Source organism: Roseicyclus amphidinii, assembly GCF_030163755.1.
Taxonomy (GTDB): domain Bacteria; phylum Pseudomonadota; class Alphaproteobacteria; order Rhodobacterales; family Rhodobacteraceae; genus Roseicyclus; species Roseicyclus amphidinii.
Map to the genome: position 1 here is coordinate 1 of NZ_JASJOE010000008.1, position 55,559 is coordinate 55,559.

At 67.5% G+C, this 55,559-nt stretch carries 56 protein-coding genes (1 of these 56 running past the window's edge); 33 read left to right on the forward strand and 23 right to left on the reverse strand.

The window, feature by feature from the left end; genetic code table 11:
* Nucleotides 1-657, forward strand: a 657-nt coding sequence (locus QQK83_RS04270; RefSeq protein WP_284262002.1) for a hypothetical protein, incomplete at its 5' end; no start/stop codon positions are given.
* A 21-nt stretch (nt 658-678) separates the two neighbouring features.
* Here the strand turns inward: QQK83_RS04270 and QQK83_RS04275 are convergent.
* On the reverse strand, nt 679-3,279 hold the full coding sequence (locus tag QQK83_RS04275) for a DUF4175 domain-containing protein (RefSeq protein ID WP_284262004.1): 2,601 nt from the start codon (nt 3,277-3,279) through the stop codon (nt 679-681).
* Between the two features lie 31 nt (nt 3,280-3,310).
* Nucleotides 3,311-4,576: a diaminopimelate decarboxylase gene (gene lysA / locus QQK83_RS04280; protein WP_284262006.1), complete on the reverse strand. Its 1,266-nt coding sequence runs from the start codon at nt 4,574-4,576 to the stop codon at nt 3,311-3,313.
* Nucleotides 4,577-4,697: 121 nt separating this feature from the next.
* Between lysA and QQK83_RS04285 the strand changes: the two genes are divergently transcribed.
* Entirely contained in the window at nt 4,698-5,672 is a 975-nt protein-coding gene (locus tag QQK83_RS04285) for a quinone oxidoreductase family protein (protein ID WP_284262008.1), read from the forward strand.
* 3 nt (nt 5,673-5,675) lie between these two features.
* Here QQK83_RS04285 and QQK83_RS04290 read toward each other — a convergent pair whose 3' ends face one another.
* Together QQK83_RS04290 and dapB are read right to left on the reverse strand one after the other, a co-directional pair.
* A complete protein-coding gene (locus tag QQK83_RS04290) occupies nt 5,676-6,050 on the reverse strand; it encodes a dihydrodipicolinate reductase (protein WP_284262010.1) in 375 nt (124 codons plus the stop codon).
* A 65-nt stretch (nt 6,051-6,115) separates the two neighbouring features.
* On the reverse strand, nt 6,116-6,928 hold the full coding sequence (gene dapB, locus QQK83_RS04295; RefSeq protein ID WP_284262012.1) for a 4-hydroxy-tetrahydrodipicolinate reductase: 813 nt from the start codon (nt 6,926-6,928) through the stop codon (nt 6,116-6,118).
* Nucleotides 6,929-7,051: 123 nt separating this feature from the next.
* On the opposite strand from dapB, the gene rbfA reads away from it, so the two are divergent.
* The 4 genes from rbfA to QQK83_RS04315 are packed head-to-tail and all read left to right on the forward strand — an operon-like array spanning nt 7,052 to nt 9,739.
* Nucleotides 7,052-7,486, forward strand: a complete 435-nt coding sequence (rbfA, locus tag QQK83_RS04300; RefSeq protein ID WP_284262014.1) for a 30S ribosome-binding factor RbfA — start codon at nt 7,052-7,054, stop codon at nt 7,484-7,486.
* Nucleotides 7,483-8,223 (forward strand): phosphodiester glycosidase family protein, encoded by a 741-nt coding sequence (locus QQK83_RS04305; protein WP_284262016.1) that lies wholly within the window; start codon nt 7,483-7,485, stop codon nt 8,221-8,223. The genes rbfA and QQK83_RS04305 overlap by 4 nt, the downstream gene beginning before the upstream one ends.
* A gap of 33 nt (nt 8,224-8,256) precedes the next feature.
* The gene (gene truB, locus QQK83_RS04310) at nt 8,257-9,162 is read left to right on the forward strand and encodes a tRNA pseudouridine(55) synthase TruB (protein ID WP_284262017.1); all 906 of its coding nucleotides are present in this window, start codon (nt 8,257-8,259) and stop codon (nt 9,160-9,162) included.
* Nucleotides 9,163-9,211: 49 nt separating this feature from the next.
* Complete coding sequence (locus tag QQK83_RS04315; RefSeq protein WP_284262020.1) at nt 9,212-9,739, forward strand: DUF1643 domain-containing protein; 528 nt, start codon at nt 9,212-9,214, stop codon at nt 9,737-9,739.
* Here QQK83_RS04315 and QQK83_RS04320 read toward each other — a convergent pair.
* Nucleotides 9,736-11,418 carry a calcium-binding protein gene (locus QQK83_RS04320; RefSeq protein ID WP_284262022.1) on the reverse strand — a complete coding sequence of 561 codons (1,683 nt, stop codon included), beginning with the start codon at nt 11,416-11,418 and terminating at the stop codon, nt 9,736-9,738. The genes QQK83_RS04315 and QQK83_RS04320 overlap by 4 nt on opposite strands.
* Nucleotides 11,419-11,850: 432 nt before the next feature.
* Between QQK83_RS04320 and rpsO the strand changes: the two genes are divergently transcribed.
* The 3 genes from rpsO to QQK83_RS04335 all read left to right on the forward strand — a co-directional run bounded on the left by rpsO (nt 11,851) and on the right by QQK83_RS04335 (nt 15,333).
* On the forward strand, nt 11,851-12,120 hold the full coding sequence (gene rpsO / locus QQK83_RS04325; RefSeq protein ID WP_284262024.1) for a 30S ribosomal protein S15: 270 nt from the start codon (nt 11,851-11,853) through the stop codon (nt 12,118-12,120).
* A 277-nt stretch (nt 12,121-12,397) separates the two neighbouring features.
* Nucleotides 12,398-14,533 carry a polyribonucleotide nucleotidyltransferase gene (pnp, locus tag QQK83_RS04330; protein ID WP_284262026.1) on the forward strand — a complete coding sequence of 712 codons (2,136 nt, stop codon included), beginning with the start codon at nt 12,398-12,400 and terminating at the stop codon, nt 14,531-14,533.
* A gap of 266 nt (nt 14,534-14,799) precedes the next feature.
* On the forward strand, nt 14,800-15,333 hold the full coding sequence (locus QQK83_RS04335; protein WP_284262028.1) for a hypothetical protein: 534 nt from the start codon (nt 14,800-14,802) through the stop codon (nt 15,331-15,333).
* Nucleotides 15,334-15,606: 273 nt separating this feature from the next.
* Here QQK83_RS04335 and QQK83_RS04340 read toward each other — a convergent pair whose 3' ends face one another.
* Nucleotides 15,607-17,532: a PhoX family protein gene (locus QQK83_RS04340; protein ID WP_284262030.1), complete on the reverse strand. Its 1,926-nt coding sequence runs from the start codon at nt 17,530-17,532 to the stop codon at nt 15,607-15,609.
* Nucleotides 17,533-17,812: 280 nt separating this feature from the next.
* Here QQK83_RS04340 and QQK83_RS04345 point away from each other — a divergent pair, with 280 nt between their 5' ends.
* The gene (locus tag QQK83_RS04345; RefSeq protein WP_284262032.1) at nt 17,813-18,436 is read left to right on the forward strand and encodes a L,D-transpeptidase; all 624 of its coding nucleotides are present in this window, start codon (nt 17,813-17,815) and stop codon (nt 18,434-18,436) included.
* 70 nt (nt 18,437-18,506) lie between these two features.
* Here QQK83_RS04345 and QQK83_RS04350 read toward each other — a convergent pair whose 3' ends face one another.
* On the reverse strand, nt 18,507-19,160 hold the full coding sequence (locus tag QQK83_RS04350) for a peroxiredoxin (RefSeq protein ID WP_284262034.1): 654 nt from the start codon (nt 19,158-19,160) through the stop codon (nt 18,507-18,509).
* 249 nt (nt 19,161-19,409) lie between these two features.
* Here QQK83_RS04350 and QQK83_RS04355 point away from each other — a divergent pair, with 249 nt between their 5' ends.
* Nucleotides 19,410-20,843 carry an aldehyde dehydrogenase family protein gene (locus QQK83_RS04355; RefSeq protein ID WP_284262036.1) on the forward strand — a complete coding sequence of 478 codons (1,434 nt, stop codon included), beginning with the start codon at nt 19,410-19,412 and terminating at the stop codon, nt 20,841-20,843.
* Nucleotides 20,844-20,962: 119 nt separating this feature from the next.
* Nucleotides 20,963-21,733, forward strand: a complete 771-nt coding sequence (locus tag QQK83_RS04360) for a hypothetical protein (RefSeq protein ID WP_284262038.1) — start codon at nt 20,963-20,965, stop codon at nt 21,731-21,733.
* On the opposite strand, the gene QQK83_RS04365 is transcribed toward QQK83_RS04360, so the two are convergent.
* Genes QQK83_RS04365 through QQK83_RS04375 form a run of 3 tightly spaced genes read right to left on the reverse strand, consistent with a single transcriptional unit; the run spans nt 21,672 to nt 23,396 of the window.
* Nucleotides 21,672-22,343 (reverse strand): RluA family pseudouridine synthase, encoded by a 672-nt coding sequence (locus QQK83_RS04365; protein ID WP_284262040.1) that lies wholly within the window; start codon nt 22,341-22,343, stop codon nt 21,672-21,674. The genes QQK83_RS04360 and QQK83_RS04365 overlap by 62 nt on opposite strands.
* Nucleotides 22,340-22,636 carry a DUF1244 domain-containing protein gene (locus tag QQK83_RS04370; protein ID WP_284262042.1) on the reverse strand — a complete coding sequence of 99 codons (297 nt, stop codon included), beginning with the start codon at nt 22,634-22,636 and terminating at the stop codon, nt 22,340-22,342. The genes QQK83_RS04365 and QQK83_RS04370 overlap by 4 nt, the downstream gene beginning before the upstream one ends.
* Before the next feature lie 22 nt (nt 22,637-22,658).
* Nucleotides 22,659-23,396: an N-formylglutamate amidohydrolase gene (locus QQK83_RS04375; protein WP_284262044.1), complete on the reverse strand. Its 738-nt coding sequence runs from the start codon at nt 23,394-23,396 to the stop codon at nt 22,659-22,661.
* Between the two features lie 178 nt (nt 23,397-23,574).
* Here QQK83_RS04375 and pyk point away from each other — a divergent pair, with 178 nt between their 5' ends.
* The 11 genes from pyk (at nt 23,575) to mscL (ending at nt 32,774) form a co-directional block, all read left to right on the forward strand.
* A complete protein-coding gene (gene pyk / locus QQK83_RS04380; protein WP_284262046.1) occupies nt 23,575-25,023 on the forward strand; it encodes a pyruvate kinase in 1,449 nt (482 codons plus the stop codon).
* The gene (locus QQK83_RS04385; protein ID WP_284262048.1) at nt 25,020-25,550 is read left to right on the forward strand and encodes a hypothetical protein; all 531 of its coding nucleotides are present in this window, start codon (nt 25,020-25,022) and stop codon (nt 25,548-25,550) included. Before pyk ends, QQK83_RS04385 begins: the two co-directional genes overlap by 4 nt.
* Nucleotides 25,551-25,619: 69 nt before the next feature.
* The gene (locus QQK83_RS04390; protein ID WP_284262050.1) at nt 25,620-25,853 is read left to right on the forward strand and encodes a hypothetical protein; all 234 of its coding nucleotides are present in this window, start codon (nt 25,620-25,622) and stop codon (nt 25,851-25,853) included.
* Between the two features lie 111 nt (nt 25,854-25,964).
* Nucleotides 25,965-26,165 (forward strand): 50S ribosomal protein L35, encoded by a 201-nt coding sequence (rpmI, locus tag QQK83_RS04395; RefSeq protein ID WP_284262052.1) that lies wholly within the window; start codon nt 25,965-25,967, stop codon nt 26,163-26,165.
* A gap of 14 nt (nt 26,166-26,179) precedes the next feature.
* A complete protein-coding gene (gene rplT, locus QQK83_RS04400) occupies nt 26,180-26,539 on the forward strand; it encodes a 50S ribosomal protein L20 (RefSeq protein ID WP_284262054.1) in 360 nt (119 codons plus the stop codon).
* 75 nt (nt 26,540-26,614) lie between these two features.
* On the forward strand, nt 26,615-27,346 hold the full coding sequence (locus QQK83_RS04405; RefSeq protein WP_284262055.1) for a class I SAM-dependent methyltransferase: 732 nt from the start codon (nt 26,615-26,617) through the stop codon (nt 27,344-27,346).
* Nucleotides 27,347-27,421: 75 nt separating this feature from the next.
* Nucleotides 27,422-28,492, forward strand: a complete 1,071-nt coding sequence (gene pheS, locus QQK83_RS04410) for a phenylalanine--tRNA ligase subunit alpha (protein WP_284262057.1) — start codon at nt 27,422-27,424, stop codon at nt 28,490-28,492.
* Between the two features lie 6 nt (nt 28,493-28,498).
* Nucleotides 28,499-28,891 carry a type II toxin-antitoxin system PemK/MazF family toxin gene (locus tag QQK83_RS04415; protein WP_284262059.1) on the forward strand — a complete coding sequence of 131 codons (393 nt, stop codon included), beginning with the start codon at nt 28,499-28,501 and terminating at the stop codon, nt 28,889-28,891.
* 224 nt (nt 28,892-29,115) lie between these two features.
* Entirely contained in the window at nt 29,116-31,524 is a 2,409-nt protein-coding gene (gene pheT / locus QQK83_RS04420) for a phenylalanine--tRNA ligase subunit beta (RefSeq protein ID WP_284262062.1), read from the forward strand.
* Between the two features lie 187 nt (nt 31,525-31,711).
* Nucleotides 31,712-32,158 carry a YtoQ family protein gene (locus tag QQK83_RS04425; protein ID WP_284262064.1) on the forward strand — a complete coding sequence of 149 codons (447 nt, stop codon included), beginning with the start codon at nt 31,712-31,714 and terminating at the stop codon, nt 32,156-32,158.
* Between the two features lie 184 nt (nt 32,159-32,342).
* Nucleotides 32,343-32,774, forward strand: coding sequence for a large conductance mechanosensitive channel protein MscL (gene mscL / locus QQK83_RS04430; RefSeq protein ID WP_284262066.1), 432 nt, complete (start codon nt 32,343-32,345; stop codon nt 32,772-32,774).
* 72 nt (nt 32,775-32,846) lie between these two features.
* Here the strand turns inward: mscL and QQK83_RS04435 are convergent, their stop codons facing one another.
* Both QQK83_RS04435 and ald read right to left on the reverse strand, forming a co-directional pair.
* Nucleotides 32,847-33,452 carry a protein-methionine-sulfoxide reductase heme-binding subunit MsrQ gene (locus tag QQK83_RS04435; protein ID WP_284262068.1) on the reverse strand — a complete coding sequence of 202 codons (606 nt, stop codon included), beginning with the start codon at nt 33,450-33,452 and terminating at the stop codon, nt 32,847-32,849.
* 57 nt (nt 33,453-33,509) lie between these two features.
* The gene (gene ald / locus QQK83_RS04440; protein WP_284262070.1) at nt 33,510-34,628 is read right to left on the reverse strand and encodes an alanine dehydrogenase; all 1,119 of its coding nucleotides are present in this window, start codon (nt 34,626-34,628) and stop codon (nt 33,510-33,512) included.
* Between the two features lie 116 nt (nt 34,629-34,744).
* Here ald and QQK83_RS04445 point away from each other — a divergent pair, with 116 nt between their 5' ends.
* Nucleotides 34,745-35,224 (forward strand): Lrp/AsnC family transcriptional regulator, encoded by a 480-nt coding sequence (locus QQK83_RS04445; protein ID WP_284262073.1) that lies wholly within the window; start codon nt 34,745-34,747, stop codon nt 35,222-35,224.
* A 50-nt stretch (nt 35,225-35,274) separates the two neighbouring features.
* Here the strand turns inward: QQK83_RS04445 and QQK83_RS04450 are convergent, their stop codons facing one another.
* Nucleotides 35,275-36,324: an ABC transporter ATP-binding protein gene (locus QQK83_RS04450; RefSeq protein ID WP_284262075.1), complete on the reverse strand. Its 1,050-nt coding sequence runs from the start codon at nt 36,322-36,324 to the stop codon at nt 35,275-35,277.
* Between the two features lie 17 nt (nt 36,325-36,341).
* The gene (locus tag QQK83_RS04455; RefSeq protein WP_284262076.1) at nt 36,342-37,130 is read right to left on the reverse strand and encodes an IclR family transcriptional regulator; all 789 of its coding nucleotides are present in this window, start codon (nt 37,128-37,130) and stop codon (nt 36,342-36,344) included.
* A gap of 147 nt (nt 37,131-37,277) precedes the next feature.
* On the opposite strand from QQK83_RS04455, the gene QQK83_RS04460 reads away from it, so the two are divergent.
* From QQK83_RS04460 to QQK83_RS04500, 9 genes are all read left to right on the forward strand, one after another.
* Complete coding sequence (locus tag QQK83_RS04460; protein ID WP_284262079.1) at nt 37,278-38,540, forward strand: ABC transporter substrate-binding protein; 1,263 nt, start codon at nt 37,278-37,280, stop codon at nt 38,538-38,540.
* A gap of 160 nt (nt 38,541-38,700) precedes the next feature.
* Entirely contained in the window at nt 38,701-39,615 is a 915-nt protein-coding gene (locus tag QQK83_RS04465) for a carbohydrate ABC transporter permease (protein ID WP_417750330.1), read from the forward strand.
* A 4-nt stretch (nt 39,616-39,619) separates the two neighbouring features.
* Entirely contained in the window at nt 39,620-40,468 is an 849-nt protein-coding gene (locus QQK83_RS04470) for a carbohydrate ABC transporter permease (RefSeq protein WP_284262083.1), read from the forward strand.
* Complete coding sequence (melA, locus tag QQK83_RS04475) at nt 40,465-41,808, forward strand: alpha-glucosidase/alpha-galactosidase (RefSeq protein WP_284262085.1); 1,344 nt, start codon at nt 40,465-40,467, stop codon at nt 41,806-41,808. Before QQK83_RS04470 ends, melA begins: the two co-directional genes overlap by 4 nt.
* Entirely contained in the window at nt 41,805-42,569 is a 765-nt protein-coding gene (locus tag QQK83_RS04480) for an SDR family NAD(P)-dependent oxidoreductase (RefSeq protein WP_284262087.1), read from the forward strand. The genes melA and QQK83_RS04480 overlap by 4 nt, the downstream gene beginning before the upstream one ends.
* The gene (locus QQK83_RS04485) at nt 42,566-43,489 is read left to right on the forward strand and encodes a 2-dehydro-3-deoxygalactonokinase (RefSeq protein ID WP_284262088.1); all 924 of its coding nucleotides are present in this window, start codon (nt 42,566-42,568) and stop codon (nt 43,487-43,489) included. Before QQK83_RS04480 ends, QQK83_RS04485 begins: the two co-directional genes overlap by 4 nt.
* Nucleotides 43,486-44,106 (forward strand): 2-dehydro-3-deoxy-6-phosphogalactonate aldolase, encoded by a 621-nt coding sequence (locus QQK83_RS04490; RefSeq protein ID WP_284262089.1) that lies wholly within the window; start codon nt 43,486-43,488, stop codon nt 44,104-44,106. The genes QQK83_RS04485 and QQK83_RS04490 overlap by 4 nt, the downstream gene beginning before the upstream one ends.
* Nucleotides 44,103-44,963, forward strand: coding sequence for an SMP-30/gluconolactonase/LRE family protein (locus QQK83_RS04495; RefSeq protein WP_284262090.1), 861 nt, complete (start codon nt 44,103-44,105; stop codon nt 44,961-44,963). Before QQK83_RS04490 ends, QQK83_RS04495 begins: the two co-directional genes overlap by 4 nt.
* Entirely contained in the window at nt 44,960-46,891 is a 1,932-nt protein-coding gene (locus tag QQK83_RS04500; protein WP_284262091.1) for a beta-galactosidase, read from the forward strand. The genes QQK83_RS04495 and QQK83_RS04500 overlap by 4 nt, the downstream gene beginning before the upstream one ends.
* A 7-nt stretch (nt 46,892-46,898) precedes the next feature.
* On the opposite strand, the gene QQK83_RS04505 is transcribed toward QQK83_RS04500, so the two are convergent.
* The 9 genes from QQK83_RS04505 to QQK83_RS04545 all read right to left on the reverse strand — a co-directional run.
* The gene (locus tag QQK83_RS04505; RefSeq protein WP_284262093.1) at nt 46,899-48,338 is read right to left on the reverse strand and encodes a methyl-accepting chemotaxis protein; all 1,440 of its coding nucleotides are present in this window, start codon (nt 48,336-48,338) and stop codon (nt 46,899-46,901) included.
* 125 nt (nt 48,339-48,463) lie between these two features.
* On the reverse strand, nt 48,464-49,393 hold the full coding sequence (locus QQK83_RS04510; RefSeq protein WP_284262095.1) for an isopenicillin N synthase family dioxygenase: 930 nt from the start codon (nt 49,391-49,393) through the stop codon (nt 48,464-48,466).
* On the reverse strand, nt 49,390-50,016 hold the full coding sequence (locus tag QQK83_RS04515; RefSeq protein ID WP_284262097.1) for an NAD(P)H-dependent oxidoreductase: 627 nt from the start codon (nt 50,014-50,016) through the stop codon (nt 49,390-49,392). Before QQK83_RS04515 ends, QQK83_RS04510 begins: the two co-directional genes overlap by 4 nt.
* Nucleotides 50,016-50,597, reverse strand: coding sequence for an NAD(P)H-dependent oxidoreductase (locus tag QQK83_RS04520; RefSeq protein WP_284262099.1), 582 nt, complete (start codon nt 50,595-50,597; stop codon nt 50,016-50,018). The genes QQK83_RS04515 and QQK83_RS04520 overlap by 1 nt, the downstream gene beginning before the upstream one ends.
* 78 nt (nt 50,598-50,675) lie before the next feature.
* Nucleotides 50,676-52,088, reverse strand: a complete 1,413-nt coding sequence (locus QQK83_RS04525; protein WP_284262102.1) for an FAD-binding oxidoreductase — start codon at nt 52,086-52,088, stop codon at nt 50,676-50,678.
* Nucleotides 52,089-53,366, reverse strand: a complete 1,278-nt coding sequence (locus tag QQK83_RS04530; RefSeq protein ID WP_284262104.1) for a cytosine deaminase — start codon at nt 53,364-53,366, stop codon at nt 52,089-52,091.
* On the reverse strand, nt 53,366-54,229 hold the full coding sequence (locus tag QQK83_RS04535; protein WP_284262106.1) for an ABC transporter permease: 864 nt from the start codon (nt 54,227-54,229) through the stop codon (nt 53,366-53,368). The genes QQK83_RS04530 and QQK83_RS04535 overlap by 1 nt, the downstream gene beginning before the upstream one ends.
* Entirely contained in the window at nt 54,226-55,020 is a 795-nt protein-coding gene (locus QQK83_RS04540) for an ABC transporter ATP-binding protein (protein ID WP_284262108.1), read from the reverse strand. Before QQK83_RS04540 ends, QQK83_RS04535 begins: the two co-directional genes overlap by 4 nt.
* 61 nt (nt 55,021-55,081) lie before the next feature.
* On the reverse strand, nt 55,082-55,559 hold the end of the coding sequence (locus QQK83_RS04545; RefSeq protein WP_284262110.1) for an ABC transporter substrate-binding protein. It continues 518 nt past the right edge of the window; only the last 478 of its 996 coding nucleotides appear in the window; its start codon lies beyond the right edge, outside the window — the gene reads right to left on this strand; the stop codon is at nt 55,082-55,084.

Genomic DNA, 55,559 nt, shown 5'->3' on the forward strand with positions numbered 1-55,559 from the left:
CCAGCGCCGTCCGGGCCGCCTGCTGCATCCGCGGCCCCTGTTGCGGCGGCGGCCGCCGTGGTGCCGCCCACCGTGCAGGCCCCGGCCGAGGCACCGCCTGAAGCCCCGCCCCCGCCCCCGCGGCAGCGCCGCGAGATCGACCCCGAGGTGCGCGACATCCTGCGCGAGGAGGCCGAGCGCGAGGCCCGGTTGCGGCAGGCCGAGGCCGCGCCGGTGGAGACGCAGGGCGAGATGCCGCTCTCCGAAGAGCAGGATGACGCGAACCGGGCGCGGCGGCGCGCGGAACTGGACGCCGCGAAGGACGCCTTCGCGCCCGATGCCTCGGCCCCGGCGGCGCGGGACCTGTTCCCGGATATCGACGAGATCAACTCGACCCTGCGCGACACCCGCGACCGGTCGGGCACCGAACAGGACGCCACGGATATCGACACGCTCGACACCGCGCCGCGCCGTCGGCGGGGCACCCGGATCGGGTTCCTGCTGGCCATCGCGCTGGCGGCGGGGGCGGTGGGTGTCTACGGCAATACCGAGCGGATCGCCCTGTATCTGCCCGAGGCCGCCCCGGTGCTGGACCGGTTCGAGACGGCGGTGGACGGCGCGCGGTTCTGGCTCGACGATCTTGCGCGCGGGTTGGTCGAGGCCGCGGGCGGCGCGTGATCCTGCCCTGAGCCCTGCCGCTCAGAACTGGTCGAGCAGGCGGCGCAGGTAGTCGCGTTCGACCTCGGGGCGGTCCTGTTCTGCGGAGCGTTGGCGCAGCTCGTCCAGCAACTCCCGCGCGCGGCGCGAGGCTTCCTGCCGGTCGCCCATCGCCTCGTCCGAGCCGAAGCTGCCCGAATTGCCCGCCTGCCGCCCCAGCGGGTCCTGCAACGGGCGGTCGGGGGCCATGTTGCCCTCGGCCTGTCCTTGTCCCGGCTGCTCGCCGGTCTGTTCCTGCGCCAGTGCGCGGCCCAGTTCGCTCATGCCTTCGCGCAGCGCCTCGAGCGCCTCGGATTGCGCGTCGAGCGCGCCGGCGATGTCGCCGTCTTCCAGAAGGCCCTCGGCCTCTTCCATGGCGCGGCCGGCGCGGTCGAGCTGGCGCTGCGCTTCGTCGCCCGCCTCGGTGCCGGTGCCGGGAAGGCGGCCCTGCTGCTGCTCGAGCAGGCGGCGCAGCGCCTCCTGCCGTTCGGCAAGCGACATGCCCTCGCCGTTCTCGCCGCCCTGTGCCTGCCCCTCGGGCGCGCCGTCCTGGCCGCCGCTGCCGGGCTGCTGCTGGCCCTGTTGGCCCTGACCCTGCTGGCCGGGTTGGCCCTGCTGTTGGCCCTGTTGGCCGGGCTGCTGGCCCTGCTGCTGGCCGGGCTGGGGGCGGCCGGGGTTGAGGCGGTCCTGCAGCTCGCGGAAGGCGTCGTCGCTGAGATCCTGCTGGTCGCGGAGCGTGTCCTGCAGCCCCTCCATCGCCTGTTCGCCGGGGGTTTGCGGCCCGTCGCCGCCTTCGCCGCCCTGCGTCATCTCCATGTTCTCCAGCATCTGCTGGAGCGCGTTCAGCATCTCCTGCGCCTCGGCCATCCGGCCTTGCTGCATCAGCTCCTCGATGCGGCGCATCATCTCCTCGAGGTCGGCCATGGACATTTCCATGCGCTCGCCGCCGTCGTCGGGCCGATCCTCGCCCGGCTGGGCGTTCTCGGCCAGCTGGCGCATGTAATCGTCCATCGCCTCGCGCAGCTCCTGCATGAGCTGGGCGATTTCCTCGTCGCTGGCGCCTTGCTGCATCGCCTCGGACAGGCGCTCCTGCGCGCGGCGCAGCCGCTCGAGCGCGTCGTCGAGGTCGCCGACCTCGAGCTCCAACGCGGCGTTCCAGAGGATCTCGGCCACCTGGTCGCGGGTTTCGGTCGAGATGCTGTCGACGCCGGATTCAAGCCGCCGGATCGCGCTGCGGATCTGCAGGTAGACGCCGTTGTCGAGATCGTCCTCGGGGGACCAGGTGATCGCGCGCAGGATCTGGGCGGCGCGGGTGGCATTCTCGCGGCTCCAGAGGATGTCGCGGCGCATCTCGATGAGCGCATTCGCCATCGGGTCGAAGAAGCGGCGGCCGGGCAGGCGGGGGATGTCGTAGCTGACGGTGCCGATCTGGCCCGCCTCGTCGGTGACGGTGAGGACCATGCTGACGGGCAGGTTGGCGAAGGGGTGCTGCGACAGGTCCTCGAGCAGGACCTCGGTGAATTCGGCGCGGCTGCCGCGGAAGGGCATGGGCAGGTCGAGGACCAGCGCCTCGCGCGGTTCGGGGTCGACGGCAAGGCCGTAGCGGCGGTCGGCGCGGTCGGGGTCGAGCCGGATATGGGCGGTGCCCGAGGTCACGCCGTAATCGTCGGTGGCGGTGAATGCGAATTGCATCTGGCCGGGCGGTTCGCCCTCGACCTCGCCGTCAAGAGCCACGGCGGGGGCCGCGTCCGCGCGCACGGAGATGTTCCAGCTGCGGCCCATCGGGCCGTTCACGGTGAAGGTGCCGGATTGCTCGACGGTGACGGATTGGGCGTAGCTGTCGGCATCCTCGGTCGGCATCGGGCCGACATCGGTGGTGATCGAGATGCTGCCCGGCTCGCCGTAGCTGCGGAAGGTGATGCGCGAGCCTTCGGGGGTTTCGAACTCGGGCGCGGTGATCTCGTTGAGGTAGAGCGACGGCAGGCCGGTGTAGAGCGGCGGCTCGACCCACCCCTCCCACGAGGGGCCGGAGGCGACGGCAGGGCCTGCGCCGAGGTTCACGACATCGCCCACCTCGGACACGCGGCCGAGCGTGCCGAAAAGAAGCGCCATGGCAAGCGCCGTGGCCGCGACGTAGCGCAGCGCGTAGGGGTCCTGGCGCGACAGGCGCAGGTCCGGCTCGGGCGCGCGGGCGGTGGCGGCGCGGGCCTCCATCCTCTGCAGGTGGGCGGCCCAGACGGATTGCGTGGCGGGATCGGAGCCGCCGATGGCGGGCTGATCGAGCAGGGTCGAGATCGGGCGGCCGGGAAGCGTGCGGTCGAGGCGGTCCAGCGCCTCCTCCCGGCTCGGCATGCGGAACCGCATCACGCCGCGGGCGATGGTCGCGGCCAGGAGAAGGGCGACCACGCCGAGCCCGGCCCAGAGCCAGACGGGCGGCACCTGCGCGGGCAGGCCGAAGGCGAAGGCCGCGACGGTGGCGAAGATCAGCGACCAGACCGGCCAGAAGGCGCGCGTTGCGCGCTCGGCCACCATGCCGGCACGGGTCAGGCGCAAGGGCCAGATCAGGCGCGCAAGCGCCCGTTCGGCTGGGGAGGTCCGTGTCATGGTCCCTTTCGGGGGCGGCGTGCCCCGTGGGTCATACCCACTCGGGAACTGTATCTCGGTTTATGATCTCGTCAAATGATGGGCGCGCCCGGATGACGGCGACGTGATCGTCCTTGACCAGAACCTCGGGGATCAGGGGGCGCGTGTTGTATTCGCTGGACATGACCGCGCCATAGGCCCCGGCGCTGCGGAAGGCGACCAGATCGCCCTCGGACAGGGGGGGCATCTGGCGTTGCTTGGCGAAGGTGTCGCCCGACTCGCAGACCGGGCCGACGATGTCATAGGGGCGCTGTTCGACGCCCGGCGCGGGTTCCACGACCGGCACGATATCGTGCCACGCGCCATACATCGCGGGGCGGACAAGGTCGTTCATCGCGGCATCGAGGATCAGGAAATCGCGCCCCTCCCCCTCTTTCACGTAGACGACGGAGGACACGAGGATACCGGCGTTGCCCGCGATCAGGCGGCCCGGTTCGATCTCGACCTCGACACCCAGGTCGCCGACCACCTCCTTGATGAGGGCGCCGTATTCGGTGGGCAGCGGCGGGGCGGTGTTGGACCGCTCGTAAGGAATGCCGAGGCCCCCGCCGAGGTCGAGGCGGCGGATGTCGTGCCCCTCGGCCCTGAGCTGGAGGGTCAGCTCCTTCACCTTTTCATAGGCGAGGCGGAAGGGCTCCAGCTCGGTCAGCTGGCTGCCGATGTGGACGTCGATGCCCACCACCTCGATCCCCGGAAGGCTGGCGGCCATGGCATAGACGGCAGGGGCCTTGGCGATGGGGATGCCGAACTTGTTCTCGGATTTGCCGGTGGCGATCTTCTCGTGGGTCTTTGCATCCACGTCGGGGTTCACGCGGATGGTGATGGGAGCGGTCAGGCCGAGGGAGGTTGCGACCTCGGACAGCGCGACCATCTCGGGCTCGCTTTCGACGTTGAACTGCCGGATGCCGCCGGTGAGCGCCGTCCGCATCTCCTCGCGCGTCTTGCCGACGCCGGAGAACACGATCCGCTCGCCCGGCACGCCCGCCGCTTTCGCGCGCAGGTATTCGCCGCCCGAGACCACGTCCATCCCCGCGCCGAGGTTCGCCAGATGGGCGATGACGGCCTGGTTGGAATTCGCCTTCATGGCGAAGCAGACGAGGTTGTCGATGCCCTCGAGCGCCTCCTTGAAAAGCTGGTAATGCCGCGTCAGCGTCGCGCAGGAATAGACATAGAAGGGGGTTCCGACCGTCTCGGCGATCTCGGGGATCGACACGTCCTCGGCACAGAGGATGCCGCCTCGGTAGAGAAAATGATCCATCGTGCGCTGTCCTGTCCGTTGGTCCGCGCGGCAGGTAGCACGGGCGCGGGCCGTATCAAAGAGGCTGGACGCCGCGCCGCGGACGGTTACCTTCGCGCGCAGGGAATTGAGGGAGGCCAGAATGGCGAAGACGGCGATCATCGAGGAACCGGGCGGGCCGGAGAAGTTCCGCATCGTGGACCGCGAGGTGGGCGAGCCGGGGCCGGGCGAGATCCGCATCCGGCACGAGGCCTGCGGGCTGAACTTCATCGACGTCTACCAGCGCACCGGGCTGTATCCGCTGGAGATGCCGCAGGCGCTGGGCATGGAGGCCGCGGGCGTGGTCGAGGCGGTGGGCGAGGGTGTGACGCATCTGAAGGTGGGTGACCGTGCCGCCTATGCCTCGGCCCCGCCCGGAGCCTACACGCAGGCCCGCGTGATGAAGGCCGCGCAGGTCTGCCCGCTGCCCGATGGCATCTCCTTCGAGGAAGGGGCGGCGATGATGCTGAAGGGGCTGACGGTGCAATACCTGTTCCGCCGCACCACGCCCATCGCCAAGGGCGACACGGTGCTGTTCCACGCGGCGGCGGGCGGTGTGGGCCTGATCGCTTGCCAATGGGCGAAAAGCGAGGGCATCCGCCTGATCGGCACGGCGGGCACGGACGAGAAATGCCAGCTGGCGCTCGAGCACGGGGCGGATGCCTGCATCAACTACCGGACCGAGGATTGGGCCGCCAAGGTGCAGGAGCTGACGGGCGGCAAGGGTGTCGACGTGGTGATGGACGCCGTCGGCGCGGATACGTTCGACGGCTCGCTGAACTCGCTGAAGCCCTTGGGGATGATGATTTCCTTCGGCAATGCCTCGGGCCCGGTACCACCGTTCAACCTTGGCATCCTGGGGCCGAAGGGCTCGCTCAAGATCACGCGGCCGACGCTGTTCACCCATATCGCCGATCACGCCACCTGTCAGCAGATGGCGGCGGAGCTGTTCGACAAGGTGACTTCGGGGGCCGTGAAGATCCGCATCGACCAGCGCTTCCCGCTGGAGGACGTGGCCGAGGCGCATCGCGCGCTTGAGGCGCGGCAGACGACGGGCCAGACGGTGCTGTTGCCGTAGGGCCTAGCGCAGGGTGAGATCGGCGAAGATGCCCGCACCGCGATCGCTGGTAAAGCGGAGCGTGTCGCCGTTCTCCTCGACGAGCTGGCAGTTGTAGCCGAGGTCGTCGCCCCCCCAGTAGAGATCGCGGCAGAAATAGCCGCCGTCCCATGTCCATGCGCCGGTGACGGGGCTGCCGAAGGCGCGGCCCTCGATCTGGCCGTCGGGCGTGACCTGCACCCGGATGCCGAAGCGGCGGAGGTCACGGCCATTGGTGAGCGCGACGAAGCGGTCGAGGCTCTGGACGGCGCGGAACTCCTCGGCTTGGGCGGGCGCGGCGGTCATCATGGCCAGCCAGGAGCTTGCCAGCGCGGTTGCGAAGGCGGTTCTTCGGTGCATGTCGCGGCATCCCTGTCCAATCTGTCGCAGGGTGAGGTAGACAGGGGCCGCGCCAAATCAAGCGTTCAGCCGAGGCCGAGCACGCTCATCATCGAGTAATGCCCCGGGTCGCGGCCCTGGCCCCAGAGCGCGGCCTTGAGCGCGCCGCGCGCGAAGATGCCCCGGTCGGTGGCGATGTGGCGCAGAACGATCCGCTCGCCGTCGGCGGCGAAGATCACGTCATGTTCGCCCACCACGTCGCCGCCGCGGATCGCGGCAAAGCCGATGTCGCCGCGGCGGCGTGCGCCGGTGATGCCGTCGCGGCCGCTGTCGGTCACCTCGGACAGGGTCACGCCGCGGCCGCGGGCGACGGCCTCGCCCAGCATCAGCGCGGTGCCGGAGGGGGCGTCGACCTTGTGGCGGTGGTGCGCCTCGACGATCTCGACGTCGAAATCGGCGTCGAGCGCGTGGGCCACTTCCTGCGCCAGCCGCGTCAGAAGGTTCACGCCGAGGCTCATGTTGCCCGCGCGAACGATCACGGCATGGCGCGCGGCGGCGTCGAGGGCCGCGATATGCTCCTCGGTGAAGCCGGTGGTGCCGATCACATGGACGGTGCGCGCCTGCGCGGTCAGCTGGGCGTGGGCGACCGTCGCCTCGGGCGAGGTGAAGTCGATGATGGCTTGCGCGTTCACGATCGCCTCGAGCGGGTCGTCGTAGACGCGCACGCCGGTGGCGGCCCCGCCCATCGCCTGCCCGAGGTCGCGGCCCACCCAGTCATGGCCGGGCCGCTCGGTGACGGCGCAGAGATGCGCCTTGTCCGAGGCAGTGATCGTCTCGATCAGCATCTGCCCCATGCGCCCCGAGGCGCCCATCACCGCGATGCCGATGCTGTCCGTCATGGCCCTGCTCCGTCTGTCTGTCCGGCCCCGCTGATAGCGGATGCGCGCCCTGCGTGAAAGCGGTCGCTTGCGGGATGGCCCTTGGTCCCATAAGTGCGGGGGCAGGGATAGACAGGCAGGGCCATGGCGAAGAACAGGCATACCGAGGGCGCAGGCCCGTCGCAGCGTCAGCTGAGGGTGGGGGAATTGATCCGCCGCACGCTCTCGTCGGTGCTGGCGCGGGGCGATGTGCATGACCCGGAGTTGAACGCCATGTCGATCACGGTGGGCGAGGTGCGGACCTCGCCCGATCTGAAGATCGCCACCGTCTACGTGATGCCGCTGGGCGGCGGCGGGCGCGAGGATGCGATCCAGGCGCTGAAGCGCAACCGCGGAGAGCTGCGTCGGCTGATCATGCGCGAGATGACGCTGAAGTTCGCGCCCGACCTGCGCTTCGTCATCGACGTGAGCTTCGACCGGATGGACGAGACCCGCGCGCTGTTCCAGCGCGAGGACGTGCGCCGCGACATCGAGGGCGGCGACGAGAGCGGCGACGGGGAGCCGGAGGGCGAAGCGTGATCCGCGCGCTGGTCCTTGCCCTGGCCCTGTCCGCGGGACAGGCCGCCGCGGCCTGCGAAGAGGTGGTGTTCGATGGCGCATCCTTCACCGCCTGCCGGATCGACCTGGCGCAGACGGAAACGCGGCTGTTCCTGCGCGATGCCGAGGGCGCGATCTACGGCAGTTTCGGCCGGGTCGAGGCGGCGCTTCCGCCGGGCAAGCGGCTGGGCATGGCGATGAACGCGGGCATGTTCCACGACGACCGCTCGCCCGTGGGCCATTACGTCGAGAACGGCGTCGAGGAGATGCGGGTCATCACCTCGGACGGGCCGGGCAACTTCGGGCTTTTGCCGAACGGGGTGCTGTGCCTGATGGAGGGCCGCGCCCGGATCGTCGAAAGCCGCGCCTTCGCCGAAGCGCCGCCCGCCTGCCGTGATGCGACGCAGTCGGGGCCGATGCTGGTGATCGACGGCGCGCTGCACCCGCGGTTCCTGCCGGACGGGACAAGCCGCAACATCCGCAACGGTGCGGGCGTTGACGAGAGCGGGCAGACCCTGCACCTCGTGATCTCGGACGAGCCGGTGAACTTCCACCATTTCGCGCGGTTCTTCCGCGATCACCTGGGCGTGCCGCAGGCACTGTATTTCGACGGGCGCGTGTCGCGGCTTTATGCGCCGGACATGGGGCGCGCGGATATCGGCCTGCCGATCGGGCCGATCATCGGCACGGTGGTTGACGCCGCGCCCGCGGATGGGTAGCCCGCCCGTCTCGCAGCCAACGGAGGGCGGATCATGGGGCGCAAGCGCAAGGGGCGTGACGTTTCGGGCTGGGTGCTGGTCGACAAGCCCGCGGGCGTGACCTCGACCGCGGTCGTGAACAAGCTGCGCTGGGCCTTCGACGCGAAGAAGGCGGGCCATGCCGGCACGCTCGACCCCGAGGCCACGGGCATGCTGCCGGTGGCGCTGGGCGAGGCGACCAAGACCATCGCCTACCTGGGCGATGCGCTGAAGGGCTATGATTTCACCGCGCGCTGGGGGGCTTCGACCACCACCGACGATGCCGAGGGCGAGGTTCTCGAGACCTCGGACACGCGCCCGGACGAGGCCGCCATCCGCGCCGCCCTGCCGCGATTCATCGGCGATATCCGGCAGGTGCCGCCGCAATTCTCGGCGGTGAAGGTGGACGGCGAACGCGCCTATGACCTTGCCCGCGAGGGCGAGGTGATGGAGCTGGCCGCGCGCGATCTGCATGTCGACACGCTGGAACTGGTGGCGGTGCCCGACGCCGACCATGCCGAGCTGCATTTCGTCTGCGGCTCGGGCGGCTATGTGCGCGCCATCGCGCGCGATCTGGGCGCGGTGCTGGGTTGTCTGGGTCATGTGCTGCGGCTGCGGCGGACCTGGGTCGGGCCCTTCGACATCGAAGAGGCGGTGACGATGGACCGGATCGAGGCGCTGGCGAAGACGCCCGAGATCGACGCGCTTCTGCGCCCTGTCGCGCTGGGGCTGTCGGACCTGCCCGAGCTGAAGACGACCGAGGTGGGGGCCGCGCGGCTGCGCAACGGCAATCCCGGCCAGGTGCTTCCGGGCGCGGTGGAGTATGGCGACCTGGCCTGGGCCTCGGCGGACGGGGTGCCGGTGGCGGTGGGGCGCTACCGCGCGGGCGAGCTGCACCCGGACCGGGTGTTCAACCTGTGACGGCCCCGGCGCAGGGGATGGCGGCGGCCTGCGGTGACATGAGGCGGCGATGATCACGCGACACCACCAGAAGGGCGATGCCGCCTCGGTGGCCGAGTATTCCGACTGCGAGGCCTATCGCTACACGCTCACGCGGGTCTGGGAGCCGGAGGGGCGGCGCGCGGCCTTCGTCATGCTCAACCCTTCGACCGCGACCGAGCTGCAGAACGATCCCACCGTCGAGCGTTGCGAGCGGCGCGCGCGGGCCTTGGGGTTCGGCGCGTTCCGGGTGCTCAACATCTTTGCCTGGCGCGCGACCGATCCGCGCGACATGCGCGCGGCGGCCGATCCGGTGGGGCCGCTGAACGACGCGGCGATCCTTGCCGCGCCGGGCTGGGCCGACCAGGTGATCTGCGCCTGGGGCACCCACGGGGCCCATCTTGGCCGGGGGGCGCAGGTCGAGGCGATGCTGCGCGGGTTGGACGTGCCGCTGTTTCACCTCGGGTTGAGCAAGGCGGGGCATCCCAAGCACCCGCTCTACATCGGTTATCACGTGCAGCCGCGGCCGTGGGAGCCTGTGCCGCTGGGGGCCGACTAGGCCGGGTCCGGCGCCGGGGCGACGGTCACCGCGCGCAGCGTGATCGCCGCGGGGTCGAGGCCCTGGCCGCCGGTCACGTCGAGGATGACCTGCCCGTCGAACAGGATATGCGCGCCGGTGCCATCGGCGAAATCCTCGACCGTGATCCGCGGCTCGGGGTCGGCCTCGGGGTTGTAGAGCACCTCGATCCGGTCTTGCGTCGGGTCGAAATCGGTGACCTGTCCGACCGGGGCGGTTGCAGGTCCGTCGCCCTCCGTGCCGGTCTCGAGGTGGCTGCCGACGAGGAAGCTGTCGGCCCCTTCGCCGCCGGTGGCGGTGTCGCCCGCGCCGATCAGGATCGCGTCATCGCCCGCGCCGCCGTCCAGCTTATCGCCCGTGTCGGTGTCACGGGGGCCGGTCGCGCCGTCGGTGCCGAAGGTGCCGTCCAGCGTGTCGTTGCCCGCGCCGCCCGAAAGCGTGTCGGCGCCGAAGCCGCCCTGCAGGCGATCGTCGCCCGCGCCGCCCGCAAGGGCATCGTCGCCGTCGCCGCCGAAGAGCATGTCGCCCCCGTCGCCGCCGTCGAGCGCGTCGTTGCCGTCGCCGCCGGACAGGAAATCGCTGCCGTCGCCGCCCGCGAGCGTGTCGTCGCCCGTGTCGCCGTAGATCTCGTCGGCCCCGGCTTCGCCGGAAAGGCTGTCGTTGCCTTCGTTGCCGAAGAGCGCGTCCTGGCCCGCGCCGCCGGTCAGGGTGTCGTCGCCGAAGCCGCCGGTGAGGGCATCCTCGGTGACCGGGCCGAGCTGGTCGGCCATCTCGACGCGGGCGCGGAGCAGATCGTCGGGGGTGCCGCCGTCGAGCATCGGATCGGATTGCGGGTCCGTGGGGCCGTCCGGCTCCGCCGGGTCTGCTGGATCGGCGGGGGGCGTCGGTTCGTCGGGCGGTGGCGTGGGGGCGACCTGGGCCTCGGGTGTCTTTTCCGCGTCGGTGCCATCCGCGTCGGTGCCATCCGCGCCCGTGCCATCCGCGTCCCTGGTCCCGTCCTCCGCCTCGTCCTCGGCGGTGGTGGCGTCGGCGGTGGCGTCAGCCGTGGCGGGGACAAGGGCCTCGCCCGTGTCGAGAAGGATGTCGGTGAGCGACAGGGCCTCGGTGCCCTGAAGCATCGCCACGGCGACGCCATCGGCGCTGACGAGGGTCATCCCCTCGTGCGAGGTGCTGTCGATGCCGATCCGGGGCGGTTCCGTGGTGCCGTCGATCTCGATCACGAGGTGATCGACGCCCGGCTCGAAATCGGTGACGACCGGTGGGCTGCCCGAGGCGTCGGGCGTGCCGTCAAGGCGGAAGACATCCGCCCCCGCGCCGCCGGTCACCCGGTCGTCAGGCGTGAGGCGCAGGATGTCGTCTCCGTCCCCGCCGTCGAGCGTGTCGGCCCCGGCGCCGCCGTCCAGGCTGTCTGCGCCCGCCTCGCCCATGAGGCTGTCGTCGCCCGCGTCGCCGTGGAGCGTGTCGTCGCCCGCGCCCGCGGCGAGGGTGTCGGCGTCTTCCGTGCCGAAGAGCAGGTCGGCCAGGGCCGACCCCTCGATCCGGCCGTGGCCGTCCGGGTCGTCGGGCGCATGTGTCCCGTCATCCGCACCGCCGCCCTCGGGCTCGGGCGTGTCGCCGCCGCCGTCGGTCACCATGCCGCTGGCCGCGAAGCCGATCGCCATCAAAAGGAGAATTCCACCTAGCGCAAACATGACGCGCCCCTCGTGCTCTTCGTCGTGACATCTCTGCGCGTTCTGCGCGGCAGGGATCGTCTTCTGACGAAGGCACCGGGCCACGGAGGGCGCGATGCGGACCGGGGACAAGCGAATCGCAAGCGGCCGCCCCCGTGCCACCTTATCCTTCGAAACTTAGAAAACCTGAAGATCCGGCCGGAAGATCCGTCGAAAACGTATCGAACCTGCGTCGAATGCGCCGCGATGGGGCGTTTCGGGGCCGCTCGGGGCGCTGCGGGGGCGGGATCTGCGGCCATGGCTCTTTTCAAACCGGTCGAAGGGGCCTATACGCCCGCATCCGCGCCGAAGGTGGCGCATCCCCTCCATGGGCCCTGCTGGACGACATCCCGGCTTGTGCCATCACCCGAAAAGGAGACCCCGATGTCGATCACCGTCGAAGAAAAACAGCGCCTGATGAAGGAATTCGCAACCAAGGAAGGCGACACCGGTTCGCCGGAAGTCCAGGTTGCGATCCTCACGAGCCGCATCGCCACGCTGACCGAGCACTTCAAGACCCACAAGAAGGACAACCACTCGCGCCGTGGCCTTCTGATGATGGTCGCACAGCGCAGGAAGCTGCTGGACTACCTCAAGGCGAAGGACGAGGGCCGGTACACGGACCTGATCGGCCGCCTGGGCATCCGCCGCTGAGGCGACCCGCCTTCATTGCAGTGCAAGGATCGGCCGCGCGGGGTATCCCGGGCGGCCTTTTCGCATCCGGGGCGGACGCGCGGCCCCCGGCGCGCACACGCAGGGCGCGACTTGCCTTCTTTCCAAACAGTGGAAACTCGTGTATCGCGCGACCCATCTGAGACGTAACGCTTCGACCCCGGCGTTGTGCGAAGGACAGGGGTCGGCGGCAATGGGGCCGCCATATACACGGCAGACCCGGCAGGGGCCGGGAGGGCTGCCCGATAGGAAACGATAGATGTTCAATATCACCAAGAAAGAGATGCAGTGGGGCGAAGAGACGCTCACGCTGGAAACCGGGCGTGTCGCCCGCCAGGCTGACGGCTCGGTCATCGCCACGCTGGGCGAAACCAGCGTCATGGCCAACGTGACCTTTGCCAAGGAACCGAAGCCGGGGCAGGATTTCTTCCCGCTGACGGTCCACTACCAGGAAAAATACTATGCCGCGGGCAAGGTGCCCGGCGGCTTCTTCAAGCGCGAGGCGCGTCCGACCGAGAAGGAGACGCTGACCGCGCGCCTGATCGACCGGCCGATCCGCCCGCTGTTCGTGCCGGGCTTCAAGAACGAAGTGCTGGTGATGTGCACCGTGCTGTCGCATGACCTTGTCAACGATCCCGACATCGTGGCGATGATCGCGGCCTCGGCGGCGCTGACCATCTCGGGCGCGCCCTTCATGGGGCCGATCGCGGGCTGCCGCGTGGGCTTCGAGGATGGCGAATACGTCCTGAACCCGGCGGTCGACGACATGCACGACCTGCGCAACAAACCCGACCAGCGCCTCGACCTTGTGGTCGCGGGCACCAAGGACGCGGTGATGATGGTCGAGTCCGAAGCCTACGAGCTTTCGGAAGAGGAGATGCTCGGCGCGGTCACCTTCGCGCATGAGCAGATCCAGCCGGTGATCGACCTGATCATCGACCTGGCCGAGGATGCTGCCAAGGAACCCTTCGAGTTCACGCCGCCGGATTACTCGGCGCTCTACGAGGTCGTGAAGGCCGCGGGCGAGGCGCAGATGCGCGCCGCCTACGCCATCACCGACAAGCAGGAGCGCGTCGCAGCCGTCGCCGCCGCCAAGGAAGCGATCAAGGCCTCGCTGACCGAAGAGCAGCTGGAAGACGCGAACCTCGGCTCCGCGCTGAAGAAGCTCGAGTCGATGGTGCTCCGCTCGGACGTGGTCAAGAACGGCCGCCGGATCGACGGCCGCGCGCTGGACCAGGTGCGGGCGATCGACTGCCAGACCAGCGTTCTGCCGCGGACCCATGGCTCGGCGCTGTTCACCCGTGGCGAGACGCAGGGCCTTGTGGTCACGACGCTCGGCACCGGCGATGACGAGCAGTTCATCGACGCGCTGCACGGCACCTTCAAGCAGAACTTCATGCTGCATTACAACTTCCCCCCCTACTCGGTGGGCGAGGTTGGCCGCGTGGGCTCGCCCGGCCGCCGTGAGATCGGCCACGGCAAGCTGGCATGGCGCGCGCTTCAGGCCGTGCTGCCCGCACCGACCGATTTCCCCTACACGATCCGCGTCGTGTCGGAGATCACGGAATCGAACGGCTCTTCCTCGATGGCCTCCGTCTGCGGCGGCTCGCTGTCGATGATGGACGCGGGCGTGCCGCTGAAGGCGCCGGTCGCCGGTGTGGCGATGGGCCTCGTGCTGGAAGAGGACGGCTCCTACGGCATCCTGACCGATATCCTGGGCGACGAGGATCACCTCGGCGACATGGACTTCAAGGTCGCGGGCACCGAGAACGGCATCACCTCGCTGCAGATGGACATCAAGGTCGCGGGCATCACGCCCGAGATCATGAAGGCCGCCCTGGCACAGGCCAAGGCCGGCCGGATGCACATCCTGGGCGAGATGGCCAAGGCGCTGACCTCGGCCGCGGCCTTCTCGGTCCACGCGCCGCGCATCGAGACGATGCAGATCCCGACCGACAAGATCCGCGAAGTGATCGGCTCGGGCGGCAAGGTGATCCGCGAGATCGTCGAGGTCTCGGGCGCCAAGGTCGACATCAACGACGACGGCATCATCAAGATCGCCTCGCCGAACGGTGAAGCCATCCAGAAGGCCTATGACATGATCTACTCGATCGTGGCCGAGCCCGAGGAAGGCAAGATCTACAAGGGCAAGGTCGTGAAGATCGTCGATTTCGGCGCCTTCGTGAACTTCTTCGGCAAGCGCGACGGTCTGGTGCATGTGTCCCAGATCGAGAACAAGCGCCTGAACCATCCTTCGGACGTTCTGAAGGAAGGTCAGGAGGTCTGGGTCAAGCTGCTGGGCTTCGACGACCGCGGCAAGGTGCGCCTTGCGATGAAGATGGTCGACCAGGAGACCGGTCAGGAGCTGGAGAAGCAGGCGGAAGACGCGGAGTGATCCGCGGGTTCTGACTTGCCGCATGACAGGCGGGCGCGTTCGGAAACGGACGCGCCCGTTTGCGTTGGGGGGGGTGCTTGCCGGTTGGGTTGGGGTGGGGGGCTGGTATGTGGACTTTCCTGCCGTTGGCACCTGCCACCCATGCCCGTTGGCTAATGCAGCATCAGCGGCGTGCTGGGCGAATGCTGGATCACTTCTCGCGCAAGGGCCCAAACCAATTTTTCGTGAAGCCTACATTTAGATTATGATAGGTTCTCGGACAATGCTTGCAAACGATCTACAAGGTAGTTGGGAGTTGTGAATTGGCAGAAGGGACTAAACAAAAAGACTACTGGGACAAGGCAGAAATAATGGGCAAGGTTGTCGGCTCTGTCCTCGTCCCGCTGGTCGTCGCCTTAGCTCTATTTATGTGGAACTCGGAAAGGACCAGGCAACTGACAGCTGCATCTGTCACCCCTCTGGCAATCTCAATATTGACTGCCGCACCATCGGATGAAGACACAACCGCATTGCGAGAGTGGGCAGTCACGGTTCTGAATAACCCTTCTGATCCACCGTCGTTAACCGATGCAGCTGCCAGTAGCCTGCCAGTGTTTGGATTGAACATCCCCGTACCACCAAGAATTGCTACGCAACCTTGTGAAGCACCGATACCGATACCGCTCGAGGTGGTCACGCAGGGTGACTTAGAAAGACTTTGGTTACAAGATCGCGTCAATCTACTCAATTGTGCTGGCAGGCATGAGGTGCTCGTTGCTTGGAGCGAAGGCATTGCAAACGCATTTGCTGATACCGAATAGAAGCAGGATTCGCCGGTCCAGTTTTTGCACTCATACCGAATGGTGGCAATTCGGAGTGTGCCCGCAGCATTGATCATCGCTCTCAGATGTCAGTTCTGGGCTGTAGCACGTTGCTATATCTGCGAAAGGCTTCAGCTTGCTGCGATATGCCTGACTGTCCGACAAGGCCTCAAATCTGCCATCCAGCAAGCCCCTCGGGCCGCTCCATAAAAAACGCCCCCGGATTTCTCCGGGGGCGCGGCACTGATTACTGTTTACCAGTTTGCGGAGGGGTCAGCCCACCAGCCCGCCATCCTCGCGCTTGACGGCGATCACGGCGGACCGCGCCAGGCTGTCGCCGAAGTCGGGCCAGTTGCCGCCGTTGTCACCGGGGTGCTGGATGCCGACGAACATCGTGCGGCGGTCGGACGACCAGCAGAGCCCCGTGACCTCGCAACCGTTCGGCCCCGTGAGGAAGCGCTCGATGCGGCCCGTGACCGGGTCGCCCGCGAGCATCTGGTTGTTGCCCATGCCCTCGAACGCGCCTTCGTTGCTGTCGTCGCCGTCGGTCTGGATCCAGATCAGGCCGGTGCTGTCGATCACCATCCCGTCGGGCGAGTTGAACAGGTTGCCCGCGTTGATGTTGGCCGAGCCTGCGTTCGGGCCCTCGGCCACGGTGGGGTTGCCCGCCATGACGTAGAGATCCCAGGCGAAGGTATCGGCGCCGTGGTCGCCGCCCATGGGCCGCCAGCGCACGATCTGGCCATAGCGGTTGGTGTCGCGCGGGTTGACCGCGTTCACCGTCATCGGATCGCCGCCCGCGTTGGTGCGCACCGTGCCGTCGTCGTTCAGAACGCCGCGGCGCGAGTTGTTGGTGAGGCAGCAATAGGCCTCGGCGGCGTTGGGGTGAACGGCGATCCACTCGGGGCGGTCCATCGTCGTCGCGCCCACACGGGATGCGGCCATGCGGGTGAAGACGGCGATATGGGCGGCATCCATGCCGGTGGTGGCGGGCGTCAGCGGAACCCAGCGGCCCGACATGTCGTCTTCGAAGACGGCGACCGACAGCGTGCCTTCGGAGAGCAGGGTCGAGGTGTCTTCGCCGGGGACATAGACGTCACGGCTGAGCCAGCGATACATGAACTCGCCCCGCTCGTCGTCGCCCATGTAGACGGCGACGCGGCCATCGGCGGCGATGCCATAGGCGGCGTTCTCGTGCTTGAAGCGGCCGAGCGCGGTGTGCTTGACCGGAGTGCTCTCGGGGTTCGCGGGGTCGATTTCCACGATGTAGCCCGCGCGGTGCGGTTCGTTGGGGTTGGCCGACACGTCGAAGCGGGCGTCCCACTTGTGGTAGTCGTAGCCCCAGCCGTCCGCGCCGATGCCGTAACGGCGGAAGCCGTCGCCGACCATGCCGCCGGGCAGGTCGCCATTGGCGCCGAAGTAGCCGTTGAAGTTCTCTTCGCAGGTCAGGTAGGTGCCCCAGGGCGTCCGGCCCGAGCCGCAGTTGTTGAAGGTGCCGAGCGAGGCCATGCCGGTCGGGTCTGCCTCGGTCTTGAGCAGGTCATGCCCAGCGGCGGGGCCGTCGAAGGTCATCGGCGTGTTGTGGTGGATGCGGCGGTTGAAGGGGCTGTCGACGACGACCGACCAGCCGTTCTCGCCTTCGGCGATTTCCATGACGCTGACGCCCTGGAAGTTCTGCAGGATGCGCACGTCGTCGAGGCCCGTGGGCACGCCTTCGGGGGCGTGGGGCAGGTTGACGGGGCGGTTGGTGTATTCGCTGTTGATCACGATGACCTCGCGGCCGTCGACGTTGAACAGCTCCATCCCGTCGGTGTTCTCGCCGAAGACGCGGTCGGACATCTCGACCGACACGCCCGCCTGCGGGTCGAAGGCGCCCTCGGCATCCGAGAAGAGCGCGTCACCCCAGCGCACCAGCACGTCCCAGGTGTAGCCCTCGGGGACATGGATGGTGTTGTCGGTCTGGGCGGCGATGGGCGTGAAGGGGAAGCGCGAGGCGGGCTGCGCCATCGCGGTGGTGCCCTTCAGAAGGCCGGTGCCCATGACGGCGGCACCCGATCCGAAGGCGAGCACACCGCCGAGGAACCCGCGGCGCGAGATCGCGCGCTCGACCACGCGGTCGAACTCCTGCACCTCGGGGCGGGGGAAGTTCATCTCGTCCCACTCGTCGGCACTGATCTTGTTGAGGTCGATATCTTTCATGGAATGAGCCTCCCTGGCTGCAAACACGATGCTGGGTGAGCGCGGCTTACGAAGGGGCGGTTACGGTTTTGTGACGCGTGGCGGCGCGGCTGCGCCGATATGAAAAACCATGCGAAAGGTGCAGGCTGTTCCGATGGGCGGGGCGGAGTTCCGGCTGTGATTTGGATATGTTGACCCAATCGTGAGGGTCTTTGGGCTTGTCCACAGGCCCCCGCACCCACGATAACACGGGACAGTGTGACAACCGATTCTCCAGGACGAACAAGGGAGGGGCGCCCCGATGCTGACCCGCCGCCATTTCATCATCACGAGCGCCGCCCTGTTTTCCGGCGCCATCGCGGCACCCGGCCTTGCGCAGGATTCCGTCGGCTTCGACGCGCAGGTCACGCGCCCCGATCCCGATCCGAACGCCAACAACCCCTGGGGTCTGCATCCGCGGTTCATGCCGACGCGGGTGCAGCATCGCGCGGGCCTGGCGCCGGGCGACATCCATGTCGATGCCACGGCGCGGTATCTCTATCACATCGGCACCGATGGCACCGCGATGCGCTACGGCGTGGCCATCGGGCGGCCGGGCCTGTATCAGCCGGGCGTGTTCCGCATCGGGCGCAAGGCGGAATGGCCGTCCTGGACGCCGACCGCGAGCATGATCGCGCGCGAGCCGGAGGTCTATGGCCAGTTCGCCGATGGCGTGCCGGGCGGGCCGGAGAACCCCTTGGGTGCGCGGGCCTTCTACCTCTACACCGGCAGCCGCGACACCTACCTGCGCATCCACGGCACGCCGCAGCCCTGGTCGATCGGCACCTCGGCCTCTTCGGGGTGCGTGCGGATGGTGAATGCGCATGTGATCGACCTCTATGACCAGGTCGAGGTCGGATCGACCGCGCATCTCTACCCGGTGTGAGCGGCCGGTCGCCGACATGAAAAAGCCCCGGCAGCTCGCCGGGGCTTTCGCGTTTCGGGCCCCTTTTCGATCAGGCGGGCATCTTCGTGGTGCGCAGGTAGGGCAGCTTGGCGTCGATCTCGCCGAATTTTTCCCTTGCGGCAGCGTCGTCGAGCGACAGGGCGACGATGACGTCCTGCCCGTGGACCCAGTTGGCGGGCGTGGCGATGGGCGTCCGGTAGGTCGCCTGCAGCGCGTCGAGGGCGCGCAGCACCTCGGCGAAGTTGCGACCCACCGACATCGGGTAGGTCATCATCAGTTGCACCTTCTTGTCGGGCGAGACGATGAAGACCACGCGAACCGAGGCGCTGTCGGCAGCCGTGCGCCCGTCCGGCAGGTAGGCATCGGCCGGCAGCATGTCGAAGGCCTTGGACACCGTCAGGTCCTTGTCGGCGATGATCGGGAAACCGGCCTTGGCGCCGGCAAAGCTTTCGATGTCGGCCTTCCACTGGACATGCTCGTCCACGCCGTCGACCGACAGGCCGATCACCTTGGTGTTTCGCTTTTCCCATTCCTCGGCCAGCTGGGCGACCGCGCCGAATTCCGTGGTGCAGACCGGCGTGAAATCCTTGGGGTGCGAGAACAGGATCATCCAGCTATCGCCGATGAAGTCATGCAATGCGAAACTGCCCTGGTCGGTCTGGACGGTCAGGTTCGGGAGGGTGTCGTTGATGCGCAGCGCCATGTGCGAGGCTCCTTCTGGGTTTGCTTGGTCAATCAACAGGTAGTCGCTCGGCTTGGCGGGTTCACGGGGGCGGGCCCCGTCGTTGCCCGGAAAAGTCGGGGCATTCTGCCGCGCCGCGGCATCGCAACCGGCCGTTCCCGCGCGGGCGTCGTGGCGGAACGGTCGTTTCCGGCCCGTGTGCCGTCGCGCCCCCGCCTTGAAGCCCGCGGCGGGGGATGACAGGCTCGGCCCGAACCAAGGGAGACGACCATGGCCAAGACAACCGATTTCTACATCAACGGGCAGTGGGTCGCACCGATCCGGCCGCGTGACTTCCCCGTCATCGACCCCTCGACCGAGGAGGTCTGCGCCACGATCTCGCTGGGTGAGCCCGAGGATACCGAGGCCGCGGTCGCGGCCGCCAATGCCGCCTTCCCTGGCTGGGCCGCCACGCCGGTGTCCGAGCGCATCGCGGCGCTGGAGCGGCTGCTCGAGGCCTACAAGGCCCGCGCCGAGGACATGGCGCAGGCGATCAGCCGCGAGATGGGGGCGCCGATCGACTGGTCGCGCCAGCAACAGGTCACCTCGGGCGACTGGCATTTCGAGGGGTTCATCGACGCGGCGAAGCAGATGGAGTGGGACCGCCCCCTCGGGCCGCATGCGCCGGGCGAGCGCATCTTTCACGAACCCATCGGGGTCTGCGCGCTGATCACGCCGTGGAACTGGCCGATGAACCAGATCGCGCTCAAGGTCGCGCCGGCGCTGCTGGCGGGCTGCACCATGATCCTGAAACCCTCCGAGGTCGCGCCGCTGTCGGGGCTGGTCTTTGCCGAGATCGTGGATGCCGCGGGTCTGCCGCCCGGCGTGTTCAACCTGGTGAACGGGGACGGGCCGGGCGTGGGCAGCACGCTGAGCGCGCACCCGCATGTCGACATGGTCAGCTTCACCGGCTCCACGCGGGCCGGGCGGCTGATCTCCAAAGCCGCGGCCGACACGATCAAGCGCGTGAGCCTCGAGCTGGGGGGCAAGGGCGCGAACATCATTTTCGCCGATGCCGACGAAAAGGCGGTGAAGCGCGGCGCGATGCGCTGCTTCAACAACTCGGGCCAGTCCTGCAACGCGCCGACGCGGATGCTGGTGAGCCGCGAGCGTTACGAGGACGCGGTCGAGATCGCCGCGCGCGTGGCCGAGGAAACGCCGGTCATCCCTGCCAGCCAGGAAGGCCGCGGGATCGGGCCGGTCGTGTCCGAGGTGCAGTTCGACAAGATCCAGGCGCTGATCCAGACCGGCATCGACGAGGGCGCGCGGCTGGTCGCGGGCGGCACCGGGCGGCCCGGCCACCTGAACCGCGGTTTCTTCGTGCGGCCCACGGTCTTTGCCGACGTGACGCCCGACATGACGATCTACCGCGAGGAGATCTTCGGCCCGGTCCTGTCGATCATCCCCTTCGACACCGAGGACGAGGCCGTGCGCATGGCCAATGACACGGAATACGGCCTGACCAACTACATCCAGACCACCGACAAGGACCGCCTGCGCCGCGTGGCGCGGCAGCTGCGCTCGGGCATGGTGGAGTGCAACGGCAAGGGCTTCGGCAAGGGCTCGCCCTTTGGCGGGATGAAGCAATCGGGCAGCGGCCGCGAAGGCGGGGTCTGGGGCATCCACGAGTTCCTCGAGGTGAAGGCCGTCAGCGACTGGGAGTGATCCCGGTCCCTCACGCCCGATGACATCCGCGGCGCGGTTTCGCTGCGCCGCGGAAGTTTGTCGTGGTCCTGTCGCGCAAGCCGCCTATCTCCGCCGCAGATGGCAGAAGGAAGCGCGGCATGGGCCCGGTTGTCTTGATCCTCGGCAGCGGACCGGCTGCGGTGGCGGTAAAGAGTTGGGACCGGTCCGGTTTCGATCAGATCGTGGCGATCAACAACGCGTGGCGGTTGCGCCCCGATTGGGACGTGTCGATCCACCCCGAGGATTTCCCGCCCGAACACCGCCCGCCGGGGCTTCTGAAAGGGCAACGCCGGGTCGAGGCGCGCGATTACGTGCCGGTGCAGAACGCCTATGGCGGCTTCGTCTACGCCGGTGGCACCATGGCCTTTACCGCGGGTTATTGGGCTCTGGGCGCGCTGAAGCCGCGGGTGATGGCGTTCTTCGGCTGCGACATGGTCTATGCCGCGACCGGGCGCACGCATTTCTACGGCACCGGCACGGCGGACCCGCTGCGCCCCGACATCACGCTGCAAAGCCTCGAGGCCAAGGCCGCGCGGCTGCAACTTCTGGCCGCCGAACAGGGTTGCGCCTGCGTGAACCTGTCGTCGCAGGACAGCCGGCTGGTGTTTCCGCGTGCCGAGCGGGACATGCTCGGGCTGGCCGTCCCGGTCCTGCCGGAGCCCGAGAGCCTTGCCGCCGCGCAGGCACGCGAGGCGGCGTTGGGCTACATGGTGCCGTCGGGGCGGTATTGGGAGGTGGAGGACCGTTTCGACGCCACAGCCCTTGCCGATCTGGATGCGCTCTGGCTGGCGGCCCATGCCGCCGCGATCAGAACGGCGCCGGTGCCCGAAACAGCATTCCCGCGCCGCCGTTCGGGTGCCTCAGCTTGAGGCTTTCGGAATGCAGCATCAGCCGCGGAAAATCGCGTGCAGGCCCTTCGGCGTAGAAGGGATCACCAAGGATCGGGTGGCCGATCTCCTTCATGTGGACGCGCAACTGGTGTGAGCGCCCCGTCTTCGGCATCAGGCGCACGCGGGTGGTGCCGTCCTCGATCCTGACGCGGCGCCAGTCGGTCTGGGCGGGCTTGCCGTTCTCCCGGTCGACATGCTGGCGCGGGCGGTTCGGCCAGTCGACGCAGAGCGGCAGGTCGACATGGCCCGTGGCCTCGGCCATCTCGCCCCAGACGCGCGCGACATAGGTCTTTTTCGTCTGCCGTTTCTCGAATTGCAGCCCGAGGTGGCGCTGGGCATGGGGCGTCAGGGCGAAGACCATGACGCCCGAGGTGTCCATGTCGAGCCGATGCACCAGAAGCGCCGTTGGAAAGGCGGCCTTGATGCGGGACATCAGGCAATCGGACAGGTGTTCGCCCCGGCCCGGCACCGACAGCAGGCCCGAGGGCTTGTTGACCACGACGATCTCGTCGTCGGCATGGATTATGTCGAGCGGCAGATCGGGTGGCCTGTAGTCGAAGGCCGGGTTGGGGTCGGCGGCTTGCGTCAATGGCCGGGGTTCGACTTGTCGAAGGCAGCCTTTTGCGCGTCGGACGCCTCGGTCTGGTGCTTCGCCTTCCACTCCTCGTAGGGCATGCCGTAGACCACTTCGCGCGCGGCCTCCTTGTCCATCTCGATGCCGCGCTCGGCGGCGGCCTCCTGATACCAGCGCGACAGGCAGTTCCGGCAGAAGCCCGCGAGGTTCATCAGGTCGATGTTCTGCACATCCGTGCGTTCGTCGAAATGCCGCACGAGGCGGCGGAAGGCGGCGGCCTCCAGTTCGAGCTTGGTCTGGTCGTCCATGGTCACTCCTCCGGCGGTTTTGTCAGACCTCGGCATTCTTCAGCGCCGCGTCAAGCATCGGCGCAAGGCGATTGCCCCATGCGCGCTGCGCCTCGGGCGTTTTGATCAGGTCGTTGCGCACCTCGACCAGAACATGAGGCAGGCCGGGTTGCACCCCGTGCCGGTCCAGCGCATCGCCGGGCAGGTGGCCGGAATAGGGCTGGTTGTCGCCGACACACAGGTCCGGTTCGGCATTCAGCCGCGCGATCAGCGGATAGGCCAGCCGCGTGTCGCCCGCGTATAGCACCCCCACATGCCAGGGCCGCGGCGGGCGGCCGACGAATTGCGGGGTGAAGGAGTGGACGGCGACGATCACGGGCGCTCTGCGGCTGGCGATCAGGCGTTCGATCCCGCGGTGATAGGGGCGGTGGAACAGGTCGAGGCGGCGCGCGACCTCGGCCGCGTCGGCGTGGCGGTTCGCGGGGATGATCGAGCCGTCATAGATCTTCATGAGAAGCGTCGGGTCATCCTCGCCCCGGTTCGGGTCGATCACGAGGCGCGAGAAATCCGACAGGATGACGGGCGAGGCAAGCGCCTCGGCCAGCGCGCGGGCCACGCCTGCGGCCCCCACGTCATAGGCGATGTGGCGCGCCATGTCCTCGGGCGGCAAGCCCAGGTCGCCGCCCGCCACCTCCGGCGGCACACGGTTCGAGGCATGGTCGCAGGTCACCACCCAGCGCCCCTGCCGGTCTTCGCCTTCGATGTGGTAGGGTGCTGTCATCGTCGCGTCACGCCTTTCGCCCAAGACGCGGGCCGAGATAGGCGCTTTCGCGGGGAATGGCCAGAACCGCCCCGGCTTGCCTGTTGTTTGGTCCATGGAATTGCGCCATAGAGCCGTAACAACAGGACTGTTTGCGCTAACAGCGCCCGCCCGCGGCGGCATGACGGGGGAATGACCGATGAAACGCGACCGCAACGTGAAGATCGTGGCCACGCTTGGGCCTGCCTCGGACGGGGAGGGGATGATCCGCAAGCTCTACGAAGCGGGTGCGGATGTCTTCCGGCTCAACATGTCCCATGGCAGCCATGAAGAGATCCGGGGGCGCCATGCCGCCATCCGCAAGGTCGAGAAGGCCGTCGGCCGGCCCATCGCGATCCTTGCCGACCTGCAGGGGCCCAAGCTGCGCTGCGGGGTCTTTGCCGAGGACGAGGGGCATGTCCTGCGCAACGGCGCGTCCTTCCGCTTCGACCTCGACGAGACGCCGGGCACCGAGAAGCGCGTTCAGCTGCCGCACCCCGAGATTTTCGCGGCGCTGGAGCCGGGCGCGCGCCTGCTGGTCAACGACGGCAAGGTGCGGCTGCGCGTCGATGACTGCGGGCCGGATTTCGCGGATTGCACCGTCATCGCGGGCGGCCCCGTCTCGAACCGCAAGGGCGTGAACGTGCCCGACGTGGTGCTGCCGCTGGCGGCGCTGTCGGAGAAAGACCGCGCTGACCTCGAGTTCGTCTGCGCGCTTGGCGTCGACTGGCTGGCGCTGAGCTTCGTGCAGCGCGCCGCCGACGTGGCCGAGGCGCGCGAGCTGGCCAAGGGCCGCGCCGCGATCCTGTCGAAGATCGAGAAGCCCGCCGCCGTCACCGCCTTCGACGAGATCCTCGCGGCCTCCGACGGGATCATGGTGGCGCGGGGCGATCTGGGCGTGGAGCTGCCGGTTCAGAACGTGCCGCCGATCCAGAAGCGGCTGGTGCGCAAGTGCCGCGCCGCGGCCAAGCCGGTGATCGTGGCCACCCAGATGCTCGAGTCGATGATCGAAAGCCCGATGCCGACGCGGGCCGAGGTGTCGGACGTGGCGACCGCGCTTTACGAAGGGGCCGATGCGGTGATGCTGAGCGCGGAATCGGCTGCCGGCTCCTACCCGGTCGAGGCGGTGCGGACGATGCACAACGTCGCGCTGGAGGTCGAGAACGACGGCAATTTCCGTGACATCATGGTCGCCTCGCGCACCGTGGCGCGCTCGACCACGGCGGATGCCATCGTCGCCGCGGCGCGCGAGATCGCCGAGACGGTCGACATCAAGGCGATCTGCTGTTTCACGCAATCGGGCACCACCGCGGCGCTGGTCGCACGCGAGCGTCCGCGGGTGCCGATCCTTGCGCTGACGCCGCAGGTCGGCGTGGCGCGGCGGATGTGCCTGACCTGGGGCTGCCACTGCTACATCACCGGTGAGCTGACGCGGTTCAAGGGCGCTGTCGTCTCGGCGGCGCGCACCGCGCGCGACGGCGGCTATGCGACCGAAGAGGACCAGATCATCGTGACCGCGGGCGTGCCGTTCAACGTGCAGGGCTCGACCAACATCCTGCGCGTGGCACCCTGCGCCGAACGGCTGATCTACGCGACCGACCCGGAATGATCCGCGCGCTGGCGCTGGCGGCGTTCGCCTCTGCGCCGGCGGCGGCCGGCATCCTTGACGGGACGATCACGGTGCAGGACGGGGCAGGACGGTTCATCCACCTGCCCGAACCACCGCTTGCCGTGGGTGAGGACATCTTCGACACCCCCGACCTGATCGCCTTCGACGAGGCGCAGGGCGTGGCGCTGCCCGCCGCGCTTGTGCTCGAGATCGGCGCGCCGATCCCGGCGGGGACGATGGTGGCGCTGCATTCGGTGATCTTCGACGGCACCGGCGGGCGGCAGCGGGGGTGGGTGCTGTTCGACGCGGCCATCCTCGGGGTGGCCACCTCGCCCGCGACGCTGGCTGCGACCGATGCGCTGTCTGGGGTCGAAACACTTTGGCTGGGCCACGCGATGCGCGGGCTGGAGGACGGGGACCGGGCCTGGATCGACCCGGACGCGCCGCGCCGCCTCTGGGTCGATTGGGCGGGCTCGTCGCCCGGCGATCACCTGCGCGTGGTGACCCTGGCCGCACCGCTGATGTAAGGCCGGGCTTTCGCCGCGCGGCGGGCCGTGGCACTCTGCGACGCAGTCAGAGTGAACCTGTTGCCCGTGATGCCAGTCGACCCCGATATCCTGATCGTCATTGCGACGCTGGTCGTGACCTTCGCCGGTCCATCGGTGGTGGCGGGCTGGGCGGAACGCAGCTGGCCCTGGGTCGCCATGACCTCGCTTGTGATCGGGCTCGGGCTGCTGGGATACGTCCACCTTGCGCTCGGGCCCGACGGCCTGAGCTTACGGGATATTCCCGACGCCTTCGTGCATGTCGCGGCCATGGTGTTGAACTGACGGCTGGACAGGGCGCGCGCTTGGCTGTATGCGACCCGCTCCAACGGTGCGACCGGCCAGAACGGCATGCCGAGTCGCGCCTGAACCGACCCTACGAGACAGGAGACGGAAATGCCGAAGATGAAGACGAAATCGAGCGCGAAAAAGCGCTTCAAGGTGACCGGCACCGGCAAGGTGGTGGCGGCACAGGCCGGCAAACGGCACGGGATGATCAAGCGGACGAACAAGTTCATCCGCAACGCGCGTGGCACGACGACCCTGTCGGAGCAGGACGCGAAGATCGTCAAGTCCTACATGCCCTACGACCGTTGAAGGAGGCCTGAGAGATGTCCCGCACCAAAGGTGGAACCGTCACCCATCGCCGCCACAAGAAGGTTCTTGACGCGGCCAAAGGCTATTATGGCGCGCGCTCGCGGAACTTCCGCACCGCGACCCAGGCCGTCGACAAGGCCAACCAGTACGCGACCCGCGACCGCAAGGCCCGCAAGCGCCAGTTCCGCGCGCTGTGGATCCAGCGGATCAACGCCGCCGTCCGCGCCTTCGACGCCGAGATGACCTATTCGCGCTTCATCAACGGGCTGGCCAAGGCCGGCATCGAGGTGGACCGCAAGGTTCTGGCCGATCTGGCCGTGCATGAGCCCGAGGCTTTCGGCGCAATCGTCGCACAGGCGCGCGCAGCTCTCTGAGCCGAGCCGCAAGGCATTGAGTTTCAACCCCCGCCGGGCGATGGTCCGGCGGGGGTTTTCCGTTCTGGTGGTGCCATGTCGAATTTCTTTACCGAGTATCTCAAGACCACCGATGACAGGCTCCTGTCGAAGTGGACCCAGTATTTCGACACCTACACGCGCGAGCTGACCCGGTTTCGGCAGCGCCCCGTGTCCTTCCTCGAGATCGGCGTGTTCAAGGGCGGCTCGATCCCGATGTGGAAGGCGTTCTTCGCCGAGGGATCGCGCCTGACCTTCATCGACATCGACCCCGATTGCGCGAAGCTCGCCGAAGAGGGCACGACCGTCGAGATCGGGAACCAGGCCGATCCGGCCTTTCTCGCCGAGTTGGCGGCGAAACACGGGCCGTTCGACGTGATCCTCGATGACGGCAGCCATGTCTGCGCGCACCAGGTCGCCAGTTTCGAGAACCTCTGGCCCCATGTCGCCGACGGCGGCCTCTACCTGGTCGAGGATTGCCACACCTCCTACTGGCCCGGTTTCGGCGGCGGCTACCGCAACGAGGCAAGCTGGATCGAATATGCCAAGCGCCTGACCGACCGCATGCACAGCTGGTATACCGACCAGGACGCGATGTTCCCCTTCGACCCGATCGCACGGGAGCTGCATTCGGTGCGGTTCTACGACTCGATCACGGTCGCCGAGAAACGGGTGAAGGCCGAGCCGCCCGCCACCGTCTACGCGCAGAACGGCAAGGTGCAGCTCTCGCGCCGCGCGCTGGAGATCCGGGGGCGCAAGTCGGCCTTTGCGGGCAAGGACGGCAGGTAAGCGCCTGCCGCTTGCAATCCGGGGCTTTGGTGATAGGTCAGGGCGCGGATTTGGACGGGCGGAAGGCGCGGGATCATGGACCTTGATGGGCTGAAATCGGACTGGCTGGGGCGCATCGGGGCGGCGACGGACGAGGCCGCGCTGGAAGAGCTGCGCGTCGCGGCGCTGGGCAAGAAGGGCGAGATCAGCCTGAAGATGCGCGAGCTGGGCGGCATGTCGCCCGAGGAACGGCAGGTCGCAGGCCCCGCGCTGAACGCGCTGAAGGATGAGGTGAATTCGGCGCTGGCGGCGAAGAAGGCCGCTTTGGCGGATGCGGCGCTGGATGAACGGCTGCGCGCGGAATGGCTGGACGTGACGCTGCCGGCCCGCCACCGCCGCGCGGGCACGATCCACCCGGTCAGCCAGGTGACGGAGGAGGTCACGGCGATCTTCGCCGACATGGGCTTTGCCGTGGCCGAGGGCCCGCAGATCGAGACCGACTGGTACAATTTCGACGCGCTGAACATCCCCGGCCACCACCCCGCGCGGGCCGAGATGGACACGTTCTACACCCACCGCGCCGAGGGCGATAACCGCCCGCCCCACGTGCTGCGCACCCATACCTCGCCGGTGCAGATCCGCTACATGGAGGCGCATGGCGCCCCTGTCCGCGTGATCGCGCCGGGCCGCGTCTACCGCGCGGATTACGACCAGACCCACACGCCGATGTTCCACCAGGTCGAGGGGCTGGCCATCGACCGCGACATCTCGATGGCGAACCTGAAATGGGTGCTGGAGGAGTTCTTCTCGGCCTATTTCGGCACCAAGGTGAAGACCCGCTTCCGCGCCTCGCATTTCCCCTTCACCGAGCCCTCGGCCGAGGTCGACATCCAGTGTTCCTTCGAAGGCGGCACCGTGAAGGTGGGCGAGGGCGACGACTGGCTCGAGGTGCTGGGGTCGGGCATGGTGCATCCCAAGGTGTTGCAGGCGGCGGGGGTGGACCCGTCCGCGTGGCAGGGCTTTGCCTTCGGGATGGGGATCGACCGGATCGCGATGCTGAAATACGGCATCCCGGATTTGCGGGCGTTCTTCGATTCAGATTTGCGGTGGCTGAGGCACTACGGGTTCAGCGCGTTGCAGGTGCCGGCGGTGCATAGCGGGGTGTGAGGCAAGGTGCCGCTCAAGTTTCACCCACGCGCCGGCACGATGCTTGTTGCCGATTTTCGTGGGTTTGAGCCACCAGAGATCTGCAAGAAACGCCCTGTGATCGTCGTGTCGCCGCGGCTTCCCAACCGGGGGGACCTTGTGGCCGTGGTGCCGACCAGCACCACCGCGCCGCGCAAGGAAATGCCCTACCATGTGCGCCTTGGCCGAAACTATGCCCCGTGGGACGCGGGCGATGGACCGGTTTGGGCAAAATGTGACTTGTTGATGAACATCGGTCTACACCGGCTCGACGGGTTCAAGGTTGGGCGTCGGACTTGGGAAACTCCACAGGTTTCCGATGATGACCTCGAGCGCGTGCGGGCCGGGGTTTTGGTTGCACTCGGCTTCGATGGTCATTGAATTTTCGCCGACGCAGGTGCATATGGGGAAGGTATCCCGGTCATCGGGCTTTAAGACCTAGATTACTAGGCAGACCGTCCATCGAGCGATAACAAGCTCAGGGCGGTCTTCGTGTTTCTGGGGGTTCCGCTACGCTCGCTGGCACTCCCTCATCCCCTTTCCCCGGTGGACACCGCGCACAGAGACGCTAGAAACCGCTCGACCCCGTGACGGAGCGCAAGCGCATGAAATTCACCCTGTCCTGGCTGAAAGAGCACCTGGAAACCGACGCCTCGGTCGAGGAGATCGCCGAGGCGCTGACCGACCTCGGCCTCGAGGTGGAGGGCGTCGAGGATCGCGCGGCGCGGTTGAAGGCGTTTACCTTGGCGCGTGTCGTCTCGGCCGAACAGCACCCCGATGCCGACCGGCTGCGCGTCTGCATGGTCGAGACCGACGAGGGCATGAAACAGATCGTCTGCGGCGCGCCGAATGCGCGGGCGGGGATCACGGTGGTCCTGGCCAAGCCCGGCGATTACGTGCCGGGGATCGACGTGACGCTGTCGGTCGGCAAGATCCGCGGCGTGGAAAGCCACGGGATGATGGCCTCGGAGCGCGAGCTGGAACTGAGCGACGAGCATTCCGGCATCATCGAGCTGCCGTCGGGCGAGGTGGGGCAGCGGTTCACCGATTGGCTGGCCGCGAACGATCCGGCACGCGTCGACCCGGTGATCGAGATCGCCATCACGCCGAACCGGCAGGATGCGCTTGGTGTCCACGGCATCGCGCGCGACCTCGCGGCCCGTGGCCTCGGCAAGCTGAAGCCGCATGATCCGGAGCCGGTGAAGGGAACCTTCCCCTGTCCCATCGGGGTCAGCATCAACGCTGACACGCTGGATGTCGCCCCCCATTGGGCGGGCCGCGTGATCCGTGGCGTGAAGAACGGGCCGTCGCCGCAATGGCTGCAGGACCGGCTGCGCGCGATCGGGCTGCGGCCGATTTCGGCGCTCGTGGATGTGACCAACTTCTTCACCTATGACATGAACCGCCCGCTGCATGTCTTCGACGCCGACAAGGTGAAGGGCGATCTGCGGGTGCATCGCGCCAAGGGCGGCGAGAGCCTGCTGGCGCTCGACGAGAAGACCTATACCGCAGCCCCCGGTCACACGCTGATCTCGGACGAGAACGGGGCCGAGAGCCTGGCCGGGATCATGGGCGGCGAAGAGACGGGCTGCACCGAGGAGACGGTGAATGTCTATGTCGAGAGCGCCTATTGGGACCCGGTCCATGTCGCCCATACGGGCCGCGACCTGAAGATCAACTCGGATGCGCGTTACCGGTTCGAGCGGGGGGTGGACCCGGAGTATACCCTGCCGGGTCTGGAGGCCGCGACGCGGATGATCCTCGATCTCTGCGGTGGCGAGCCGTCGGAAGTGTCGGAGGCCGGTGCACCGCTGAAAACCGCGCGGAGCTATCCGCTCGATACCGCGCGGGTGATCTCGCTGGTGGGGATGGAGATCCCCAAGGCGGAACAGGTGCGCATCCTGACCTCGCTCGGCTTCTCGGCCACGGGCGCGGGCGATGTGCTGGAGGTCTGGGTGCCGTCCTGGCGGCGCGACGTCCAGGGCGAGGCGGATCTTGTGGAAGAAGTGGCGCGGGTGGCGTCGCTGACCAAGCTGGAGCCGAAGCCGCTGCGCCGGGCGAAGGCGGGCGTGCCGAAGGCCGTGCTGACACCCATGCAGCTGCGCGAGCGCGCGGGGCGGCGGACGGCGGCGGCGCTCGGCTACAATGAATGCGTGACTTACTCCTTCATCGACCGCGCCTCGGCGCAGCTCTTCGGCGGTGGCAGCGATGACGTGATGCTGGAGAACCCGATCTCGTCGGAGATGAGCCACATGCGCCCCGCGCTGCTGCCGGGGCTGTTGCAGGCCGCGGCGCGCAACCAGGCGCGGGGGATGATGGACCTTGCGCTGTTCGAGGTCGGCCACGCCTTCCACGGCGGCGAGCCGGGCGAGCAGCATCTGCAGGTCGCGGGCCTGTTGATCGGCCAGACCGGCCCGCGCGGGCCGCATGGTGACCGCCGCGCGGTCGATGTCTTCGACGTGAAGGCCGACGCCGAGGCGCTGCTGGCCGCCATGGGCGCGCCTGCCAGCGCGCAGATCCTGCGCGGTGCGCCGGAGTGGTGGCACCCCGGCCGGCACGGGATGGTCTGCCTCGGTCCGAAGAAGGTGCTGGGCATCTTCGGCGAGCTGCACCCCAAGGTGCTGCGCGCGATGGATGTGAAGGGGCCTGCGATGGGGTTCACGCTGTTCCCGGCGGAGATCCCGATGCCGAAATCCGCGGGCGCAAGCCGCGGCGCGGTGGAGATGTCGGACTTCCAGGCGGTCGAGCGCGACTTCGCCTTCGTCGTCGATGCGGGCGTCGAGGCGGCGGTCCTGGTGAATGCGGCGGCGGGGGCCGACAAGGCGCTGATCGAGGAGGTGCGCGTCTTCGACGAGTTCGTCGGCGGTTCGCTGGGCGACGGGCGCAAATCCATCGCCTTCTCGGTGCGGATGCAGCCCAAGGACAAGACCCTGACCGACGAGGAGATCGAGGCGGTGGCCGCGAAGATCGTAGCCAAGGTCGAGAAGGCCTCGGGCGGGGTTCTGCGCGGCTGAGGGATTGCGCCCGCTGCCGCGGTCGCCCGGGCAAATGCCTTGGAAGGCATTTGGGCCCGGTGTCGGGTGCTGTGCCCCGTCTTCGGGTGGACGCGCGGGTTTCGGGTGGCGGATGCCTCCGGCGGCCATATTTGTGGGATGAAGATGGGTGGGGATGTGCCCTGCCCCGAGGCCGAGGGAGAAGGCGATGCTGACGGTTTACCTGTCCGGAGAGATACACACCGACTGGCGCGAGGAGATCGAGGCCGGGGCCGCGGGTCTCGACGTGCGGTTCACCGCGCCGGTGACGGATCATGCGGCGAGCGACGATTGCGGCGTGGCGATCCTGGGGGCGGAGCCGGACAAGTTCTGGCACGACCACAAGGGCGCCAAGCTGAATGCGATCCGCACGCGACACGGGATCGAGACGGCGGATATCGTCGTCGTGCGCTTCGGCGAGAAATACAGGCAGTGGAACGCGGCCTTCGATGCAGGCTATGCGGCGGCGCTGGGCAAGCCCCTGATCGTGGTGTCGATGCCGGATCACCAGCATGCGCTGAAAGAGGTGCATGCCGCGGCGCTGGCCGTTTGCAGTGAGCCGGGGAAGGTGGCGCAGATCCTGCGCTATGTTCTCGAGGGCAGGCTGCCCGGCTGACGCGGGCAGGACGGTTTTGCCCGCGTTCATGGCAGCGATGGCGACCGATCACCAAAAAAGATGCGCCGTGGCAGGCGCTGCCGCTTGAACGCGGCCCGCGGTTGCGCATCCTGCACGGGCGGCCGCGGCGCTGGCGTTACAGCCAAGGGCGGCGGGCCGGCAGTCAAACAGGGTGGACGACCACATGATCAACGAGTTCAAGGATTTCATCGCGCGGGGCAATGTCGTGGACATGGCCGTGGGCATCATCATCGGGGCGGCCTTCACCGCCATCGTGTCGTCCATGGTGGGCGATCTGATCAACCCGATCATCGCGCTTGTGACGGGCGGCATCGACTTTTCCGGTTGGTTCTACGCGCTGAATGGCGAGAGCTATCCCTCGCTCACCGCCGCGCAGGAGGCGGGCGCGCCGGTCTTCGCCATCGGCAGTTTCGTGATGGCGGTGATCAACTTCCTGATCATCGCGGTCGTCGTCTTCATGCTCGTTAAGATGGTGAACCGCATCAAGGAAGCCGCCGAGAAGAAGGCGGAGGAGCCCGCCGCCGAGGAGGGCCCGGCTGCGCCGACGGAGCTGGAGATCCTGATCGAGATCCGCGACGCGCTGAAGAAGGGCTGAGCCCTTTCGGCACGGACGGACGAGAGGCCCGCGCCCGACGGTGGCGCGGGCCTTCTTCATTGGCGGGGCCGGTCAGCCCGCTGCCTGTGCCGTGGGCCTGCGCCGCAGGTACCAGTACCAGATGCGGTAGCCCTCGAGCAGGGCGAGCGGCAGGAAATGCGTGATCGCGGCCTCGGGGTGCTCCCAGTCATGCAGCGCCGCCCAGTGCAGCAGGGTGAAGACCGCCGCGGCATAGGTCATGCGCTGCAGGGTTTTCCAGTGCCGCCCCATCAGGCGCTGCGCCCAGTCGGCCGAGGTCAGCGCGAGCGGCACGAAGATCACGAAGGCGAGCCAGCCGGTCCAGATGTAGGTCCGGTCCAGCTCTCCCAGAACGCCGCCGAGGCTGCCGGTGTCGGCCAGGTAGAACAGCGTGTGCAGCGCCGCGTAGCCGAAGCTTGCGACGCCGAGATAGCGGCGGTTCTTCTTCAGCCATTGCGGCCCGCGCCAGCCGCGCAACAGCAACGCCAGCGGCGTGGCCATGAGGGTCACGATCAGGAGCCGCGCGGACATTTCCCCGCTCGGGTGGAGCAATTCGTGGACGATCCGCTCATCGGTCGAGGTCAAGGCCTGGATGCTCCAGGCAATCGCCGGAAGGGCGAGGATGGCCCAGAGGCCGTAGGGGGAAAGGCGGGCGAACATCGGGGGGCTCCTTGTTGCTGACCCCCCGTTGCACGCCGCCCGCACGGCGTTCCGTCGCTATTGGGCGAGGATCGCCGAAGGGGCGGTCACGTCGATCCCCAGCGCGCGGCCGACGGCGTGGTTGGTCAGCCGCCCCTCGTGGGTGTTCAGCCCCGCCAGCAGGTGCGGATCGTCGAGGCAGGCCTGCCGCCAGCCCTTGTCGGCGAGCGCGACCATGAAAGGCATGGTCGCGTTGCCAAGCGCGATGGTGGAGCTGCGGGCGACCGCACCCGGCATGTTGGCGACGCAGTAATGCACCACGCCGTCGACCTCGTAGATCGGGTTTTCGTGGGTGGTGGCGCGCGACGTCTCGAAACATCCGCCCTGGTCGATGGCGACGTCCACGATCACCGCGCCGCGCTTCATGGTCGTAAGCTGCGCGCGCGTCACCAGCTTGGGGGCGGCCGCGCCGGGGATCAGCACCGCGCCGATCACCATGTCGGCGGTGGTGATCAGCTCCGCGGTGCTGTCCGCGCTGGCGTAGCGGGTCCTGAAAATGCCGCGGTAGACATCGTCGAGATAGCGCAGGCGCGGCAGCGACCGGTCGAGCACGGTGACATCCGCCCCCATGCCCGCCGCGACGCGTGCGGCCTGCGTGCCGACGACGCCGCCGCCGATCACCACGACCTGCGCCGGGCCGACGCCGGGCACGCCGCCCATCAGCACGCCGCGGCCGCCATTCGCCTTTTGCAGGGCCCAGGCGCCGACCTGCGGCGCAAGGCGGCCCGCGACCTCGGACATGGGCGCGAGCAGCGGCAGGCCGCCCTGGGCGTCGGTCACCGTCTCGTAGGCGATGGCGGTCACGCCGCTGTCGAGCAGGTCGCGCGTCTGCGCGGGGTCGGGGGCGAGATGCAGGTAGGTGAAGAGGATCTGGCCGCGGCGCAGCTGCTTGCGCTCGACGGCCTGCGGCTCCTTCACTTTCACGATCATCCCGGCCTCGGCGAAGACCTCGGCCGCCGTGGCGACGATGCGTGCGCCCACGGCCTCGTAGGCCTCGTCCTCGAAGCCTGCACCTGCACCCGCGCCGGTCTCGACGATGACCTCATGGCCGTGGGCGAGGGCCTCGCGCGCGGCGGCGGGGGTCAGGCCGACGCGGTATTCCTGCGGTTTGATCTCTTTCGGGCATCCGATCAGCATTGGGGGTCTCCTTCCCTGTCTGCCCGGATGATCCGCCGATACGGCTGAAATTGCTTTGATCTTTCGCGCGGGTTTGGCCATAAACCTGCACGTCTTTCCGATGAAAAGGCTATTAGATGAAAGAATTTCGCGCCGATGCGCAGCTTGACGACATGGACCGTGCCATCCTGCGGGTGCTGCAGCGCCATGGTCGCATGACCCATGCCGAGCTGTCCGAGCGGGTGCATCTGTCGCCCTCGGCCTGTCACCGGCGGGTGCAGCGGCTGGAGGGGGCGGGGGTGATCCGGGATTATGTCGCCCTGCTGAACCCGCGCGCGGTGGAGCGGGTGACGACCGTCTTCGTCGAGATCAAGCTGTCAGGCCAATCCGACGAGATCCTCGACGCTTTCGAGAAAGCGGTCGCGCGGGTGCCGGACGTGCTGGAATGTCACCTGATGGCGGGCTCGGCGGATTACCTGCTCAAGGTCGTCTCGAAGGACAGCGAGGATTTCGCGCGCATCCATCGCCAGCATCTTGCGCGGCTGCCGGGGGTGGCGCAGATGCAGTCGAGCTTCGCGCTCAAGACCGTGTTCAAGACGACCGCGCTGCCCGTGTAGGGTGGGCAATCCTGCCCACCTCACCGGCACGGTGGGCGGCGGCGCCCACCCTACCGCAGCCGCAATCCCGACCCGCTGTCGAAGTAATACGCATCCTTCGGATCGAAGGTGATGCCGACCTTGCTGCCGGGGCGGGGGGCTTGCTGGTCATGGGCCTCGACGATGATCTTCTCGCCGCCGGGGGTCGTCAGGTAGTGGTAGCTCACCCCGCCCAGCTGCTCGCTCAGGTCGACGGTGTGGCTGTCGCCCTCGGCAAGCCTCAGGTGGTTGGGCCGCACCCCGACCGTCACAGTTGACCCCGCCACGCGGGGCGCGGGCACCGTCACGCCGCCAAGGCCCGGCACATGCGCGCCGGTCTCGCTCACCGTCCCGTCGAAGAAATTCATCGCCGGGCTGCCGATGAAGCCCGCGACGAAGCGGTTGTCGGGGTCGTTGTAGAGGTCGAGCGGCGCGCCGACCTGCTCGATCCTGCCCGCGCGCAGCACGACGATCTTGTCGGCCAGCGTCATCGCCTCGACCTGGTCATGGGTGACGTAAATCATCGTCGCCCCGATCTCCTGGTGGAGGCGGGCGATCTCGACCCGCATCTCGACGCGCAGCTCGGCGTCGAGGTTCGAAAGTGGCTCGTCGAACAGGAACACCTCGGGGCCGCGCACGATGGCGCGCCCGATGGCGACGCGCTGCCGCTGGCCGCCCGAGAGCGCCTTGGGCTTGCGGGTGAGGTAGTCGCCCAGCTTCAGGACGCGGGCGGCTTCGTCGACCTTGGCCTTGATCTCGGCCTTGGGGTGGCCGGTCATCTTCAGGCCGAAGCCCATGTTCTCTTCGACCGTCATGTGGGGGTAGAGCGCGTAGGTCTGGAACACCATCGCCACACCGCGTTCCGCCGGGTCCAGCCGCGTCACGTCGCGCCCACCGATGGAGATCCGGCCCTCGGTCGTTTCCTCCAGCCCTGCGACCATGCGCAAGAGTGTCGATTTCCCGCAGCCCGAGGGGCCGACGAAGACGCAGAACTCGCCATCCTCGATGGTCAGGTCGACCCCGTGGATGACTTGCGTCGCGCCGTAGCGCTTTATGACCTGCTGCAATTCCAGACCGGACATGGCCCTTCTCCCTCCCGTTATTCCGCCGCGGCCGGAAAGCGCCAGTCCTGCGCTTCCGCCGCGATTGCCTCGGCCGCGGCGCGGATGCGCGGCAGGTGGTCCTCCAATGCCTCGAGCGTCGTGCGTGCCGTCGACGAGGTGACCGACATCGCCCCCAGCACCCGCCCCGCGCGGGTCAGGATCGGGTGCGCGATGCAGATGATGCCCGGCTCGTGTTCCTCGCGGTCATAGGCGTAGCCGCGGGCGCGGATCGCCTGCAGCTCGACGCGCAGCGCGGCCTCGGTCGTGTAGGTGTGGTCGGTGAAGCGGTGAAAGCTCTGCTGTGCGATGACGCGCGCAAGCTCCTCCTCGGGGAGGAAGGCGATCATCGCCTTTCCCACCCCGGTGCAATAGGCCGGGCCGACCTTTCCGGCCGCCGAATACATCTCGATCGGATGGCGAGCGTTGCGCTTGTCGACGTAAAGCACCTGTGCCCCGTCGAGCTGGGCGAGGTGGACGGTCTCGCCCGCGGCCTCGGACAGCGCATCGACATGTGGCCGTGCGATGGGTGCCAGCGCCGAGGTTTGCCAGGCGGCATGGGCCAGCCTGACAAGCCGCAGGCCAGGCGCATAGGTCTGCCGGTCGGGGTCGAAATGAAGCATGCCCTGCTTGGTCAGCACCTGCACGAAGCGATAGAGCGTCGCCTTGGGATAGGGCGAGCGGTCCAGCAGTTCGGCAAAGCGCACAGGTCGCCCGAAACCGGCGATCTCGTCCATCACAGCGAGCGCCTTGGCGACCGTTCCTTCCCCGCTGCCGTGTTCCGCCATTCCCGTCGTCCTCCCAAGCCCGCGGGATCCGGCCGCGGGTTTCTAGTTGACAAACCTAGGCAGACCCGCGCTAGGATTTCAACATAAGAAACCAAGTTTCAAATAATGAAACTGAACATTTCGTTCTGGATCAATAGGGAGGACACCATGCGATCCATCTTCAAGACCGGCGCTGCGGCGCTGGCGGCGACCACCATGCTTGCGGGCGCGGCCCATGCCGATGCCCATGCCGCGCTTTCGGGCACGCTGCGCATCGTCTCGGACATGTCGAACCCCGGCCCGCGCGCGACGATGGAAATGCTCGCCGCCGAGTTCGACGAGATGCATCCCGACCTGGAGGTCGATCTGACCATCGTGGACCGCGAGGCGTGGAAGACCCAGATCCGCAACGTGCTGTCGGCTGATCCGCCGGACGTGGTGAACTGGTACGCCGCCAACCGCATGGGGCCCTACGTCAACGCGGGCCTGTTCATGGACATCACCGACTGGTGGGACGCGGGTGACTACGCCGGCCTCGAGTCGGTGCGCGGCGCGCTGACCCAGGACGGTCGCCAGTGGGGCGTGCCCTACACCTACTACCAGTGGGGCGTGTATTACCGCGAGGACATCTTCAACGAGCTGGGCCTGAGCGAGCCCGCGACCTGGGAAGAGGAACTGGCGAACTGCCAGGTGATCGTCGACTCGGGCCGTGCCTGCTACACGATCGGCACCCGCTTCCTGTGGACCGCAGGCGGCTGGTTCGACTACCTCAACATGCGCACCAACGGCTTCGACTTCCACATGGAGCTGGCCCGCGGCGAGGTTCCGTGGACCGACGACCGCGTGCGCCAGACCTTCGCCAACTGGCGGCAGCTGATCGACATGGGCGGCTTCATCGCCGATCACCAGAACTACAGCTGGCAAGAGGCGCTGCCCTTCATGATCAACGGCGAGGCCACGGCCTACCTGATGGGCAACTTCGCGGTCGACCAGCTTCGCAACGGCGGGCTGACCGATGACCAGCTGGATTTCTACCAGTTCCCGATCATCACCGAGGGCCTGCCGCAGGGCGAGGATGCCCCGACCGACACGTTCCACGTCGCCTCCGGCGCGCAGAACGTCGAGGCGGCCCGCGCCTTCCTCGCCTATGTGACCTCGCCCGAGGTGCAGACGCGGATCAACGGGCCGGACAACCTCGGCCAGCTGCCGGTGAATGCGAATTCCTCGGTGGCGGATGACGAGTTCCTCCAGCAGGGCTTCGCCATGCTGAGCCAGAACGCACAGGGCGGCATCGCGCAGTTCTTCGACCGTGACTGGCCGGCCGAGATGGCGTCGATCGGGATGGAAGGCCTGCAGGAATTCATGGTCTTCCCCGACAACCTCGACGACATCCTCGAGCGCCTCGAGGCCGCGCGTCAGCGGATCTACTGATCTTGTGCAACAATGGCCTGCTCCCTTCGCGGGGGCAGGCCAGCCCATCCGAAAGCCGTGGCGGATGCCCCGGTTTCCGCATGGGCCAGACCCGACCGACCAAGCCCGACCGACCAAGGATGTGCCTGCGATGAGTTCCAGCACGACCCCTGCCCTGCCGATGCACGAGATCCGCGCCGAAGCCACCTGGCTTCAGCGCAACAAGATGATCGTCACGCCGCTTCTGTTCCTTCTGCCGGGGATGCTGTTCTTCGCGGTCTACGTGATCTTCCCGATCTTCCAGAGCTTCGGCATCTCGCTCTATCGCTGGGACGGGCTGGGCGAGGCGACCTATATCGGGCTCGCCAACTACGAGGAGTTGCTGACCGACCGCAACTTCGAGATCTCGCTGGTGAACAACGTCAAATGGCTGGTGCTCTACCTGCTGGCCATTCCGCTGGGCCTGTTCATCGCGCTGTTCCTGAACCAGACGGTCGTGGGCATCCGCCTCTACAAATCGCTGTTCTTCTTTCCCTTCGTCCTGAGCCAGGTGGTCGTGGGCCTTGTCTTCAGCTGGTTCTACCTTCCGCGTGAGGGGTTGCTCAACACGATCATCATGGGCCTGGGCTTCGACAGCCTGAACATCCTCGGCGACCCGACGCTGGCCACCTACGGGATCATCGCGGCAGGCCTCTGGCCGCAGACGGCCTATTGCATGATCCTGTATCTGACCGGCCTGAACGCCGTGGACCCCGAGCAGGTCGAGGCCGGTCGGCTCGACGGCGCGAAGGGCTGGAAGATGCTGTGGTACGTGATCCTGCCGCAGCTCAAGCCCGCGACCTTCATCGCCTTCGTCGTGACGATCATCGGCGCGCTGCGCAGCTTCGACCTGATCTCGATCATGACCAACGGCGGGCCCTTCGGGTCCACCCGCGTGCTGTCCTTCTACATGTTCGAGCGCGCGCTGTCCGAGTTCGGCTTCCGCATGGGCTACGGCTCGGCCATCGCGGTGGTGCTGTTCCTGATCATGCTCGTCTTCATCGGCTACTTCCTGTGGCAGATGTGGCGCGACGAGCGCGACGCGCGGAGGGGCTAGGCGCATGTTCCCGACACCCATCGAGAAACGCTCGCGCGCGGCGCGGATCACCTACCAGTCGCTACTGCCGCTGGCGCTGATCCTGTGGCTTCTGCCGCTGATCGCGGTGATGGTCTTTTCCATCCGCCCCTTCTCGGATTTCACGCAAGGCAACTACTGGGGCGTGCCGTCCTCCTTCGAGTTCTTCACCAACTACGGCATGGTCTTCTTCGAGAGCGACATGCCGCGCTACCTGCTGAATTCGGTGTTCATCACGGTGCCCACCGTCATCGGCGCGGTGGCGCTGTCGTGCATGACGGGCTTTGCTCTGGGCATCTACCGCTTCCGCGGCAACCTGCTGATCTTCTTCATGTTCATCGCGGGCAACTTCGTGCCCTTCCAGATCCTCATGGTGCCGGTGCGCGACCTGACGGTCGACATGGGGCTATACGACACGAAACTGGGCCTGATCCTGTTCCATGTCGCGTTCCAGACCGGGTTCTGCACGCTCTTCATGCGCAACTTCATCCGCGCGCTGCCCTACGAACTGATCGAGGCGGCAAGGGTCGAAGGCGTGGCGGAATGGCGGATCTTCTGGTTCGTCGTGCTGCCGCTGATGCGGCCCGCCATCGCGGCGCTGTCGGTGCTGATCTTCACCTTCATCTGGAACGATTACTTCTGGGCCATCGTGCTGACGCAAGGCCCCGACGCGCAGCCGGTCACGGCCGGCATCACGTCCTTCAACTCGCAATTCGTGGCGCAGTATCACCTGATGAGCGCAGGCAGCATCGTTGCGGCGATCCCGCCGGTTGCCATCTTCTTCCTGATGCAGCGCCATTTCATTGCGGGCCTCACGCTGGGAGCCGTCAAATGACCGTCAAGCTGGCCTTCATCGGCGCAGGCTCAACGATCTTCATGAAGAACATCGTGGGCGACATGCTGCACTTTCCTGCGCTGCGCGACGCGCGGATCGCGCTCATGGACATCGACCCCCAGCGGCTCGAGGAAAGCCGCATGGTGGCCGAGAAGATGATCGCCACCATGGGCACCGGCGCACGCGTCGAGGCGACGACCGACCGCGCCCGCGCGCTGGACGGCGCCGATTTCGTCGTCACCGCCTTCCAGATCGGGGGCTATCGCCCGTCGACCGTGATCGACTTCGACATCCCCAGGCAATACGGGCTGCGCCAGACCATCGCGGACACGCTGGGCGTGGGAGGCATCATGCGCGGCTTGCGCACGGTGCCGCATCTCTGGGCCGTGGCCGAGGACATGGCGCGGCTTTGCCCCGGTGCGACGCTGCTGCAATATGTGAACCCCATGGCGATCAACACCATGGCCCTGGCCGAGCGGTTTCCGCAGCTCAGGCAAGCGGGGCTCTGCCATTCGGTGCAGAACACGGTCGAGGAGATCGCCTACGATCTCGACCTGCCCAAGGACGAGATCCGCTACCGCGTGGCAGGCGTGAACCATGTCGCCTTCTTCCTGCGGCTGGAGCACGGAGGCCGCGACCTTTACCCCGTATTGCGCGAGGGCTACCGCACGGGCCGCCTGCCCAAAACGCCGGTCCAACGCCCCCATTGCACCAACAAGGTGCGCTACGAGGTGATGGAGCACCTGGGCTATTTCTGCACGGAAAGCTCCGAGCACCTGGCCGAATATGTGCCCTGGTTCATCAAGGACGGGCGCGAGGACATCATCGCCGAGATGGGCATCCCGCTGGATGAATACCCCGCGCGCTGCGAGATCCAGATGGCGGAATGGACCACGCAGGCCGCATCGCTCAAGGCCGCCGCCGGGATCGAGGTGAAGAAATCCCACGAATTCGCCGCCGAGGTGATGAACGCGATCGTCACCGACACGCCCTATGTCGCCTATGCCAACCTGCCCAACCGCGGGCAGGTGCCGCAGTTGCCGATGGGGGCCGCGGTCGAGACGCCGACTCTGGTCGATGCCAACGGCTGCCAGCCCACCACCGTCACCGACATTCCGCCGCAACTGGTTGCGCTGATGCGGAGCCAGATCAACGTGCAGGAGCTTGTTGTGCGTGCGCTGGTCGAGGAGAACCTCGATCACGTCTACCACGCCGCCTACATGGACCCGCACACCGCCGCCGAGCTGGACCTGCGGCAGATCCGGTCGCTGGTGACCGATCTTCTGGCCGCGCATGGCGACATGCTGCCCGGTTTCGCCCGCACCCGGAGGGCCGCATGACCCCAGTCTTCCCCGACCTTAACGGTAAATCCGTCTACATCACCGGCGGCGGTTCGGGCATCGGTGCCGCGCTGACCGAGGGGTTCCTGCGCCAAGGCGCCAAGGTCGCCTTCGTCCAGCGTTCGGATGCCAGCGCCTTCTGCGACGAGATGGAGGCCAAGACCGGCCACCGCCCGCACGCGATGCGCTGCGACATCACCGACACCGCCGCGCTCAGGGCGACGCTGGCCGAGGCGGGTGAGGTGAACGGGCCGATCACCGTGCTGGTCAACAACGCCGCCAATGACAAGCGGCATACGACCGAGGAAGTCACGGAAGAGTTCTGGGACTGGATGCAGGCCATCAACCTGAAGTGCTATTTCTTCGCGGCCCAAGCCGTGATCGCGGGGATGCGGGCGGCGGGCGGCGGTTCGATCATCAACGTCTCGTCGATCTCCTACATGATGGGCAACGCGGGCTACCCGGCCTACACGACCGCGAACGGGGGGATCACCGCGATGACCCGCAGCCTTGCGCGAGAGTTCGGCCCGGATCGCATTCGCGTCAACGCGCTGATGCCCGGCTGGGTGCTGACGCAGAAGCAGCTCGACCTCTGGGCCAAGCCCGAGGACCTTGCCGCGCATATGGAGCGGATGTGCCTCAAGGATCATCTGAAGCCCGAGGATATCGTCGGCGGCATGCTGTTCCTCGCCTCGGACGCCTCTCGGGCGATGACGGGGCAGGCGCTGGTGATCGACGGGGGCGTGGTGACGACGGGATGAGCGGACCTGCGACATACGCCGACTGGATCGCGGTCGATTGGGGCACAACGCACCTGCGCGCCTGGGCGATCGGCAAGGATGGGTCCCTGCGGGCGACCGCTTCGTCCGATGCGGGCATGGGAAAGCTCTCGCGGGACGGGTTCGAGCCCGCGCTTCTCGATCTTGTAAAAGATTGGCTCGGGTCCGGCCCGACCCCGATCCTTGCTTGCGGCATGGTGGGTGCGAAACAGGGCTGGCAGGAAGCGCCTTACGCATCGGTTCCGGCGAAACCGGTTGAATTGACACCGATGCGCGTGACCGCGGCATCGGATCATCGCCTCGAGGTCTTCATCGTCCCCGGCCTGTCGCAGGCCACCCCGCCCAACGTGATGCGCGGCGAGGAAACGCAGATCGCGGGGTTCCTTGCGCTCGAGCCCGACTTCGACGGCGTCCTCTGCCTGCCGGGCACCCATACGAAATGGGTGCATCTGAGCGCCGGTGAGGTCGTCAGTTTCCAGACCGCCATGACGGGCGAATTGTTCGACCTTCTCAGCCGTCATTCCGTCCTGCGCCATACCGTCGGGTCGGACACGCTCGACCCCGAGGCCTTTGCCGAGGCCGTCTCCGACACGCTGTCGCGGCCCGAGCGGCTGGCGCAAGGGTTGTTCTCGATCCGCGCCGATGCCACGCTGAACGGCACCGGGGCGAGCGTCTCGCGCGCGCGCCTGTCCGGTGCGCTGATCGGGGCCGAGCTGGCCGCCACGCGGCCCTATTGGCTGGGCCAGCAGGTTGTCGTCGCGGGCGCGCCCGCGCTGGCCGATCTCTACGCCCGCGCGCTGGCCGGGCAAGGCGTCAGCGCCCGCGCGCTGGATGCGGGCCCGCTGACACTGGCGGGTCTTGCCCGCATCCGAACCTCTCAAACCGAGCCGAGCCTGACATGACCGACCGCAAGCTGATCGCCATCCTCCGCGGCCTGACCCCGGATGAGGCCTTGCCCGTGGGCGAGGCGCTGTTTTCGGCCGGGATCACCCGGATCGAGGTGCCGCTGAACTCGCCCCGTCCGCTGGAAAGCATCCGCAGTCTTGCCGATCATCTGGGGCAAAAGGCCCTGATCGGCGCGGGCACCGTCACCGCGCCCGACGAGGTGCGCGAGGTGGCCGATGCGGGCGGGCGTTTGATCGTGTCGCCCAATTTCGACGCCGATGTCGTGGCCGAGACCAAGCGCCTTGGCCTGCTCAGTTTTCCCGGCGTGCTGACGCCCGGCGAGTGCTTCGCCGCGCTCAAGGCGCGGGCCGACGGGCTAAAGGTCTTTCCTGCCTTCCAGATGGGGATCGAGGGTTTGAAGGCCGTGCGCGCCGTGCTGCCGAAAGGCACGCAGCTCTACATGGTCGGCGGCGTCGGCCCGGAGGGTTTCGCCGAGTGGCTGGCGGCCAGCGCCGATGGCTTCGGCCTCGGCTCATCGCTCTACAAGCCGGGGATGGAGGCCGAAGAGGTGCACCGCCGCGCGCTTCGCATGGTGGCGGCGTGGGATGACGCGACGAAGGGCATCGCTGCATGAGTGTCACCGTCTACGATGACCGCGCCTGCATCCTTGGCGAGGGGCCGCTGTGGCACCCCCAGCGCGGGCAGCTCTTCTGGTTCGACATCATGGGCAAGTGCCTGATGACCCGCGACGCCGATGGGCCGCGGGAGTGGTCCTTTGACCGGCATGTCTCGGCGGCGGGCTGGGTCGACGCCGACACGCTGCTGGTGGCGACGGAAACCGATCTTCTGCGCTTCTCGCTGACCGATGGCAGGGCCGAGCATCTGACGCCGCTCGAGGCCGACAACCCCGTCACCCGCTCCAACGACGGTCGCGCCGACCCGCAAGGGGGCTTCTGGATCGGGACGATGGGCAAGAATGCCGAGGAAGGGGCGGGCAGACTCTACCGCTATTGGCGTGGGGAACTGCGCCCCCTGCGCGACGGCATCACCATTCCCAACGCCACCTGTTTCGCGCCCGACGGGCGGACCGCCTATTTCGCCGATACCGCCGCGCATCTCGTCTGGCGCATCCCGCTTGATGCCGACGGCTGGCCGGAAGCGGCGTGGGAGGTGTTCCTCGACCACCGCGAGAGCGGCATCAACCCGGATGGTGCCGTCGTGGATGCCGCGGGGCATCTGATTGTCGCTGAATGGGGCGGGGCGCGGGTGGCGCGTTATGCGCCGACGGGTGATCTTGTAGAAGAAATTACCTTGCCCGTGCCGCAACCGACCTGTCCGGCCTTCGGAGGCCCTGATCTGTCCACGATCTACATCACCACTGCGTTGCTGGGCCTGCCCGGCGATGCGATGGATGTCGCCCCGCTGTCGGGGCAGACGCTGTGCATCGAAACCGGTTGGCGCGGGCAGGCAGAACACCGGGTGATCCTGTGACCCTCAAACGCACGCTCGGCACCTGCTACTACCCCGAACACTGGCCCGAGGAGATGTGGGCCGAGGATGCGCGCCGCATGGCTGATCTGGGTCTGACCTGGGTCAGGATCGGTGAGTTCGCCTGGTCGAAGCTGGAACCCGCGCCGGGCGATCTGCGCTTCGACTGGCTTGAACGCGCAATGGACGTGCTGCAGGGCGCGGGGCTCAAGGTCGTGCTGGGCACCCCCACCGCCACGCCGCCGCGCTGGATGCTGGACCGGCACCCCGACATGCTGGCCGTCGATGTCGAGGGGCGGCCCCGCGGCTTCGGCTCGCGCAGGCACTACTGCTTTTCCCATGACGGCTACCGGGCTGAGAGCGTGCGGATCACGACGCTTCTGGCAGGGCGTTTCGGCGGCCGGGTCGAGGCGTGGCAGACCGACAACGAATACGGCTGCCATGACACGATCTACAGCTACTCCGACGCCGCCCGCCGCGCCTTCCGCGACTGGCTGGCGCAGAGATACCAGTCGCCCGATGCGTTGAACCGGGCATGGGGCAATGTCTTCTGGTCGATGGATTACGACAGCTTCGACCAGGTCAACCTGCCGAACCTGACCGTGACCGAGCCGAACCCCGCTCATGCGCTGGACTTCCGGCGCTTTTCCTCCGAGCAGGTCGCGCGGTTCAACGCGGCGCAAGTGGCGGCGATCCGCAAACATTCGGACGCGCCGATCAGCCACAATTACATGGGCCGGATCGTGGAGTTCGACCATTTCGCCCTTGGTGCCCAGATGGAGATCGCCACCTGGGACAGCTACCCGCTCGGCTTCCTCGAGGACCGTCTGGAAGAAACACCCGAGCACAAGCGCCACTACGCCCGGCAGGGCGACCCGGATTTCCAGGCCTTTCACCACGATCTCTACCGCGCGGTGGCCGCGCAATTCCCCGAGGGTGACACGCCCCGCTGGTGGGTCATGGAGCAACAGCCCGGCCCGGTGAACTGGGCCCCGTCGAACCCCGCGCCCGCACCCGGCATGGTGCGGCTCTGGACGTGGGAGGCCTTTGCCCATGGCGCGGAATGCGTCAGCTACTTCCGCTGGCGACAGGCCCCCTTCGCGCAGGAGCAATACCACGCGGGCCTCCTGCGCCCCGACAGCGTCGAGGCCGAAGGCTTTGCCGAGGCGGCCGAGGTGGCCCGCGAGCTGGCCGACGCGCCCGAGGTCGAGATCGCACAAGCGCCCGTGGCGCTGGTCTTCGATTATGCCTCGGCCTGGGCCTGGGCGGTGCAGCCGCAGGGGCAGGGCTGCGACTACTTCCGGTTGGTCTTCGAAATCTACCGGGGACTGCGCAAGCTGGGGCTGTCGGTCGATATCCTGCCGCCTGACACCGCGCGGCTGCACGGCTATGCGCTGGTCCTCGTGCCGGGGCTGATCACGCTGACCGATACGCTGATGGGCGCGCTTCAGACGACATCTGCGCAGGTCATCCTCGGCCCGCGGACCAACGCCAAGACCGCCAACCTGTCGATCCCCGTGCCCCTGCCGCCTGCCCTGCCGGGCCTCGACGTGACCGTGTCGCGCGTCGAGACGCTACGCCCCGACATGCCCGTCGCCATGGAGGGCGCGGGGCATGTGACGCTCTGGCGCGAACAGCTGGAGGGCGGGGCCGACGTGATCGACCGCGATGCCGAGGGGCAACCGGTGACCATGCGTGCGGGAAACCTGACCTATCTCGGCGGCTGGCCCGACCCGGACCTCCTGCGGCACCTGTTGCTCGGGGCCTGCGCCGAGGCGGGCATTCCCACCATCGACCTTCCGCCTGACATCCGCGTCCGGCAGGCAGGCACCACCCGGTTCGTCTTCAACCACGGGCCGGGGCCGGTAACCTTCGAGGGGGCGACGCTGCCGCCGGCCGGTGTCGTGCGACAGACCACCGGCGCGGCGTAGGTCGGCGTCACTCGACGAGATAGGCCAGCCGCAAGCCGCCCCAGTGCCGCCCCATCACGGTGATCGGGGCCGAGACGTCCTTCATCATGCGGAACTCGCCGTTGCCCATGTCGCGGCGATAGGCCTGCAACAGGAAGGCCCGCGTGCTGCGCGCGGCACCAAGCCCCACGCGGTCGTCGAAGACGCGTCGGTTGCGGCTGTTGGCCGTGTTCCACGCGGTTTCGCCGGGCCGCTGCGGGTGGCTGAACTTGTTATTGTGGGTCGGGATAAAGCCGTTCCGGTCGATCGCGGCGCAGAACACGACGTTATGGGCGAAACCCAACATCGGCTCTTGCAGGGCGGGCAGGACGGCATCGGTGAAGGGAACGAAGCGCGTCATCATCTGCTGCGGGTCCGTGCCGGGGATCGGCCGGTAATTCTCGTCGAACAGCGCATCGAGCGAGATCGCCCCCTTTTCGACCGCTTCCGCGAATATCTTGGAGATCATCCCGGCCACGCCCTGCACGGCTTCGATATATGCACTGTCGACGGTTCGCACCCCAAGCCGGGCGGACATGCCGGTGATGGCCTCGGCGCTGTCGGTGATCTGCAACAGCGTGTCCGATGCCGCCGAAAGATGCGCGGTCGAGGTCTCGACCGTGCCGCTGAGCGCGCCGACATCGCCCAGTGTTTGCGTGATCGCATCGCCGATGATCTGGGCCGAGCTGCTGATCAGGGTCTGTTTCGAGCGCACGTCGGACAGGGTTGCCGGCAGTTCCTCGATCTCCGAGCCGATGGTCGCGGTCTTTGTCCGCAGGTCATCGGCGATCTGCGTCGCGTCGGCGACCTCCTCCATCACGCGGTGCAGTTCGGCCGAGAGTTTCTCGACCGTTTCGCCGATCTCGGCGGTGGCGGTGCTGGCCTGCGTGGACAGGGTCTTCACCTCGCCCGCCACGACGGCGAAACCGCGCCCGTGGACGCCCGCGCGCGCGGCCTCGACCGCCGCGTTGAGCGACAGGAGGTTGGTGTGCCGGGCGATGCCCGCGACATGGTCCGAGACCTTGGCCACGCGGCCCAGCGTATCGGCCACCGTGCCAAGATGGGCGTTGATCGCGCTGACCTGTTCGGTCAGCTGCGTGACGCGTGCCAGCATCTCCGACAGGCGCACGGTGGTGTCGGCCACGCGGTGCTCGGCCGTGCCCGAGGCCTCGAGCGCCATGTTCGCCGCGTCAAGGACGCGGTCGCTGTTTGCCGCCATGTCGGTCATGCGGTCGCGGATCACGCGGAACCCGTCACGCTGCTGAACGGCGTGGACAGACACGTCCTGCACCGCGCCCGCCACCGAGGCAATCGTGACCGACAGGTCGCCCACGCGGCGCGCGATATCCGACAGGGCTTCGCCCTGCTTCTTGTCGAGTGCGACGACACCAACCGCCTGCCCGTCGACCGGGGGCTTTGCTTCAAACATGTTCCCGTTGCTCCTTGTTCGCTGGGGACTCCAACGGTGAGGAAGCGGCGCCGTTTAGGCGGCTGTGCGAGATTCATCTTCCGGTGGTTGCGACGGTGGCGGGTTCGCCTTGCCGAGGGCGGCGCTCAGCCCTTGTCGATCGTCTCGTTATAGGTCGCGTCGAGCCGCGATTGCAGGTAGTCCGCCGCGCGGATGGCCGGGTATCTCGGCGCGCCGGTGCCCGGCAGGGCCTCGACCACCACGTCGGGGTTCGCCTCGACGAACATCGCCACGGATCGGCGCCGCCGCCGGGGCGGCAAGACCCGATGCGGGGTCGAGACGTAGATGTCGTTCGTCCATCGCATCAGGCAATCGCCGATGTTGACGACATAGGCCCCCGCCACATGCGGCACGTCCATCCAGTCGCCACCACGCGGCTTCACCTGCAGCCCCGGCTCGCCATCCGTCATCAGGAGCGTGACCACCCCGTAATCCGAATGCGCGCCCGCCCCGATCTCGCCTTCGGCACCGGTCGCAGGCGGGTAGTGCAGCACGCGCAGCGCGGCCAGCGGCTCGTGAAAGGCGCCGTCGAAATGATCCTCTGCCAGCCCGAGATCGAGCGCGATGGCACGGCTCAGCCGCACGCCGAGATCGAGCGCCGCGTCGTAATAGGTCAGCATCGTCTCGCGGAAGCCGGGCAGGTCGGGCCACTGGTTCACGCCGCGGAACGGTTCGCCTGCGATGACGCGCGGGTCGGACGGGTCCATGTCGTAGCCGATGTTGAAGCTTTCCTTGCGGTCCTTCTGGCCGCTCGTCTCGTCGAGGCTTTCCAGCCCGTCATGCGCCCAGCCGCGGTAATGCGGCGTCTTCAGGATCGAGACTTTTTCCTTCTCCGCCACCGGCAGGCCGAAGAACGCATCGGCGGCCGCGAAGACGCGGGCCTGCAGATCGGCGTCTATGCCGTGCCCCGTCAGCAGGAAGAACCCCGGTCCCCGCGCCGCGGCACCCAGATCGGCAACGAAGCCCGCGCGGTCCTCGCCCGAGGTGAAGCGTTCGAAATCCAGAACCGGGATCATGCTGCCGCCTCCTGCTGTTTGCCATCCGCCCCGATCAGACGGTCCATCTTCGCGGCGACCTTTTCAAGGTGGCGTGCCCGGCTTGCGTCGGTCGAACTGTCCATCAGGTAATGCGCGGCAAAGGCCGTCCGGCACCCCTTGGCGCAGAGCAGCCTGACACCGCGCAACAGCGTGCGGCGGCCCGGCGCGCCGATCATCCGCGTCAGCCACCAACTTGCGCCGCAGGTCGTGAAGACGCCCAGCCGCGTGACATGGGTCAGGCCGGGGCGGATATTGGCGTTCTGCGCATCCGGCATCAGGAAGGCCACGCCCGGCAGCATGACCCGGTCGAGCCAGCCCTTGATCATCGCGGGCAGGCCATACCACCAGGTCGGGTAGACGAAGATCAGCGCATCGCACCATGTCAGGTCCGCCACATGGCTTTCGACCGGCAGGCGGTTGCCCGGCTCCACCTCGTAGCCCTCGTGCTCGGGGGCTGACAGCACCGGGTCGAAACCCTCGGCGTAAAGGTCGCGCAGGCGCACCTCCGCCCCCGCGGCTTCGAGCTTGCCGAGGATCACGTCGCGCACGGCCTCGGTGAAGCTGCCCCGCCTCGGGTGGCAATAGATCACCAGTGCGCGCATCAGAACGTCTCCATCTCGCGGCCCACGCGGGCGAGGAACGCGCCCCGCTTCGCATCATCCGCTCGGTTCATGTCATAAAGCGCGAGGTAGCGCATCTTCTGCGGCCTGCAGACATGCCAGACCGCCCGCGTCACGCATTTGCGCGGCGGATCACCCACCAGAAACGCGCGCATCCGGGTGCCGCCATAGGTGGTGACGGCGGCCAGCTTGCGGATATGGGTGAGGTTCGGCTTCACCTTGCCGTCCTCCAGCCGAAAGGACACGCCGGGCAGGAAGACCCGGTCGAGAAACCCCTTGAGGATCGCAGGGTAGCCGAAGTTCCAGACCGGGAAGACCATCACCAACGCATCGGCGGCGCGCAGCCGTTCGACATACTCCGCGACGGGCGTGATGTTGGCCGGTTCCTCGTGATAGCCGCGCCGCTCCTCCTCGGTCAGGACGGGCGAGAAGCCTTCGGCGTTCAGGTCGCAATCGTCGACCTCCCAGCCCGACTTGCCAAGGCGTTCCACGACGGTCGCATGAAGCGCCGAGGAGAAGCTTTCCGGGCAAGGATGCGCGAACAGAACCAGCGCCCGTTTCATGTCATGCGGCTCTTCATCTTTCCCTAAATACGGCGGAGCCCCCCGGCGGGTCGCCTCGCGCAGCGAGGCGAAACCCCGTCACTCCGCCGCCTCCGGCTTGGGGGTCATCGCGGGATAGCGGTACATCTCGGCATAGTCGAAATCGGGCGTGTCCCAAGTGACCATCTTGCCGGGGTTGAGCAGCCCCTTCGGGTCCGCCTCGCGCTTGAAATCCAGCTGGCGCTGGTCCGCGGACTGCCGCCCGCCTTCCTCCAGCGTGTAGCGATGCGGGTTGAAGATCAGCGCGCCGGCCTCCTCGTGCATCCGCACGATCTCGTCCAGCCGCTCCTTCGTGGTGAACTTCACGAGCGACAGACCGGCAAAGGCGATCTTGCCCTCCATGCGGATCGCCTCGAGATGCTGCAGAACCTCGGGGCTCAGGGCATCGCGCATCTTCTCGATCAGCTTCAGATGCTCGGGAAAGCCGTAGCGCACCTGAAGGTAGGTGATCGACGGATCGACCTTCAGCGCGCGCAGGGTCGTGTGGTTCCAGCCGTATTCGAAGACCGGGCCGGGCGTCTTGGGCCAGTCGTTGTCATCCGAGCGGTAGATCATCCGCGCCTCGGGGTGCCGCCCGAGGAAGGTCAGGAACCCGTCCATCGAATGCGGCGCCACCATCAGGCCGATCAGCGTGTCGTCGGCCTCGATATGCGGCTTCACGCGGCTGAAATAGTCGTAGGGTGCGGGCGCCTCGTAGACGCTCGCAAGCTTCAGAAGGATGCCGTCCTGGTTGGCCAGCGCATCGGTGAAGCGCGCGGCCTTAATGAAATCCTTGGTCGCCACGAAGATCTCGACCCAGTCATAGGCGGGGGCCAGCGGCAGCTCCAGCTCGGTGATGATGCCGTTGGTGCCGTAGGCGTGGCTGACGCGGGCCAGTTCCTCGCCGCGGAACTCCAGAACGCGGGGCTCTTCCTCCATGGTCACCACGCGCAGGCGGATGATGTTGCCCAGGTCTCGCAAAGACCCCCAATGGACCGAGCCGACACCGCCCGAGCCGCCGGCGATGAAGCCGCCGATCGTGGCCGTCGCCCAGGTCGATGAGAACATGCGGATTTCCTGCCCGGAATGCGCCTTGCAATGGGCATCGAGGTCTTTCAGCAGGATGCCCGGCTCGCAGACGACGCGGCCCGGTGTCACCTCCTTCACCTTGTCGAGGTGGCGCAGGTGCATGACGCAGCCGCCGCGCATCGGCATGGCCTGACCGTAATTGCCGGTGCCCGCGCCGCGGGTGGTGACCGGCACGTCATGGGCATAGCAGGTGCGCAGCACCTCGATCACCTCGGCCTCGGATTTCGGGTTCACCACGAAATCCGCCTCGAGGTGGTCCATCGCCTCCTTCAGGACGGGCGAATACCAGAAGAAATCGCGGCTTTTCGCGCGGATGGTGGCCGGGTTCTCGTCCTGCTCGATATGGGCGAGGGCGGCCTTGGCCGCGGCGACGTTCGGTTGCATTCAGGTCCTCATCAGCTCGTCGAGTTCAGCGTAATCGGGAAGTCTGCGGTCGATCTGCTCGCCCCGGCGCAGCACGATCCGGTCGGCCTGCGGCCGCGCGAAAAGCTCGGTCCAGCTGCGCGCCTTGACGATCACGAGGTCGGCGGGCGCGCCTTCGGCCAGCGAGGGGGCCTCGAAGCCGCAACTTGCCGCCGGATCGGTCAGGAAGCTTGTCGTCCAGTCGCTGCGCGAATGGTCGAGGTGCCCGATCCGCGTCGCCTCGCGCATCACCTCGAGCATGTCCATGTCGCCATAGGCGTAGAACGGATCACGCGTGTTGTCGGAGGCAAAGCTGACCCGGATGCCGCGCGCGCGCATCTCGTGGACCAGCGTGATCCCCCGGCGGCGCGGCGTGCGGGCCGTGCCCTGTGGCGTGCGGTCCTGCAAATAGAGATTGCACATCGGCAGGCTGACCACGTCGATCCCGGCCTTTGCGACCATATCGAGCGTGTCCATCGCGCGGCCCTCGTCCTGCGCGGAGAGCGAGCAGCAATGCCCCACGACGACGCGCCCCGAGAACCCCGTCTCCATCTTCAGCTCGGCGATGTCGCGCAGTGTCTCGACGCTGGCGTCCATCGTCTCGTCCACGTGGAAATCGGCGTCCAGCCCGCGCGCCTCGGCCTGCGCGAAAAAGCCCCGGATGCGGTCGCGCAGGTCGTCCATCGGGTAGGTGACCATCCCCAGCACACCGCCCTTCGTCTCCGCCACGAGGTCGGCGGTGTGGCCGAAGGCCCCGCTGTCGTCCGTCCACTTGTCGCAGCCGATCAGGCAGACGGCCTGCAGCGCGATGCGGCCCGCCCACTCGGCTTGCAGCTCGCGGAAGACGGGCCATGTGATGTCGTCCTGCGGCGCGATGCTGTCGAGATGCGTGCGGATCGCACGCGTGCCGTGCGCATGGGCGCAGCGCAGCGAGAAGTCCATCCGCGGGCGCAGGTCGGCGGCACTCCAGCGCGCGGAACTGTCGGCGCGCACGGTCGTCAGCGCGCCCATGAAACTGCCGTCGGGGTTCGGGCTGCGCGGCCAGATATGGCCCTTGTCCAGATGCGTGTGCATGTCGACGAAGGCGGGAAAGACCATCGCCCCCTTCATGTCCACGGCAATGGGTTGCGGCCCGGCGATGCGCCCGCCCGAGATCGAGATGTCGGTGCGGACAAGGTCGCCCTCCTGACCGATCAGGCAGGCGGGGACGGTGACGTTTGTCAGCGTCACGTCCCCGTGCGGAAGCTGGGTGAAATCCATCATGTCTCCCGGCTCACGGCGCTTTCGTGCCACTTGCGCAGCAGGAGGTGCGACAGCACGCTAAGGGCCGCGAAGATGAAGACGCCCATCGCGGCCACCAGCGCCAGCGCCGCGAACATGCGCGCGATGTTCAGGCGGTAGCCTGCCTCCTGGATGCGGAAGGCAAGGCCCGAACCGATCCCGCCCGTGCCCGCGACCAGTTCCGCCACCACCGCGCCGATCAGCGACAGGCCGCCCGCGATCTTCAGACCGCCGAGGAAATAGGGCAGCGCCGAGGGCAGTTGCAGGTAGCGCAGCCGTTGCCAGCGGTTCGCGCCGTAGATGCGGAACAGGTCGCGCAAGTTGTGATCGACGCTGTTCAGCCCCAGCGTGGTGGAACTCAGGACCGGAAAGAACGCCACCAGCCACGCGCACAGCAGCATCCCCGCGACCTTGCTGTCGACATAGATGAAGATCAGCGGCGCGATGGAGACGACGGGCGTGACCTGCAGGATCACGGCATAGGGGTAGAAGCTCAGTTCCAGCATCTTCGACTGGTTGAATAGGATGGCGAGCCCCGCGCCGCCGACCACCGCCAGGAGCAGCGCCAGAAGCGTGATCCACCCGGTCAGGTAGGCCGCGTCGATCAGCATGGCCCAGTCATCGACAAGGCTGCCCCAGACCCGGTCCGGCCCCGGCAGGATATAGTGCGGGATGTCATTGGCGCTGACGATCCAGCCCCAACCGAGGATGGCCAGCACCATGATGCCCACGGGCAGCGCCCATTTTGCGGTGCGCTCGACCCGTGCGGCGCGGGCGCGGCGCATCTCGTCCTCGTCGCGGGTTTCGGTCGTGCCAAGCGTCTGGTCGTCGGCAAGGCTCATGCGGGTTCTCCCATCGCTTCCTTCAGCGCCTCCGAGGCGCGCCGCGCATGGGCGGCATATTCGGGCGAGGTGCGGAATTCCTCGCCGCGGGGGTAGGGGGCGTCGACCTGAAGCTCGGTCAGCACGCGACCGGGGCGCGCGGCCATGACGACGATGCGGTCGGACAGGAAGACGGACTCGAAGACCGAATGGGTGACGAAGATCACCGTGCAGCCGATCTGTTCCTTGAGCTTCAGAAGGTCGTTGTTCAGCTTGTGGCGCGTGATCTCGTCCAGCGCCGCGAAAGGCTCGTCCATCAGGATCAGCCGCGGGTTCGTGACGATCGCCCGCGCGATCGAGACGCGCATCTTCATGCCGCCCGACAGCTCGCGCGGGTAGGCGTTCAGGAACTTCTCCAGCCCGACAAGGCGCAGCACCTCGAGCACGTCGTCCTTGACCTCGGCGTAGCTTTTCCCCGCCAGCCGGAACGGCAGCCAGACGTTCTGCGCCACCGTGGCCCAGGGCATCAGCGTGGGTTCCTGGAACACGACACCCAGGTCGCCGCGCCCGTGCCCTCCTTCCCACTCCACGCGGCCGCGGGTGGGATGCATCAGGTCCGAGATGATGCGAAGCGCGGTAGACTTGCCGCAGCCCGACGGTCCGAGAAGCGAGATGAAATCACCCTGGTTCACCTGAAGGGACATGTCCTTCAGCGCGACCACGTCGCCGCCGAAGATCTTGTCGACATGGGTCAGCCGCAGCAGCGGCGGGCGCTGCCCGAGCGGCAGGGTCTCGTGGGGACGAACGGCCATGATGCCTCGGAGGCTAGGGGACGGGGGCGGCCCGCGGCAAGGCGGACCGCCATGGGTCGGATCACTGGGGCCGCAGCTCGAGCCCGAGACCCTGGTTCACGAATTGCGTCGTGTAGGCCGATTGCCAGTCGAGCCCGGCCTCGACCACGCCCGCTTCGACCATCGCCTCGTAGAAGCCGCCGACGGTCTCGTCGGTCATCGCGCCGATGCCCAGCGTCAGAGCATCGCCCGAATCGACGATGCCGTATTCGATCATCTTGCCGATGGCGTAGTCGATCTTGTCCTGCGTCATGTCGGGGTTGGCCTCGAGGATCATCGCGTTGGCCCCGGCATTGTCGCCGTAAAGGTAGTTGTACCAGCCGAGGATCGACCCCTCGACGAAGCATTCCACGACCTCGGGGCTTTCCTCGATCGTGCTCGCCATCGTCTCGACCGTGGTGGCGTAAGTGGCATAGCCCGCATCCGCAATCAGGAAGACATTTGGCGTGAAGCCGCCGGTTGTCTCGACAAGATAGGGCTCGGAGGACAGGAAGCCCTGC

Coding starts and splice junctions, on each gene's coding strand:
- QQK83_RS04525 (WP_284262102.1), bottom strand. CDS start 52,088: ATGCAACCGAACGTCGCCGCGGCCAAGGCCGCCCTCGCCCATATCGAG.
- dapB (WP_284262012.1), bottom strand. CDS start 6,928: ATGACGGACAGCATCGGCATCGCGGTGATGGGCGCCTCGGGGCGCATG.
- truB (WP_284262017.1), top strand. CDS start 8,257: ATGGGGCGCAAGCGCAAGGGGCGTGACGTTTCGGGCTGGGTGCTGGTC.
- QQK83_RS04480 (WP_284262087.1), top strand. CDS start 41,805: ATGACCCCAGTCTTCCCCGACCTTAACGGTAAATCCGTCTACATCACC.
- QQK83_RS04375 (WP_284262044.1), bottom strand. CDS start 23,396: ATGACAGCACCCTACCACATCGAAGGCGAAGACCGGCAGGGGCGCTGG.
- rplT (WP_284262054.1), top strand. CDS start 26,180: ATGTCCCGCACCAAAGGTGGAACCGTCACCCATCGCCGCCACAAGAAG.
- QQK83_RS04370 (WP_284262042.1), bottom strand. CDS start 22,636: ATGGACGACCAGACCAAGCTCGAACTGGAGGCCGCCGCCTTCCGCCGC.
- QQK83_RS04535 (WP_284262106.1), bottom strand. CDS start 54,229: ATGAGCCTTGCCGACGACCAGACGCTTGGCACGACCGAAACCCGCGAC.
- QQK83_RS04495 (WP_284262090.1), top strand. CDS start 44,103: ATGAGTGTCACCGTCTACGATGACCGCGCCTGCATCCTTGGCGAGGGG.
- QQK83_RS04485 (WP_284262088.1), top strand. CDS start 42,566: ATGAGCGGACCTGCGACATACGCCGACTGGATCGCGGTCGATTGGGGC.
- rbfA (WP_284262014.1), top strand. CDS start 7,052: ATGGCGAAGAACAGGCATACCGAGGGCGCAGGCCCGTCGCAGCGTCAG.
- rpmI (WP_284262052.1), top strand. CDS start 25,965: ATGCCGAAGATGAAGACGAAATCGAGCGCGAAAAAGCGCTTCAAGGTG.
- QQK83_RS04530 (WP_284262104.1), bottom strand. CDS start 53,366: ATGGATTTCACCCAGCTTCCGCACGGGGACGTGACGCTGACAAACGTC.
- QQK83_RS04520 (WP_284262099.1), bottom strand. CDS start 50,597: ATGAAACGGGCGCTGGTTCTGTTCGCGCATCCTTGCCCGGAAAGCTTC.
- QQK83_RS04505 (WP_284262093.1), bottom strand. CDS start 48,338: ATGTTTGAAGCAAAGCCCCCGGTCGACGGGCAGGCGGTTGGTGTCGTC.
- QQK83_RS04405 (WP_284262055.1), top strand. CDS start 26,615: ATGTCGAATTTCTTTACCGAGTATCTCAAGACCACCGATGACAGGCTC.
- QQK83_RS04455 (WP_284262076.1), bottom strand. CDS start 37,130: ATGGCGGAACACGGCAGCGGGGAAGGAACGGTCGCCAAGGCGCTCGCT.
- QQK83_RS04435 (WP_284262068.1), bottom strand. CDS start 33,452: ATGTTCGCCCGCCTTTCCCCCTACGGCCTCTGGGCCATCCTCGCCCTT.
- QQK83_RS04340 (WP_284262030.1), bottom strand. CDS start 17,532: ATGAAAGATATCGACCTCAACAAGATCAGTGCCGACGAGTGGGACGAG.
- QQK83_RS04425 (WP_284262064.1), top strand. CDS start 31,712: ATGCTGACGGTTTACCTGTCCGGAGAGATACACACCGACTGGCGCGAG.
- QQK83_RS04460 (WP_284262079.1), top strand. CDS start 37,278: ATGCGATCCATCTTCAAGACCGGCGCTGCGGCGCTGGCGGCGACCACC.
- QQK83_RS04390 (WP_284262050.1), top strand. CDS start 25,620: ATGCCAGTCGACCCCGATATCCTGATCGTCATTGCGACGCTGGTCGTG.
- QQK83_RS04385 (WP_284262048.1), top strand. CDS start 25,020: ATGATCCGCGCGCTGGCGCTGGCGGCGTTCGCCTCTGCGCCGGCGGCG.
- QQK83_RS04290 (WP_284262010.1), bottom strand. CDS start 6,050: ATGCACCGAAGAACCGCCTTCGCAACCGCGCTGGCAAGCTCCTGGCTG.
- rpsO (WP_284262024.1), top strand. CDS start 11,851: ATGTCGATCACCGTCGAAGAAAAACAGCGCCTGATGAAGGAATTCGCA.
- ald (WP_284262070.1), bottom strand. CDS start 34,628: ATGCTGATCGGATGCCCGAAAGAGATCAAACCGCAGGAATACCGCGTC.
- QQK83_RS04445 (WP_284262073.1), top strand. CDS start 34,745: ATGAAAGAATTTCGCGCCGATGCGCAGCTTGACGACATGGACCGTGCC.
- QQK83_RS04450 (WP_284262075.1), bottom strand. CDS start 36,324: ATGTCCGGTCTGGAATTGCAGCAGGTCATAAAGCGCTACGGCGCGACG.
- QQK83_RS04275 (WP_284262004.1), bottom strand. CDS start 3,279: ATGACACGGACCTCCCCAGCCGAACGGGCGCTTGCGCGCCTGATCTGG.
- QQK83_RS04285 (WP_284262008.1), top strand. CDS start 4,698: ATGGCGAAGACGGCGATCATCGAGGAACCGGGCGGGCCGGAGAAGTTC.
- mscL (WP_284262066.1), top strand. CDS start 32,343: ATGATCAACGAGTTCAAGGATTTCATCGCGCGGGGCAATGTCGTGGAC.
- pheS (WP_284262057.1), top strand. CDS start 27,422: ATGGACCTTGATGGGCTGAAATCGGACTGGCTGGGGCGCATCGGGGCG.
- QQK83_RS04350 (WP_284262034.1), bottom strand. CDS start 19,160: ATGGCGCTGCGCATCAACGACACCCTCCCGAACCTGACCGTCCAGACC.
- QQK83_RS04540 (WP_284262108.1), bottom strand. CDS start 55,020: ATGGCCGTTCGTCCCCACGAGACCCTGCCGCTCGGGCAGCGCCCGCCG.
- QQK83_RS04345 (WP_284262032.1), top strand. CDS start 17,813: ATGCTGACCCGCCGCCATTTCATCATCACGAGCGCCGCCCTGTTTTCC.
- melA (WP_284262085.1), top strand. CDS start 40,465: ATGACCGTCAAGCTGGCCTTCATCGGCGCAGGCTCAACGATCTTCATG.
- pheT (WP_284262062.1), top strand. CDS start 29,116: ATGAAATTCACCCTGTCCTGGCTGAAAGAGCACCTGGAAACCGACGCC.
- QQK83_RS04490 (WP_284262089.1), top strand. CDS start 43,486: ATGACCGACCGCAAGCTGATCGCCATCCTCCGCGGCCTGACCCCGGAT.
- QQK83_RS04320 (WP_284262022.1), bottom strand. CDS start 11,418: ATGGCGATCGGCTTCGCGGCCAGCGGCATGGTGACCGACGGCGGCGGC.
- QQK83_RS04465 (WP_417750330.1), top strand. CDS start 38,701: ATGCACGAGATCCGCGCCGAAGCCACCTGGCTTCAGCGCAACAAGATG.
- QQK83_RS04470 (WP_284262083.1), top strand. CDS start 39,620: ATGTTCCCGACACCCATCGAGAAACGCTCGCGCGCGGCGCGGATCACC.
- QQK83_RS04360 (WP_284262038.1), top strand. CDS start 20,963: ATGGGCCCGGTTGTCTTGATCCTCGGCAGCGGACCGGCTGCGGTGGCG.
- pnp (WP_284262026.1), top strand. CDS start 12,398: ATGTTCAATATCACCAAGAAAGAGATGCAGTGGGGCGAAGAGACGCTC.
- QQK83_RS04355 (WP_284262036.1), top strand. CDS start 19,410: ATGGCCAAGACAACCGATTTCTACATCAACGGGCAGTGGGTCGCACCG.
- lysA (WP_284262006.1), bottom strand. CDS start 4,576: ATGGATCATTTTCTCTACCGAGGCGGCATCCTCTGTGCCGAGGACGTG.
- pyk (WP_284262046.1), top strand. CDS start 23,575: ATGAAACGCGACCGCAACGTGAAGATCGTGGCCACGCTTGGGCCTGCC.
- QQK83_RS04510 (WP_284262095.1), bottom strand. CDS start 49,393: ATGATCCCGGTTCTGGATTTCGAACGCTTCACCTCGGGCGAGGACCGC.
- QQK83_RS04315 (WP_284262020.1), top strand. CDS start 9,212: ATGATCACGCGACACCACCAGAAGGGCGATGCCGCCTCGGTGGCCGAG.
- QQK83_RS04515 (WP_284262097.1), bottom strand. CDS start 50,016: ATGCGCGCACTGGTGATCTATTGCCACCCGAGGCGGGGCAGCTTCACC.